General features: G+C 73.8%; 25 protein-coding genes (2 of these 25 cut by a window edge). 14 read left to right on the top strand and 11 right to left on the bottom strand.

The annotated features are described in order from the left end of the window. Window positions 1–871: the 5' portion of an alpha/beta hydrolase family protein gene (locus AC07GB_RS15250; protein ID WP_478845429.1), read on the bottom strand. It extends 272 nt beyond the left edge of the window; only the first 871 of its 1,143 coding nucleotides appear in the window; the start codon lies at window positions 869–871; the stop codon falls past the left edge of the window. Between the two features lie 341 nt (window positions 872–1,212). On the opposite strand from AC07GB_RS15250, the gene AC07GB_RS15245 reads away from it, so the two are divergent. Both AC07GB_RS15245 and AC07GB_RS15240 read left to right on the top strand, forming a co-directional pair. Next, window positions 1,213–1,677 carry a hypothetical protein gene (locus tag AC07GB_RS15245; RefSeq protein ID WP_478845427.1) on the top strand — a complete coding sequence of 155 codons (465 nt, stop codon included), beginning with the start codon at window positions 1,213–1,215 and terminating at the stop codon, window positions 1,675–1,677. 341 nt (window positions 1,678–2,018) lie between these two features. Beyond that, entirely contained in the window at window positions 2,019–2,843 is an 825-nt protein-coding gene (locus AC07GB_RS15240) for a S1 family peptidase (protein ID WP_478845425.1), read from the top strand. A 51-nt stretch (window positions 2,844–2,894) separates the two neighbouring features. On the opposite strand, the gene AC07GB_RS15235 is transcribed toward AC07GB_RS15240, so the two are convergent. Next, entirely contained in the window at window positions 2,895–3,263 is a 369-nt protein-coding gene (locus AC07GB_RS15235; protein WP_478845423.1) for a VOC family protein, read from the bottom strand. Between AC07GB_RS15235 and AC07GB_RS15230 the strand changes: the two genes are divergently transcribed. The 4 genes from AC07GB_RS15230 (at window position 3,262) to AC07GB_RS15215 (ending at window position 7,747) form a co-directional block, all read left to right on the top strand. Beyond that, window positions 3,262–3,390, top strand: a complete 129-nt coding sequence (locus AC07GB_RS15230) for a hypothetical protein (protein WP_478845421.1) — start codon at window positions 3,262–3,264, stop codon at window positions 3,388–3,390. The two genes, AC07GB_RS15235 and AC07GB_RS15230, sit on opposite strands and share 2 nt — an antisense overlap. 104 nt (window positions 3,391–3,494) lie before the next feature. Then, entirely contained in the window at window positions 3,495–4,301 is an 807-nt protein-coding gene (locus AC07GB_RS15225) for a 3-hydroxybutyrate dehydrogenase (protein WP_478845419.1), read from the top strand. 59 nt (window positions 4,302–4,360) lie between these two features. Beyond that, a complete protein-coding gene (locus AC07GB_RS15220) occupies window positions 4,361–5,785 on the top strand; it encodes an MFS transporter (protein ID WP_478845417.1) in 1,425 nt (474 codons plus the stop codon). A 27-nt stretch (window positions 5,786–5,812) separates the two neighbouring features. Beyond that, the gene (locus tag AC07GB_RS15215; protein ID WP_478845415.1) at window positions 5,813–7,747 is read left to right on the top strand and encodes a helix-turn-helix domain-containing protein; all 1,935 of its coding nucleotides are present in this window, start codon (window positions 5,813–5,815) and stop codon (window positions 7,745–7,747) included. Here AC07GB_RS15215 and AC07GB_RS15210 read toward each other — a convergent pair. Together AC07GB_RS15210 and AC07GB_RS15205 are read right to left on the bottom strand one after the other, a co-directional pair. After that, window positions 7,728–9,689 (bottom strand): ABC transporter ATP-binding protein, encoded by a 1,962-nt coding sequence (locus tag AC07GB_RS15210; RefSeq protein WP_478845413.1) that lies wholly within the window; start codon window positions 9,687–9,689, stop codon window positions 7,728–7,730. The genes AC07GB_RS15215 and AC07GB_RS15210 overlap by 20 nt on opposite strands. 299 nt (window positions 9,690–9,988) lie before the next feature. After that, complete coding sequence (locus AC07GB_RS15205; RefSeq protein ID WP_478845412.1) at window positions 9,989–11,068, bottom strand: medium chain dehydrogenase/reductase family protein; 1,080 nt, start codon at window positions 11,066–11,068, stop codon at window positions 9,989–9,991. Between the two features lie 176 nt (window positions 11,069–11,244). Between AC07GB_RS15205 and AC07GB_RS15200 the strand changes: the two genes are divergently transcribed. After that, the gene (locus tag AC07GB_RS15200; RefSeq protein WP_478845411.1) at window positions 11,245–12,147 is read left to right on the top strand and encodes a GNAT family N-acetyltransferase; all 903 of its coding nucleotides are present in this window, start codon (window positions 11,245–11,247) and stop codon (window positions 12,145–12,147) included. A gap of 18 nt (window positions 12,148–12,165) precedes the next feature. Here AC07GB_RS15200 and bglX read toward each other — a convergent pair whose 3' ends face one another. After that, the gene (bglX, locus tag AC07GB_RS15195) at window positions 12,166–14,292 is read right to left on the bottom strand and encodes a beta-glucosidase BglX (protein WP_478845666.1); all 2,127 of its coding nucleotides are present in this window, start codon (window positions 14,290–14,292) and stop codon (window positions 12,166–12,168) included. Window positions 14,293–14,606: 314 nt separating this feature from the next. On the opposite strand from bglX, the gene AC07GB_RS15190 reads away from it, so the two are divergent. Continuing rightward, window positions 14,607–16,490: an ABC transporter ATP-binding protein gene (locus AC07GB_RS15190; RefSeq protein WP_478845409.1), complete on the top strand. Its 1,884-nt coding sequence runs from the start codon at window positions 14,607–14,609 to the stop codon at window positions 16,488–16,490. Window positions 16,491–16,568: 78 nt separating this feature from the next. Here the strand turns inward: AC07GB_RS15190 and AC07GB_RS15185 are convergent, their stop codons facing one another. Further along, window positions 16,569–17,165 (bottom strand): dihydrofolate reductase family protein, encoded by a 597-nt coding sequence (locus tag AC07GB_RS15185; RefSeq protein ID WP_478845407.1) that lies wholly within the window; start codon window positions 17,163–17,165, stop codon window positions 16,569–16,571. A gap of 133 nt (window positions 17,166–17,298) precedes the next feature. Between AC07GB_RS15185 and AC07GB_RS15180 the strand changes: the two genes are divergently transcribed. Beyond that, a complete protein-coding gene (locus tag AC07GB_RS15180) occupies window positions 17,299–17,868 on the top strand; it encodes a TetR/AcrR family transcriptional regulator (protein ID WP_478845405.1) in 570 nt (189 codons plus the stop codon). 195 nt (window positions 17,869–18,063) lie between these two features. Here the strand turns inward: AC07GB_RS15180 and AC07GB_RS15175 are convergent, their stop codons facing one another. Continuing rightward, a complete protein-coding gene (locus AC07GB_RS15175) occupies window positions 18,064–18,759 on the bottom strand; it encodes a 4'-phosphopantetheinyl transferase family protein (RefSeq protein ID WP_478845403.1) in 696 nt (231 codons plus the stop codon). Then, complete coding sequence (locus AC07GB_RS15170) at window positions 18,756–20,039, bottom strand: glycosyltransferase (RefSeq protein WP_478845401.1); 1,284 nt, start codon at window positions 20,037–20,039, stop codon at window positions 18,756–18,758. Before AC07GB_RS15170 ends, AC07GB_RS15175 begins: the two co-directional genes overlap by 4 nt. A gap of 1,319 nt (window positions 20,040–21,358) precedes the next feature. Between AC07GB_RS15170 and AC07GB_RS15165 the strand changes: the two genes are divergently transcribed. Continuing rightward, window positions 21,359–24,208, top strand: a complete 2,850-nt coding sequence (locus AC07GB_RS15165; RefSeq protein WP_478845399.1) for a helix-turn-helix transcriptional regulator — start codon at window positions 21,359–21,361, stop codon at window positions 24,206–24,208. Window positions 24,209–24,313: 105 nt separating this feature from the next. Here AC07GB_RS15165 and AC07GB_RS15160 read toward each other — a convergent pair whose 3' ends face one another. Then, window positions 24,314–25,063, bottom strand: coding sequence for a P-loop NTPase family protein (locus AC07GB_RS15160; protein ID WP_478845397.1), 750 nt, complete (start codon window positions 25,061–25,063; stop codon window positions 24,314–24,316). A gap of 558 nt (window positions 25,064–25,621) precedes the next feature. Here AC07GB_RS15160 and AC07GB_RS15155 point away from each other — a divergent pair. Next, window positions 25,622–27,250: a flavin monoamine oxidase family protein gene (locus tag AC07GB_RS15155; RefSeq protein WP_478845396.1), complete on the top strand. Its 1,629-nt coding sequence runs from the start codon at window positions 25,622–25,624 to the stop codon at window positions 27,248–27,250. A gap of 82 nt (window positions 27,251–27,332) precedes the next feature. Here the strand turns inward: AC07GB_RS15155 and AC07GB_RS15150 are convergent, their stop codons facing one another. Both AC07GB_RS15150 and AC07GB_RS15145 read right to left on the bottom strand, forming a co-directional pair. Next, window positions 27,333–28,148 (bottom strand): ABC transporter permease, encoded by an 816-nt coding sequence (locus AC07GB_RS15150; protein WP_478845394.1) that lies wholly within the window; start codon window positions 28,146–28,148, stop codon window positions 27,333–27,335. Further along, entirely contained in the window at window positions 28,145–29,089 is a 945-nt protein-coding gene (locus tag AC07GB_RS15145) for an ABC transporter ATP-binding protein (protein WP_478845392.1), read from the bottom strand. Before AC07GB_RS15145 ends, AC07GB_RS15150 begins: the two co-directional genes overlap by 4 nt. Window positions 29,090–29,415: 326 nt before the next feature. Here AC07GB_RS15145 and AC07GB_RS15140 point away from each other — a divergent pair, with 326 nt between their 5' ends. The 3 genes from AC07GB_RS15140 to AC07GB_RS15130 form a co-directional block, all read left to right on the top strand. After that, window positions 29,416–44,679 (top strand): type I polyketide synthase, encoded by a 15,264-nt coding sequence (locus AC07GB_RS15140; protein WP_478845390.1) that lies wholly within the window; start codon window positions 29,416–29,418, stop codon window positions 44,677–44,679. Between the two features lie 123 nt (window positions 44,680–44,802). Beyond that, window positions 44,803–54,528, top strand: coding sequence for a type I polyketide synthase (locus AC07GB_RS15135; protein ID WP_478845388.1), 9,726 nt, complete (start codon window positions 44,803–44,805; stop codon window positions 54,526–54,528). Window positions 54,529–54,598: 70 nt separating this feature from the next. Continuing rightward, on the top strand, window positions 54,599–57,671 hold the 5' portion of the coding sequence (locus AC07GB_RS15130) for a type I polyketide synthase (RefSeq protein ID WP_478845386.1). It continues 11,969 nt past the right edge of the window; only the first 3,073 of its 15,042 coding nucleotides appear in the window; the start codon lies at window positions 54,599–54,601; the stop codon falls past the right edge of the window.

Below are 57,671 nucleotides of genomic sequence, written 5' to 3'. Positions count from 1 at the left end.
GGCCGCCGGGGGCGTGGCTCGGCTTGCCGAGCATGAGCAGGGGCCGGTGGACCGGCGCGTCGTGGGGGAAGTGGAAGTTGCCGTCCATGTTCACCCCGGCCCGCACGCGTGCGTCCCGCAGCATGGCGGGAATCGTGCTGAAGCCGCCCGCCGAGTGGCCGACCATGGCGACGCGTCCCGCGTCCAGGCGGGGGCCGCCCTTCCAGCCCGCACGCCCGCCGGTGAGTTCGTCCAGGACGAAGGAGACGTCCTCGGCGCGCACCGCGCCCACCTTGGGGTAGTCCCGGTGCGCGCAGGCCACGCAGGTCGTCGGGGGCCGACCGGGGAAGGAGATGCCTTCGGCCTCGTAGTTGTGCCCGATCGCGACGACGCCGTAGCCGCGGCTCGCCAACTCCTCCGCGAGCCCCGTCAGGGTGGCCCGCGGCATGCCGAAGCCCGGTGAGAGGACGACCACGGGCAGACCGCCGCGCGGCCGCACCGGCGTGGCGCGGACGGTGGCATGGGTGACCACCTTGCTCAGGACGTCTCGCGGCACCTCCGGCGGCAGGTCGTCGCCAAGGCCTTGGAGATACGTCCTCGACTCGTCGGCGGTCATGTACGGCGCGCGCGTGCCGGATGGCCTCGCGGCCGGGTACCAGAGGGTGACCATCAGCTCCCGCCGCCGCCCGGGCACCCACGGGTCCGCCCGGTCCCCGTCCACGAGGTGCGCCGTGGTCATCCCGACCGGCCGCTTCCCCGTCGGCGCGGGCAGCTCCGGCGCGGTCACGGGCGAGGGCGGCGCCGGGGTTTCGGCGCGGGCGGACGCGGCGGGTACGGAGCCGGCGAGCGCGGCGGTGAGGACCGCGCAGGCGGCGAGGAACGTGCGTCTCATGAAGGCCCTTCCGACCGGCTTCCCTCCACGACAGGTGTGCCGGGAGGCGCTGCTCCCACGCTAGGGACGGGCGGCGGAGCGGCCATCGGACCGTGGCTGACAGTTCCGCGGCGGACGTACACCCGCAGGGCTACGGCCAGGGGTCAGGTGCGTGCGCGGCGGGCCCCGGAACCCCACCCCGACCCCTAGGTGGCGAGATCGGCACGGTGACAGGTGTGCAACCCCCTATAGCCGATGACAAGCCTGGTGGCCGCGTGTTTGGGTGGGCCGCCCACGCATCATCGGCCCCGTGACCCGGGGCGGAGACAGGCCCCGCGACCCGGGGCCGAGAAGGGGGTTCCATGAAGTTCGCCAAGGTGTCCACGCGCGTCCTCGCGCCGCTGGCCGGAGCCGCGCTCGCAGGTGTGACCCTGGTGTCACCCGCGGCGGCCGCGCCCGAGCACTGGGTCGCGGGGGAGGCCCACTACGCCAACTCCCGGCAGGTCATCACCCCGAACCACGGCACCCAGGGCGCGCGGATCGTGGCCCGCGTGGACTGGGAGGCGGGCAAGGGCGGTGTCTACGGCAACCTGTGGGACATCAAGAGGGACGGCAACGACTCCCGCATCGAGGCCGGTTACTCCTATCTGAGCGGCGGCACCTGGAAGCCGGTCGTCCGTACCCTCAACACCGTCAAGGACACGAGCGACAGCGGGGTGCACACCAATCTGCACACCGACCCGGGCGTGAAGATCAAGGACCTCAAGATCAGGGCCTGTTCCGTGAACAGCGCGGGCGCCTACGTGTGGTGCGGCGACTGGGTGTAGGCCGGCCGGGGCCCGCGGTGACCCGCGGGCCCCGCCCCGCTGGTGGGTGCCCGCGCCGTACGCCGCGAGGGCCTCGGTGACGGCCTGAGCGGTGCCGTCGTAGAGGTTGACCTCGCTGGGGCGGGCGGTGTTCGCGGTGTAGCGCACCAGGGCGAAGTGGTCGCCGGGGAAACGGGGCATGCGGGGGCTTCGTCCGGGGGTTCTCCCCACCCCGCGCCGACCGGGTGGCCCGAGCCCGCAAGGGCCCGCTGACCGGATGGATCAGTTCCTCTTGATCCCGGAGGCTGAGCACGTCGCGATGTTCGACCGGACGCCGCGATGCTCGACGGATAGGAGATCCAGTGTTCAGCCTCAAGTCCTCGCGCCGCACGGTGGCGCGCACCGCCGCGGTGGCCCTGGCCGGAGCGGCGTGCGCCGCGATGATGACCGGCAGCGCCGGAGCCATCGTCAACGGGAAGGATTCCACGCAGCGGTACCCGGCCATGGTGTCGATCCCCGTGACGGTCGCGGCCGACCCCACGCTCAAGGGCGTCTGCGGAGGCTCGCTGATCGACGCGCAGTGGGTGCTCACGGCCGCCCACTGCGTGGACCCGGCCCTCGTCACCCTGGACGGCACCGTCCGGATCGGCAGTGACTCCAGGAAGACCGGGGGCACGGTCAGGTCCGTCGCGAAGACGGTGTCCCACCCCGGCTACAAGAACGGTGAGGGCGAGGGGCCCAACCGCAACGACCTCGCGCTGCTCCGTCTGGACCGCCCGGTCGGCGAGAAGCCCCTCCGCATCGCCGACAAGCCGGGGCGGCCCGGCACCCCGACGCGACTGCTGGGCTTCGGCACCGTCGTCAACGCCTCCGACCCCACCGAGTGGGTCTTCCCCGACCGGCTCCAGGAACTGGACACGCGCCGGGGCGCGGTCTCCGAGTGCGCGCCCGGCTACGCGGACAAGACCCGTCTGTGCACGATCAGCCAGGTGCCGAAGGCCATGGCGTGCAACGGCGACTCGGGCGGTCCGCAGCTCCAGAGGGACCGCAAGGGGCGCTGGGAACTCATCGGCGTCACCTCGGGCCCCGGCGCCCCGGGCGTCCCGTGCAGTGAGGGTCCTGGGCTCTACACCAGCGCGCCCGCCTACGCGAGCTGGATCCACAAGACGATCGCCCGCAACGGCTGATCCTGATCACCACCGGGGCGGGTCGCGGCCCGCGGCACGCGCCGCAGGCCGTCACACGGCGAAGACCTGGGAGTCGTCCGCGAACGCCTTGAACTCCAGGGCGTTCCCGGCCGGATCGAGCAGGAACATCGTCCACTGCTCGCCCTTCTGCCCCGCGAAGCGGACATGGGGCTCGATCACGAACGCGGTGCCCGCCGCGCGCAGCCGCTCGGCCAGCGCGTGGAACGCCGGGACGGTCAGGAGCAGGCCGAAGTGCGGCACCGGCACGTCGTGGCCGTCGACCGGGTTGTGCACGCGCGGCGCGCGCTCCGGCGTGAGGTGCGTGACGAACTGGTGCCCGTGCAGGTTCCAGTCGACCCAGGTGTCCGAGCCGCGGCCCTGCTCCAGACCGAGCACGCCGTCGTACAGCGTCACCGGCATGGCGCACGGCCAGCCCGTCGACCCCGGCACGGGCGCCGAGCAGTGCGGCACGGCCGGGGCCAACCTCCTGGACGTCGGGCTCTGCGCGGCCCACCGCCTCGGCCGCGCCTGGGGCCTCGACACCTGACGCGACCGCCCCCGTGCTCATGTGGCCGCACACCACCGGTCCCGCGGTGACTGTGGTGTCCGGCCCCATGGGCGGGCCTCCGCGCCGACCCTAGGTTTCCCGCTATGACAAGCGGACCTCACCCCGACTCCGCCGACCCCGCCGTCCGCGGGGGCCCGCCGGCGGCCGTGGACCTGCGCGGCCGCACCGCCCTGGTCACCGGCGGCGGCAGCGGCATCGGCCGTGCCTGCGCGGCGGCCCTCGCGGCGGCGGGCGCCGACACCCACGTCGTGGACATCGACGCGGCCGCCGCGAAGGCCGTCGCCGACGCGATCGGCGGCCACGCGCACACCGCGGACCTCGCCGACGCCGAGGCGATCGCGGCGCTGCCCACCGCCGTCGACATCCTCGTGAACAGCGCCGGGCTCCAGCACGTCGCCCCGCTCACCGACTTCCCGCCCGCGCGGTTCACGCTCATCCAACAGGTCATGGTCACCGCCCCGTTCCTGCTGCTGCGGCAGACCCTGCCGCACATGTACGCGCGGCGCTGGGGCCGCGCCGTCCACATCTCCAGCGTCCACGGCCGGCGCGCGAGCGCCTTCAAGAGCGCCTACGTCGCCGCCAAGCACGGCATCGAAGGCCTCAGCAAGGTCGCCGCGGTCGAAGGCGCCCCGTACGGCGTCACCAGCAACTGCGTCAGCCCCGGCTACGTCCGCACCCCCCTCGTCGAGGGCCAGATCCAGGACCAGGCCGCCGCCCACCGCGTCAGCGACGACGCCGTGGTCAGCGACGTGCTCCTCGCCCGCTCCCCGATGAAGCGGCTCATCGAGCCCGAGGAGGTCGCCGCGGCCGTGCTGTGGCTGTGCGGCCCGCACGCGGGCTTCGTCACCGGCACCTCCCTGCCGCTCGACGGCGGCTGGACCGCGACCTGACCGCACGGCCCGCACGCACCCTCCCCTCACGTCCCCGCCGAACACCAGGAAGTGGCGCCATGGCCTCCCTGCCCACCACCCCGCCCCCGCGCACGAGCCTGCCCCGCGTCGTCGCCGCGAGCGTCGTCGGCACCACCATCGAGTGGTACGACTTCTTCCTCTACGGCTCCGCCGCGGCGCTCGTCTTCAACGACCTGTTCTTCCCCACGGCCGACCCGCTCACCGGCACCCTCATCGCCTTCATCACGTACGCCATCGGCTTCCTCGCCCGGCCGCTCGGCGGTGTCGTGTTCGGCCACTTCGGGGACCGGGTGGGCCGCAAGAAGCTGCTCGTCCTGAGCCTGCTCCTGATGGGCGGTTCCACCTTCGCCATGGGCCTGCTGCCCACGTACGCGGCCATCGGGGTCGGTGCCCCCGTCCTGCTCACCGTGTTGCGGCTCGTGCAGGGCTTCGCGCTCGGCGGGGAGTGGGGCGGCGCCGTCCTGATCGTCTCCGAGCACGGGGGCGCCGCGCACCGCGGGTTCTGGGCGTCCTGGCCGCAGTCGGGCGCCCCCGGCGGCAACCTGCTCGCCACCGGCGTGCTCGCGCTGCTCGCCGCCGTGCAGTCCGAGGCCGCCTTCGCGTCCTGGGGCTGGCGCGTCCCGTTCCTGCTGTCCGGGGTCCTGGTGATGGTCGGCCTGTGGATCCGCGTCTCCGTCAGCGAGTCACCGCTGTTCCTGGAGGCGCGCGCCGAGGCCGAGGCCGCCGCCGCGCGGGGCGCCAAGGAGGAGACGCCCGTCGTGGAGGTCTTTCGCACCAGCTGGCGGCAGGTGCTCACCGCCATCGGCACCCGCTTCGGCGAGAACATCTCGTACTACGTCCTCACCTCCTTCGTGCTCGTCTACGTCACCAAGCACCTGGACCTGCCCAGGAGCACCGCCCTGAACGCCGTCCTCATCGGCTCCGCCGTGCACTTCGCCGCCATACCCGCCTGGGGCGCGCTGTCCGACCGCTGGGGGCGGCGCCCGGTGACGCTCATCGGGTCGGTGGGCATGGCGCTGTGGGCGTACGTGTTCTTCGCGCTCGTCGACTCCGGGTCGTTCGCCGTGATCACGGCCGCGGTCACCGTGGGGCTGCTCCTGCACGGCGCCATGTACGGGCCGCAGGCCGCGTTCATCTCCGAGATGTTCGACACCAGGGTGCGCTACTCCGGTGCCTCGATGGGCTCGCAGCTCGCCTCCATCGTCGCGGGCGCGCTCGCTCCGATCGTCGCGGTGCACCTCCTGAAGGAGTACGACTCGTCGGCGCCGGTCGCGCTGTACCTGTGCCTGGCCGCCGTGGTCACCACCGTGACGGTGGCCCTCGCGCGCGAGACCCTGGGGCGGGACCTGGGCCGCGCCCGGACGGACGTACGGGGCGGTACGGGCGCGCGGGGAGAGGCCGAGGGCGCGCGCGGTGAGGCCGGGGGCGCGCCCGCGCCGGTACGCTCCGGCGACCCCTCCTGAAGCCGTACGTCGGAAGGCAGCCGCCCCATGGCATCCGCCCACGCCCGCCCCGGCACCCGCCCCGCGCCCGCCCCGGACGGCGAACCCGCCGCGGCCCTGCGGGAACTGCTCGACCTCCTCGGACGGCACGCCCCGGCCGAGCAGTTCGCCCGCCCGGCGGCCGCGGCCCGGGCGGCCGGGGCGCGCCGGGCGCAGCTCGCCCTGATCGAAGAGGCCACGGACGCGGCCCTCGCCGTGCGCCGCACCCTCGACCAGCACCGCAGGCGCGAGGCCGAGCTGTCCGCGCTCTTCGACACCGCGGGCGACCTCGCGGCCCTCACCGACCTGGACGCGGTCCTGCGGGCCATCGTGCGCCGCGCCCGGCTGCTGCTGCGCACCGACGTCGCGTACCTGACCCTCAACGACCCCGCCGCGGGCGACACGTTCATGCGCGTCACCGACGGCTGCGCCTCCGCGACCTTCCAGCAGCTGCGGCTCGGCATGGGCGAGGGCCTCGGCGGGCTCGTCGCCCAGACCGCCCGGCCCTACGCCAGCGCCGACTACCGCGTCGACACCCGCTTCCAGCACACCCGCGCCATCGACACGGGCGTCGGCGAGGAGGGCCTGCGCGGCATCCTCGGCGTGCCGCTGCGCGTGGGCAGCCGCGTCATCGGCGTCCTGTACGCCGCCGACCGCAGCCCGCGCGACTTCACCCCCGACCAGATCGCGCTGCTCGCCTCGCTCGCCGACCACGCCGCCGTCGCCATCGACGGCGCCCGCCTCCTGGAGGAGACCCGCGCCGCGCTCGTGGAGCTGAACGCCGCGACGGCCACCGCACACGCGCAGAGCGAGGCGCTGCGCCGCGCCGCCGAGACCCACGACCGGCTCACCGACATCGTGCTGCGCGGCGGCGACGTGGCCGACGTCGCCGAAGAGATCGCCGCGCTCCTCGACGGCGGCCTGGTCATCCAGGACGCCGACGGCACCGAACTGGCCCGCGTGGGCGCCGACGCCCCGGTCCCGCCCGCGCGCGGCATCGCCGCGTCCCGCTCCGGCGGCCGCGCCGTGGCCGTGGACGGGGTCTGGGTCTCCGCCGTGCTCGCCGGGCCCGAACTCCTCGGCAGCGTCGCCCTCGGCGGCCGCCCCGACCTGACCGACAGCGACCGGCGCCTGTTCGAACGCGCCAGCCTCGACACGGCGCTCCTGCTGCTCCTGCGCCGCACGGTGGCCGAGGCCGAGGACCGGGTGCGCGGCGAACTCCTCGACGACCTGCTCACCGCCGCGCCCGCCGCCGACCCCGGCCGCGCCGAACGGCTCGCCCTGCGCGCCCGCCGTCTCGGCGTGGACCTCACCGAGCCCACCGCCGTGCTGGTCCTGCACACCGAACCCGACCTGCGCACCCGCCTCGCCGCCCGGGCCCTGCGCCACGCCCGGTCCCTGCGCGGCCTCGCGGGCCCGCTCGGCGGCCACGTCGTCCTGCTCGTCCCCACCAGCGCGCCCGGCCCGCTCGCCGAGCGCCTCGCGGCCGAACTCGGCGAGGCGCTCGGCGCCCCGGTGACCGTCGGCGCCGCCGACCCCGCCACCGGGCCGGCGCGGCTGCCCGCCGCCCACGCCGAGGCCCTGCGCTGTCTGCGGGCCCTGACCGTCCTCGGCCGCGCCGGCGAGGGCGCGAGCCTGCCGGACCTCGGCTTCGTCGGCGTCCTGCTCGGCGACCGCGCGGACGTCGCCGGGTACGTCCACCGCGTCCTCGGGCCCGTCCTCGACTACGACGCCCGGCGCGGCACCGACCTGGTCCGCACCCTGGAGGCCTACTTCGACCAGGGCGCGAGCCTGTCCCGCGCCAAGGACGTGCTGCACGTCCACGTGAACACCGTGGTGCAGCGCCTGGACCGCACGGCCCGTCTCCTCGGCGCCGACTGGAACACCCCCGCCCGCGCCCTGGAACTCCAGCTCGCCCTGCGGCTCAACCGCCTGCGCCGCTAGCGGGGGCCCCGCCAGGACTGGCCGCGCGGTCCCCGCGCGGCTGCGCGGGCACGCCGTCCAGGGTGCCCGTGGGCAGCGGTTCCTCCGCGCACCCCGGGCCCGCGCCGACCGGGTCCGTACGGTACTGGTGCGACTGCAGCTCGAACAGGCGCCGAAAGACGCCGGGACCCTCGGCGGCCATGAGCGTGGCGAAGTCGCCGTGCTCGACGAGCCTGCCCTCCTCCAGTACGAAGATGACGTCGGCCTCCTTGACGCTGTGCAGCCGGTGCGTGACGAGCACGATCGTCTGGTCCGCCGACGCCAGGGCGCGGATCTTGTCGAAGGCGTCGATCTCCGCGGCCGGGTCCATGCTGCTGGTGGGCTCGTCGCAGATGAGGATGGCCGCGTCCCGGAAGTAGGCGCGGGCCAGGGCGATGCGCTGCCACTGGCCGCCGGAGAGGTCGACGCCGCCCTCGTACCCCTTCTCGCACAAGGTGTCCCAGCCGTGCGGGAGTTCGCCGAGGACGCCGTGCGCGTCGGCGTACGCTGCCGCCGCGTCCAGGCGCGCGGAGTCGTGGAACGCGGCCGGGCGGCTGATCGCCACGTTCGCGCGGGCCGTGAACGGCCACCGCTGGAAGTCCTGCGGCACGAGCGCCACATGCCCGAACACGTCGTCGCGCGCCAGGTCGCGCAGATCGGTGCCGTCCCACGCGACCGTCCCCGCGGACGGCAGGTACAGGCCCGCGAGGAGCTTGCTGAGGGTCGTCTTGCCGGAGCCGTTCGCGCCGACGAGGGCGACCACCTGGCCCCTGCGGACGGTGAGGGACACCCCGTCGAGCGCGTCCCGGTCGCGGCCGGGGTAGCGGAACGTCACCCGGTCGAACGCGATCTCGGCGGGCGGCTCGGGCACCGCCGCCCCCGTGGCAGGGATGGCGCACCGCCCGGCCTCCTCGCGGGCCCGGATGAGGTCCGTCATGAACAGGCTCTGCTCATAGAGGTGATGGATGTTCGTCACCAGGCGGCGCAGCCCCGCCGTGCCGCTGGTGAGCGCGAGGACGGCCGTGGCGCCCGAGGCCAGCGGCATGTGACCGTGCGTCAGGAGCCAGGCGAGCAGCGCGTACGTCACCGCCGCCGTCAGGCCGGACAGGGCCGACGTGCCGAGGTCGGTCCGGGCCTCCAGGTGCGCGAGGCGCGTCTGCTCGTCCGACGCCTGCGCCGCCATCCGGTCGAACTGGTCGAGGAGGAAGGGGCCCGCGCCGTGCACCCGCAGCTCGGGTGCCGCGTCCTGGGAGATCAGCAGGCGGCGCAGGGCGCCCAGTTGCCGCACATGTTCCAGCCACACCTGCACCGACTCGTACGTCCGGCGCGCCGCCCGGACCGTGCCCCACGCCTTCGGCACGATCACGGCGACGAGCAGCGGAAGCAGCGCCGGGTGCAGCACGGCGAGGACCCCGCTGACGGCGAGGAGCGCCATCGCGGCCTCGACGATGCCGAGGGTGTGGTCGATGAGGCGGCGCGCCGCCGTCTGGCCATGCTGTCCGGAGTCGAGGACCGCGTGGAAGTCGGCGCGCTCCATGTGCTCCATCTCGACCCGGACGACGTGCTCCAGCATGGAGAGGGCCGCGATGCGCTCCACCTTCGGGCCGAGTCTGCCCGAGGCCGCGAAGGACACGGCCCGCAGCGTCGCCGCGAGGGCGCTCGCGGCGGCGACCCCCACCAGGGACGGCAGCGCGTCCTGCACCCGGTCGGCCGTGGGGCCCGCCGCGAACAGGGACACCAGGACGCGGTTGGTGGCGAGCAGCCCGAACGCGGTGGCCGCGGCCTGGCCCAGCTGCGCCACCGCGACGACCACCAGGGCCGCCGGATCGGCGCGCAGGCCCAGGACGGCCGTGTGCCCGATGAGCGTGGGGATCTGCCGCAGGATGGTGAAGAACGACGTCCTCAGCTGCGCGCCCTCGTGCACGGTCCATCCCCACGAACTCCGCAACCGCCCGCCGAAGAGCAGCTGTTCGGGCGGCGCGTGCTCGGGCCGGGAGGCGGAGCCCCCGCCCGCCCGGCCGCGCCGTGGCTGCCGCGCGCGGCCTCGTGCTGGATGGTGCTGCCGCACATCGCCTCCCAGGTGTCCGTGGCCCCTTCGGGTCCTGGGACCACCTTCCCGGGGGAGCGGCGCCGACGGGGCACAGCGGGCACAATCTGCGCGGGATGGGGTGAAATCGGCCTGGAATGGCGCTGTTCGGGGCGTGAAGTGCGCTCATGCGATGGTCACTTGTCACCGGCATCGCCGTCCGGCACGGCCTCGTCCGGGACCAGGACGACCTTGCCCGTGACCGTGCCGGACTCGGCGAGGCGCAGGGCGTCGGCCGCCCGGGACAGCGGGAGGCGCGCGGCGACCTGGGCGGTCAGGCTGCCGTCGGCGAGCAGCGCGAAGACCTGCTCCAGGTCCGTGCGCAGCCGCGCGCGGAAGGCGTCGGCGCGGCGCCGCCCGGCCCAGATGTTGTAGAAGCGCGCGTGCCGGGCGTTCGGCAGCGCCTGCCACAGCGCGAGGCGCGCGAACAGCTTGAGCACCGGGGCCTTCGACGAACCCGCCACGTCACGGGTGGAGGCCGTCCCGTACGACACGAGGGTGCCGCCCGGCGCGAGGAGCCGGAACGACTCCACGATCCCCTCGCCGCCCACGTGGTCGAAGACCGCCCGCACCCCGTCCGGCGCGAGCCCGCGCAGGCGCGCGTACAGCTCGGGGTCGCGGTAGTCGACGGGCGTGACGCCGAGCCGGCGCAGCGCGTCGTGGTGGCGGGGTGACGCGGTGCCGAGGACCCGGACGCCCGCGATGCGGGCGAGCTGCGCCAGCGTGGAGCCGACGCCGCCGTTCGCGCCGAGCACCACGACGGTGTCGCCGGCCCTGACCTTCGCGGCGCGGTGCAGCATCTGCCAGGCGGTCACGCCGTTCACGACGAGCGTCTCGGCGTCCGCCGACGCGACGGACTCCGGTACGGGGACGAGGTCCGCGGCGTCCACCACCACGTGGCTGGCCCAGCCGCCGGTCTTGGTCAGCACGGCGAACCGGCCCCCGACGAGAGCCGGGTCGACCCCGGGCCCGGTGGCGGCCACGCGCCCCACCAGGTCGTAGCCCGGCACGAAGGGGAACGGCGGCTGGTCGAAGTACTTGCCGCGGCGCATCTGCTGCTCGGCGAAGGAGACGCCGGTGGCCTCCATGGCCAGCAGGGCGCGGCCCGGGCCGGGGGTGGGGGCTGGGCGGTGGCGCACGGTGAGCCCTTCGGGCTCGACCACGCCGGGGAGGACGACCTCGGTGGCGGTGGCGGTGGCGAGGGCCGACTCGACCATGGATGAGCCTCTCTTTTGGATGGGTGAGTCTCTCGGATAAGTGAGAGGCTCTAACTGAAGCTTGCGCCTCTTCCCGCAGTCCTGTCAAGGAAGCGCTGACCCGGGCCCGCGCGGGGCAGGATGGGAGGGCTGCGCGTACGCGTCCCGCGTACGACCCGTACAAGGAAGGTGCGGCGATGGAGAACCCGGCCCCCGGCCAGCACACCCCCAGCCGGCTCGCCCCGGACCAGCACGCCCCCGGCCGCCTCGCGCTCGCCACCGCCACGCCCGAGGACTGGCGCGTCGTCACCGGCTGGGCGGCGGCTGAGGGATGGAACCCTGGGCTGCGGGACACCGAGTCCTTCTTCGCCCAGGACCCGGACGGATTCTTCATCGGCCGCGTCGACGGCGAGCCGGTCTCGGCGATCTCCGTCGTCAACTACGGCGCGGCGTACGCGTTCCTCGGCTTCTACCTCGTCCGTCCCGACGCCCGCGGCCAGGGCCACGGCATCGCCACCTGGCGGGCCGCGCTCGCGCACGCGGGGGAGCGCACCGTCGGCCTGGACGGCGTACCGGCGCAGCAGGACAACTACCGGCGCTCGGGCTTCGAGCTGTGCCACGAGAGCATGCGGTACGTCGGCCCGGCAACACCCTCCGGGCCGGTGCCCGCGCACGTGCGCCCCGGCGCCGAGGTCGGGCACGAGGCGCTCCTCGCGTACGACGGTTCCTGCTGCCCCGCGGACCGGCCGCGGTTCCTCGCCTCCTGGCTGCGTACGCCCGGACACCGCGTGCTCGCGAGCGTCGCCGACGGCCGCGTCACCGGCTACGGGATGCTGCGCCCGGCCCGCGAAGGCGTCCGGATCGGGCCGCTGTTCGCCGACAGCCGCGCGGACGCCGAGGCCCTCGTGGACGCGCTGACCGCCGACCTGGACGGGGTGCCCGTCGCCATAGACGTGCCCGGGTCCAACGGGCCCGCGGTCGCCCTCGCCGAAGGCCGCGGCATGAAGCCGACGTTCGCGACGGCGCGCATGTACACCGGCCCTGTACGGGAGTTCGCGCGGGACAAGGTGTTCGGGATCACCACCCTGGAGCTGGGCTGACGGGCGCGGGCACGCGGGTCAGGTCACGGTGAGCCGTCGCTTGGCCGTCGCCGTGGAGCTGTTGCCGACGTAGAGGTCGAACGCGCCCTCCTCGACGAGGAATTCACCGCGGGTGTCGTTCGTCCAGAAGCCCAGGTCGCGGGCGCCGATCCGGAAGCGGACGGTCCGTGAGGCGCCCGCGGCGAGCGTCACCCGGCTGAAGCCGCGCAGCCTGCGGACCGGCTGCGTGATGCTCGCCGCGAGGTCGTGGACGTACAACTGCACCACTTCGTCGCCCTCGCGCCCGCCGGTGTTGGTGACCGTGACGGAGACCTCGACGGTGTCGCCCGCGCGCAGCGCGCCCGCCGGGACGTCGGCGCGGCTGAGCCGCGGCTCGCCCATCTCGAAGGACGTGTAGCTCAGGCCGTGGCCGAAGGCGAACTGCGGTCCGGGCGGCAGATCCAGGTACCTGGAGGTGTACTTGTTGTCGGCGGCGTACGGGCGGCCCGTCGACTCGTGGTGGTAGGCGATCGGGATCTGACCGACCGCGCGCGGGAACGAGACGGGCAGCTTGCCGCCCGGGTTGACCTTTCCGAACAGCACGTCGGCGATGGCGTTCCCGGCCTCCAGGCCCGGATGCCAGGCCTCCAGGACGGCGGGCGCGCTCCGCAGCCAGCCGCCGACGGCCAGCGGGCGGCCGTTCACGAGGACCACCACGAACGGCTTGCCGGTCGCCGCGACGGCCTCGACGAGCCGCTCCTGCGCGCCGGGCAGGCCGATGTCGGCGCGCGCCGCGGCCTCACCGCTCAGCGCGGGCGGCTCACCCACGACCACGACGGTCACGTCGGCGGCCCGCGCCGCCGCGACCGCCTGCGGGATGCCGCCGGTGTCCTCGCCCTCGGCGCCGACCCCGGGCGCGTACGTCACCTCGGCCCCCGGCGCCGCCCGCCGGATCGCGTCGAGGACCTTCACCGACGGGTACTTCTTCGCCGCGGCCGGGAGCGCCCAGGTGCCGAGCAGGTCGTCGGAGTCGGCGAACGGGCCGACCACGGCGAGGGACGCGACGGAACTCCGCAGCGGCAGCGTGGCCTTGTCGTTCTTCAGGAGGACCAGGGAGCGGGCGGCCGTCGCGCGGGCGGCCTTCCGCGTCGCGGGGGTCGGCCCGTCGACGGCCGCGCCCGCGGCCTCGTCGGCGTAGGGATCGTCGAAGAGGCCGAGGGCGAACTTCAGGCGCAGGACCCGCGCCACCGCCTCGTCCAGGCGGTGCTCGCTGATCTTCCCCTCGCGCAGCAGCTGCTTGCCGTGCTCGCGGAGGGTGGTGCTGACCATCTCCATGTCGACGCCCGCGGTGAACGCGAGCCGGGCCGCCGCCGCGTCGTCCTCGGCGAAGCCGTGCGCGACCAGCTCCCGCACGCCGTTCCAGTCGCTGACGACGAAGCCGTCGAAGCCCCACTCCTTCCTGAGGATGTCCGTGAGGGTGTGGGTGTTGCCGTGCGCGGGGACGCCGCTGACGGTGTTGAAGGAGGCCATGACGGTGGCCACGCCCGCCTCCAGGGCGGCCCTGAACGGCGGCAGGTACCGATTGCGCAGCCGGGACTCGGACACGTCCACGGTGTTGTAGTCGCGGCCGCCCTCGGCGCCCCCGTACGCGACGAAGTGCTTGGCGCAGGCGGCGACGCGGTCCTTCGCCGCGTAGTTACGCCCCTGGTAGCCCCGGACCTTGGCGGCGGCGAACTCGGCCGTCAGGAAGGGGTCCTCGCCGCAGCTCTCGGCGATACGGCCCCAGCGCGGCTCGTGCGTGACGTCCGTCATCGGCGCGAACGTCCAGTGCACGCCGTTCGCGCGGGCCTCCCGCGCGGAGACCTCGGCGTCGGTGCGCGCCACCGCGGGGTCGAAGCTGGCCGCCTGCCCCAGCGGGATCGGGAACGTCGTCCAGAAGCCGTGGATGACGTCGAGCCCGAACAACAGGGGAACGCCGAGCCGGGACTCCTCGACGGCGACGCGCTGCAACGCGTTGGTGCTCTGCGCGCCGGAGGCGGAGAGCACGGACCCGAGGCGGCCCGCCCGTGCCGCGTCCTCCACCTCCTTGCCCCCGCCGCCCCCGGGGCCGGTGTCCCAGGCCCACGCGAGCTGCTGGAGCTGCCCCAGCTTCTCCTCGACCGTCATCCGGCCCAGCAGCTCGTCGACCTCGCGGTCGTGCGGGCCGGGCCGGGGCGCGGCCTCGGCGCCCGCGCCGCCGATGCCGCCGCCCGCGACGGCCGCACCCCCCATCAACGACAGTCCGGACAGCAGAGTGCGCCTGCGCAGCTCTCGCATGAGTTCGCCTTCTCACGTCACAGTGGGGCAAATCAGGGCAACGGCCACAAGAATCGAAGCGAAAGTACGGGGCGGGTACGGGAGGGTCAAGAAAGGCCGCAGAGGCAGTCGAGTGCTTCGGCCGCCCTTGACCTCAACATTGGTTGAGGTCCTACGGTTCTCGTATGAGCATGGAAACCACGGCGTGGACGCAGATGTACAGCGTCATGAACGCCCAGCAGGAACGCCGCCCCTTCGCCCGCGCGACGCTGCGCCGCATCTCCGCCTTCGCCCGCCCGCACCGCCGCCGCATCACGCAGTTCGTGCTGCTGAGCGTCCTCACCGCGGTCCTCGCCGTGGCGACCCCGATCCTCGCCGGGCACGTCGTGGACGCCATCGTCACCGGCGCCGACTCCTCGCTCGTCGTCCGGTACGCCCTGCTCATCGCCGTCATCGCGATCGCCGAGGCGGCCCTGGGCATCCTCAGCCGCTGGCTGTCGGCGACCCTCGGCGAAGGCCTGATCCTCGACCTGCGCACGGCCGTCTTCGACCATGTGCAGCGCATGCCGGTCGCGTTCTTCACCCGCACCCGCACCGGGGCGCTCGTCAGCCGCCTCAACAACGACGTGATCGGCGCGCAACGCGCCTTCAGCAACACTCTTTCGGGTGTTGTCGCCAACGTCGTCACGCTGCTGCTGACCCTCGGCGTGATGCTCGCCCTCTCCTGGCAGATCACGCTGCTCGCCCTCGTCCTGCTGCCGGTGTTCGTGCTGCCCGCGCGGCGCATGGGCACCCGCATGGCGCGGCTCCAGCGGGAGGCCGCCCACCACAACGCCGCCATGGGCACCCGCATGACCGAGCGCTTCTCGGCGCCCGGCGCGACCCTCATCAAGCTCTTCGGGCGACCCGCCGACGAGTCCGCCGAGTTCGCCGAGCGCGCCGCCCGGGTGCGGGACATCGGGGTGCGCACGGCCATGGCCCAGTCGGTGTTCATCACCGCCCTCACCCTGGTGTCGGCCCTCGCGCTCGCCCTCGTCTACGGCCTCGGCGGGTACTTCGCGCTCGAAGGGTCCCTCGAGGCCGGCGCCGTCGTCTCCCTCGCCCTGCTCCTGACCCGCCTGTACGCGCCCCTTACGGCTCTCGCCGGCGCCCGCGTCGAGGTGATGAGCGCCCTCGTCAGCTTCGAGCGGGTCTTCGAGGTCCTCGACCTGGAGCCGCTCATCGCCGAGAAGCCGGACGCGGGCCGGGTGCCCGACGGGCCCGTCGCCGTCGAGTTCGACGACGTGCGCTTCGGCTACCCCGCCGCCGACAAGGTCTCCCTCGCCTCCCTTGAGGAGGTCGCGACGCTCGACGGCCGCGGCGGCGCCGAGGTCCTGCACGGCCTGTCCTTCCGCGCCGAGCCCGGCCAGACCGTCGCGCTCGTCGGCTCCTCCGGCGCGGGCAAGTCGACCGTCGCGCAGCTCCTGCCGCGCCTGTACGACGCCGACACCGGGACCGTGCGCGTCGGGGGCGTGGACGTGCGCGACCTGTCCGCCGACTCCCTGCGCGACACCATCGGCATGGTCACCCAGGACGGCCACCTCTTCCACGAGTCCGTCCGCGCGAACCTGCTGCTCGCCCGGCCCGGCGCCGACGAGGACGAGCTGTGGGACGTGCTGCGCCGGGCCCGCCTCGACGACCTCGTACGGTCGCTGCCGGACGGGCTCGACACCGTCGTCGGCGAGCGCGGCTACCGGCTCTCGGGCGGCGAGCGGCAGCGCATGACCATCGCGCGCCTGCTGCTCGCCAGGCAGCGGGTCGTCATCCTCGACGAGGCGACCGCGCACCTGGACAACACCTCCGAGGCGGCCGTGCAGGAGGCACTCGCCGAGGCCCTGTCGGGGCGTACCGCCCTGGTCATCGCCCACCGCCTGTCCACCGTGCGGTCGGCCGACCTGATCCTCGTGGTCGAGGACGGGCGGATCGTGGAGCGCGGGACGCACGAGGAACTCCTGGTGGCGGACGGACGCTACGCGGAGCTGTACCGGACGCAGTTCCTCGCGGGGGACGACATGGGGGTGGCGGCCTAGGCACTGCCCCCGACACCGCGCGGACCCGCCCCCGGAAAGGGGCGGGTCCGCGCGGTGTCGTCGTCGTGGTGCGCCGCGCTAGGCGGCCGCCTTCTCGTACGTCAGGAACACGGTGCCGCTGTCCAGGGCGTCCACCGCGGTGCGCTGCCAGAGGGTGGGGTCGAAGGGGGTCTTCTCGCCGAACAGGGGGATGCCCGCGCCCACCGTGAGGGGGGCGAGCTTGATGACGAGGCGGTCGATCTCGGCGTACAGGGCGCTCGCGAGTTCGCCGCCGCCCGCCAGCCACAGGCCCTTGCCGGGCTCGCGCTTGAGCTCGCGGACCTTCGCGGCCGGGTCGGTGGCGACGATCTCGACGGCCGGGTCGGGGCTCTCGGTGAGGGTGCGGCTGAAGACGAGGTGCCGCAGGTGCGGGTAGCAGTTGGTGAATCCGGCGTCCAGGCCGTTCTGGTACGTGGTGCGGCCTTCGAGCATGGTGTCGAAGTGGGTGCCTTCGGCCGTGACGCCGAGCGCGGCACGCGCCTGGACGGGGAGCGTCTCGGGATACTTCTCGACCAGCAGGCGGACGTAGTCCTCCGCCACCGGCCAGAAGCCCTCCGGGCCGGTGGGGTCGGAGGCGTCGGGCCCGGCGATGCGGCCGTCGAGGGACATCGCGATGAAGTAGGTGAGCTTGCGCATACGGGCTCCAAGATGACGAGGCGGGGACGGTGGCGGCGGGGCCAGATCACATCGGGTGATGTACTCTGTTCGCAGTGGTTAGAACGTAGTACTTCACTTGCAGTGGTGTCAAGCGATCGAGAAGGAAGACGTCATGAGGCAGAACCCCGCCCGCCGTACCGCTCTGCTGGACGCCGCGATCGAAGTGCTCGCGCGCGAAGGCTCCCGCGGGCTCACGCTGCGCGCGCTCGACACGGAGGCGGGGGTCCCCAAGGGCACCGCGAGCAACTACTTCGCCAACCGCGCGGAACTGCTCGCCCAGACCATGCGGCGCGTCCAGGAGCGCCTGATGCCGGAGGAGGACGCGCTCGCCGACACGATGCGCGAGGCGCCGTCCATGGACCTGGTGAGCACGCTGCTCCGGCAGCTCGTCGAGCGGATGCGGGCCGACCGCAGCAGCCATCTGGCCCTGCTCGAAATGCGCCTGGAGGCCACCCGCCGACCCGAACTCCACGCAGAGCTGAGCCGGTTCATGGCCGAGCAGCTGGAGGCCAACATCAGCTTCCATCTGGACGCGGGTCTGCCCGGGGACCGCACCGGCGTCGTCCTTGTCTACCTCGCCATGCTCGGCCTGATCGTCGACGACCTGACGGTGCCCGAGCTGCTCACGCCGTTCTCGGTCGACAAGCTCATCGAGGAGCTGTCCCGGCGGCTGCTGCGCTGAGCCCCGGGCGGAGCGCTGGTAAGGGCCGGTTAGGGGTACTCGGCACCACGGCCCCGCCCTACTGTGGGGCGCGGAAGAGCCGCTGGCCGTGCCGCGGGGCTCTTCGGACAGGGCCGGTTCCCGGAACGGCGACTCCTTGCATTTCCCCCATGGAGGGATGCGCCGTTCCGGGCCGGTGTGCCGGCCGCCCGCCGCTCAGCCGCCGGGGCGCAGCGTGATCGCGGTGAGGACCAGACCGTCGTACGCCAGCCAGCGGCCCGTGAGCACCTGGGGAAAGCCGAGGTCCCGTACGGGCGGCAGGATCCGCGCGGTGAACTCGCCCGACACGGCGTCCGCGGACCGGTGGAGGACGAGGTCGGCCTCCTCGAACCCCAGCGGCCTGCGCGTCAGCGGATACCAGGTCTTGTAGATGCTCTCCTTGGCGCTGAACAGGACGCGGTCCCAGCGCACCGCGGGCCACCGGTCCAGGTCCGCGCGCACGCGCCGCTGCTCCGCGGGCAGGGTCACGGCCTCCAGGACCCCTTCCGGCAGCGGCTCACCCGGCGTGGCGTCGATGCCGACCGAGCGGACGCGCGGGGTCAGGGCGACGGCGGCGGCGCGGTAGCCCGCGCAGTGCGTGATGCTGCCGACGACGCCGGCGGGCCACCCCGGGCTGCCCTTGGCGTCGGGCAGGACGGCCGCGGCGGGCCGCCCGAGGGCCGCGAGGGCGCGGTGCGCGCAGTGGCGGCCCGTGGTGAACTCGCGCCGCCGCGCCTCCACGGACCGGGCGATCAGGGCTTCCTCGTCGGGGTGCAGGACGACGCCCTCCGGGTCGTGGGTGCACTCGCGGCAGACGACGTCCTCGGGCACGATCCGCGCGAGGAGGGGCGGCGGCGTCTCCGGCGTCTTCACGGCGTGCCTTCCTTCTCCCGGTCCTCGCGGTCCTCGCGGTCCTCCAGCTCTGCCCGGTCCTCGCTCGCGAGCGCGGCGTCCGTGCGCTTGGCCTGCTCGCGCGTGGGGAGATAGACGAGCAGTTCGGTGGCGACGAAGCGCACGACGAACGTCGTCAGGAGGGCGAGCGTGGTGGCGGGCAGGACCGCCATGTCCGCGCCGTCGACGAGGAGCGCGATGAGGGGGATGCGCAGCAGCAGGTCGGCGTTGGCGAGCAGCGCGAAGCGGCCGAGCCGGTCGGCCCAGTGGCGGTGCTCGCGCCGGCCGCGGAAGAGCAGCAAATCGATGAGGACGAAGTTCCAGAGCACGCCGAACTGGTTGGCCACGATCTCGGCGGGCAGGTAGTGCAGGCCCATGGCCGTGAGCGCGGCGAGGCCGAGCAGGTTGGGCAGGAAGCCGCTCAGGCCGATGACGCCGAAGGCGACGATGCGGGCCGCGGGGGTCGCGGTGCGCAGGGACACCAGGTGGTTCAGGAAGCGCAGGCCCTCGCGCACGGTCGACTTCGACTCGCCCGCGTAGCGCTCCTGGAAGGAGAACGGCACCTCGGCGACCGTCCGCGGGCGGCAGCGGATGGCCAGCTCGAGCAGGATCTTGTAGCCGAGCGGCTTGAGGATGCCGGCCTGGGCGCGCACGGTGTCGCGGCGGATCGCGAAGAACCCGCTCATGGGGTCGCTGATGCCGCGCAGCGCCGAGGGGAAGAGGGACTTGGTCACCAGGGTCGAGGCGCGCGAGACCGCGACGCGGTAGCGGCCGGAGAGCCCGGCGTGGCTGCCGCCGCCCGCGTACCGGCTGGCGACGACGAGTTCGGCTCCCGTGCGGCGGCCCGTCTCGACCAGCTCGGGCATGAGCGACGGTGGGTGCTGGAGGTCGGCGTCCATGACGACGAGCCACTCCGAGGCGGCGGCCTTCATGCCCTCCACCACGGCGCCGCTCAGGCCGCCCACCGGTGCCTCCCTGTGGAGGAGGCGTACGGGGAACGGGCAGGTGAGGGCGGCGCGCTCGATCACGGCCGGGGTGTCGTCGGTGCTGTCGTCGACGAACAGGGCCTCGCAGTCCAGGTGCCCGGGCAGGGCGGCGGCGAGCCGGGTGAGCAACTCCTCGACGTTGTCCGCCTCGTTGAACGTCGGGATGATCACGGTGACGGTGGTGCTCGCCCCGTCCGGAGCGGCCGGACCGGTGCCTTCGGGCGTCGCGGCGGCGCTTTCGGGCTCGGAGCCGGGACCCGGGCCGGACGCGGTCATCGGGGCACGCTCCCGGGTCGGAGCGCGCTCGGTGTCTGCAATCTCGCCATCGTCGTCCTCTACGGGTCTGCGCGCGTGCGTCCCACGCGAGCGCGTCACATCGGCGTGCCCTGGCCGGCAGGCGTTTCCGGGAGGATCACGGGTGACCGCCCGTGAGGTGGTGGCACCCCGTGGAGTGGTGGCACCCCGTGGGGTCGTGGCCCCCCGTGGGGCTTTGGCACGGGGAGACACGCCGGGCCCGGGGGAGGGCGGGGTCGTCCGACGACCGGTGCCGCCGCTGTCGTACCGGTGATTCCTCCCGCCGGAGGCTAGCTGTGGCCGGTACCGCCCTCCACCCCTATCCGTCCCCTAGCGGGCCGCCCCGGCGCGTGCGGCGGCGTGCCCGGCTGTGTGGCCCACCACACAAAGAATGCCTTGTGGCGGCGGCTGACGCGTTCGGCCGAGTTCGCTTGCGCCCGGGGCGAGTTGCCGCTCCCGTTCACGCGGCCAAAGCGCGCCGCGGCCGGAAACCTCGGCGTAACAATGTGACGCAGCCCGCACTCCGGGGTGCGGACGCCGGGGCCGGGCGGCGGGGCTTCCCGGCGGTAACTCCGCCGGGTCGGCGGCCGGGCCGCTCGTGTCCCGGAAACTTTCACAGGGAATTTTGCCGTCGGATTGCCGCTGGATTGTTTTCGGTTTCCATTCCGGAGGGGCCGCGTTGGGGCGCCCTCCACCCTGTTTGCCTAACGCGTTCTTAACGCCTGCCGCGGCGGGAGCGCGGGCCGCGGGGTCACTACGGGCCGTCAAATCCGTGTGCGCCGCCGCGCTTTGGGTAGCCGGAGCAACGGCTGATCAAGGTGCGGAGGGCCGCCCGATGGGAGCCATCGGGGGGAGTGCCGGGCTTGCCTGGCTTGCCGGAATCGATCCCTCGCAGGGGCTGTGGTCAGGGATGTTTCCGGACAGTGTGGCTCGATGGGCCCTGGGTGACGGTGTTCTGGCCAGTTGAGCCTTCTCCTTTCTCACAATTGGAGTTCTAGATTCCGTATCGGTCCCGCCGACCGCCGGGGTCTATATCACAGACATGCCCGGAGTGGGGAGGGCTGAACGTTGCGAGTCATCGTGGATTTGGGGGGTGGGCACGCTTCTTTCGGGGCTACCTCGCCGTCAAGTTTCAGTCATAGTTGTGTTGTTGACTGAGTGCCCCAAGAGTCCCGGCGGAGATATTTGGAATATGCCCTGGTACCCTGCTTCAGGCTCCTGAGGCAACTTGATGAGTGCGATATGCGAATAAGGCGCCCAGTGCAGTTTGCGATAATTTCTTACGGGGAGGAAACCGCACTATGAGCCTGGTCGAGCGAGTCGATGAGTGGGCTCTCTTGGAGGACGTTCTGGCGAACAGCGCGGAGCGGCCTTCCCGTGTTGTGTTGATAAGAGGCCCGGTGGCCACCGGCAAGAGCGAGCTGCTGAACAGCGTCGCCGACGAGGCCGAGGCGCGGGGCCTGACCGTCCTCAAGGCGACGGGTTTACGAGCCGAGCGCAGGACGCCCATGGCGGTCTTCGGCCAACTGCTCCTCCACGCCGACCAGGTGGCGGAGCAGGACGCCGGAGCGACCGCGCGGGTGGCGCGCCTGCTCGACGACGCCAAGTTCACCGCCATGCTCCGCGACGCCGACAGCGAGCGCGAGGAGCACGTCCGCGCCCATGTGATGCGCTCCCTGACCATGAGCCTGCGCGCCCTGGCCCGGGGCGGGCCGCTGGCCATCCTCGTGGACGACGTCCAGTACGCCGACATCCCGTCCCTCCAGTGCCTCCAGTACGCGATGCGCGAACTGCGGGCCAAGCCCGTCGTGATCGTCCTCGGCCTGCGCACCGGCCCGCACGCCGAACGGCCCATGTTCAGCGCGGAACTGCTGCGCCACCCCCGCCTGACCCAGCTGCGGCTCACCACCCTCGGCGAGGCGGGCACGGCGGAGATGCTGCGCGCGCACCTCGACGAGAGCGCGGCGCACGGCATCGCCCCCGACGTCCACCGGCTCAGCGGCGGCAACCCCCTCCTGGTGCGGGCCCTGATCCACGACCTGCTCGCCCACGGGCCGCTCGACCACGACGTCCGGTCCGCCGGGACGGGCGCCGACAGCGCCCTGCCCGCGGCGCGGACCGTGCCCGCGGGCGACGCCTACCGGCAGTCCGTGCTCAGCTGCCTGCACCGGGGCGAGGACGCCGTCCTGGCCGTCGCCCGCGGCCTCGCGGTCCTGGACGACGCCGCGTCCGACGCCACCCTCGCCGACCTCCTCGACCTCGACCGCGAGACCGTCACGCGCTGCCTGCGCACGCTGCGGGCGGCCGGCCTCACCGACGAGGACGCGTTCCGCCACCCCCTGGCGCGCACCGCCGTCCTCGACGACCTGTCGCGCGAGGACCGCGTCGGGCTGCACCGGCGCGCGGCCCGGCTGCTGCGCCGCCACGGCGCCGAACCGCCCGTCGTGGCCCGGCACATCGTCGCCACCGGCGAGGTCGACGGCACCGAGTCCCTCGACGTGCTGTGGGAGACGGCCACCCGCGCCCGGCGCGACGAGGACGTCTCCCTCGCCATCGCCTGCCTCCACCTGGCCGACGAGAGCTGCCCGCGCGGCGAGCGGCGCAGCGAGATCCTCGCCGAACTGGCCCGCCTCGCCTGGCGGGTGCGGCCCTCGACCCTCGGCCCGCACCTGGGCGCGCTGCGCGCCGCCTTCGACGAGGGCTGGCTCGCCGAGCAGGCCGTGCCGGTGCTGATCTCGGGCCTGCTGTGGCAGGGCAGGTTCGACGAGGCCGCCGAGGTCGCCCGCAAGGGCCAGGTCGCCTACGAGGGGGCCTCCGCCGTCAGCGGCTACCTGGCCTCCGGCTCGGTGCGCACCACCTACCCCACGCTCCGTGAGCGCGTCGGCGCCGACAACTGGCCCGCCCCGCAGGGCACCTTCGACGTCCTGACGACCCCGGGCTGCGACCCTCGCGGCCGCGTCGGCGCCGCCCTGAACGCCGTCCTGTCCCGCGGCGTGGACCCGCACGCCGCCGACCTCGCCGAGACCGTCCTCCAGGGCACCCGGCTGAGCGACGCCACCCTGGAGACGCTCACCGCCGCCCTGTCCGTGCTGATCTACTGCGACCGGCTCGGCCGGGCCGCGCACTGGTGCGACGCGCTCCTTCGCGAGGCCACCAGGCTCGGCGGCCCGGGCTGGCAGGCGCCGCTGTCCGCGGTCCGGGCGACCATCGCCCTGCGCCAGGGCCACGCGCCGGACGCCGTGCGGTACGCGCTCACCGCCCTGTCATGGATCTCGCCGCAGGGCTGGGGCGTCGGCATCGGCTCGATCCTCGCCACCCTGGTCTCGGCGCACACCGCGATGGGCCAGTACGAGCAGGCCATGTCGTATCTGGACCACCACATCCCGGAGGGCCTCCCGGAGACCCGGTACGGCCTGGAACTGAGCTACGCCCGCGGTCAGCTCTACGCCGCCATGGGGCGCGTGCGCCCTGCCCTCGACGACTTCCTCACCTGCGGCGAGCTGATGATCCGCTGGGGCATCGACCAGCCGGCCCTGGTGCCGTGGCGGTCCGCGGCCGCGGAGATGCACCTGCGCACCGGCGGCGAGGCCGAGGCCGACCGGCTCGTCAGGGAGCAGCTGGCCAAGTGCGGCCCCGGTCAGTCCCGCACCCGCGCCCAGACGCTGCGCGTGCTCGCCGAGGTGGCCGGCCTCAGGCGGCACCACCACGCGCTGCACGAGGCGATCGAGGAACTGGAGAAGTGCGAGGACCGGCTCGAACTGGTCCGGGCCCTGGGGGCGCTGAGCCGCTCCCATCACGCCCTGGGCGACCTCGGCCAGGCGCGCATGATGGCGCGCAGGGCGTGGCGCGTCGCGCGGGACGCGCGGGCGGAGACGCTGTGCGAACAGCTGCTGCCGTACGGCGACGGCGAGGCGGGCGCGGTGGAGCGCCCCGAGCGGGGCGGGGAGGCCTGCCCGGCGGAGGAGCTGACCGACGCGGAGCGGCGCGTGGCGTCCCTGGCGTCGTTCGGGCACAGCAACCGCGAGATAGCGCGCAAGCTGTTCATCACCGTCAGTACGGTCGAACAGCATCTGACGCGGGTCTACCGGAAGTTGAACGTCTCACGCCGCAAGGATCTCCCGCACGACCTGCTGGCGGACACGGCGTGCTGAGCCGGTCGTGGCCCTCTGACAACGTTGTGCTGACCGCCGATGACCGCCAGTGGGGGGTGGCGGCCGCGGTCGTCGCCCCTGCGGGCGCGACGGCGTGAAGCTCCGTCAGCGGGCGGTCGTCGGCAGACGGCCGCAGCGGACCTGCTCGTCACGGACCATGAACAGACGGTCCGTCATGCGCCGTGCCACCTCCGGGGAGCGGGAGGAGAACACCACGGTCCCGGTCGACGCCGCGTAGCGGCCGAGGACCCGGTGGAGGATTTTCTCCGTCACCTCGTCCACGTCGTCCAGGGGGCGGCACAGCAGGAGCAGCCTCGGCACGTGCAGCAGCGCGCAGCCGACGGCGGCGCGGGAGCGCTGGCCCGGGGTGAGCCCGGCGACGGGCGTGCGCTCCACGGCTCGCAGGTCCAGGGCGTCAGTTAAGTCCGTGGCGCGCTCCGCGGCCGTCTCCGGGGGCAGACCCTGGTGCAGGCCCGCGGCCACCAGGGCATCGTGGACGGCCCCTTCGGGCAGCGGCATGCCCGGGGGGACGACCCCGACGAGCCGGTGCACGGCGTCGGGGTCGGTCCGCGTGTCCACGCCGTGGACGGCGACGGAACGGCCGGGGCCGCCGTCGAGGAGCCGGGCCAGGAAGCGGTCCGCCGAGTCGTCGTCGGAGACGACCGCGAGGCACGCGTGGCGCTCGACGCGCAGGAGACGCTCGTGGTCGGGCGCCCCTTCGCGCGGTGGGGCCGCCACGCCGCCGCCCGTGCGGCGCACCTCCAGGGCCATCGGTTCCAGCCGGGCTCCGCCGGGCACGGCGCCCGGACGGTGGTCGTGCACCGCGAACCTTCGGCTGTCCGGCCCTGGATGCATGAGGCCTCCTCTGCATTGTGATTGTTGAACAATTCCGTGATGCGGGAACTGTTCCGGGCGTGTGGTGCGGCCACCATAGATCATTTCAAGGCAGCTCCTGACTTTCGTACAGTCTTCAGGATCGAAGCCTCGCTACTAAAGTACTCATTGCGCCCCGTGCAACATTTAGTGCCCCTTGAGAACCCGCGTTCGGGGGCGCGTTACGGTGCTCTGAGCGTGAACGCAACAGTGACCGCGCACGGTTCCGGGTGTGCCGCCCCCGTACATCTAGGAGCCGTAAGGGGACGTTGAGGGGTTTCTCCGTCCCCTGAAGGCGCCGAGATAATCAAGGGCACCGTCAGACGTGCCGTGTATCGGAGGCGATTCGCGGGCCCGACCGGCCCCCGTGGGGCAGGGCACGGGCCGTGCCGATCGCGGTCCTTCCTCCTGCTGCCGCAGCCCGGCTCCCCCCGCGGCCGTCTGGAACGTACGCCGGGCCGGCCTCCACCACGGTCAGAGGAGTATCCGTTGGTTGCCCTCAACGGTAGTTCGCGTCTCGGAACAGCAGATTCCATAACCATGCTGGGCCCGGACTTTCCCTTCGCGTACGACGAATGGCTGGCGAGTCCGCACGGCCTCGGCGAAATTCCGGCGGCCGAGTTCGGCACGCCCGTCGCCGTGATCGGGGCGGGGATATCGGGCCTCGTCACCGCGTACGAGCTGATGCGGCTCGGGCTCCGGCCCGTCGTCCACGAGGCGGGCCCGGTCGGCGGGCGCATGCGCTCGGCCGCCTTCGAGAGCCGCCCGGACGCCGTCGCCGAACTCGGCGCCATGCGCTTCCCCGCCTCGGCGACAGCCCTGCGCCACTACATGGACCTGGTCGGCCTGCGCACCCGGCCCTTCCCCAACCCGCTCACCGAAGCCAGCGGCTCCACCGTCGTCGCCCTCGGCGACGACCGGCACTACGCACGGCACCCGGGCGAACTCCCCGACGTCTACCAGGAAGTCGGCATGGCCTGGGACAAGGCCCTCCAGGAGCACGCCGAGCTGTTCGCCATGGACGACGCGATCCGCCGCCGCGACACCGCCGCCATCAAGGCCATCTGGAACCCGCTGGTACGCGCCCTCGACGACCAGTCCTTCTACGGATTCATCGCCCGCTCGCCCGCTTTCCAGTCCTTCAAGTACCGCGAGATATTCGGCCAGGTCGGCTTCGGCGCGGGCGGCTGGGACACCGACTTCCCCAACTCCATCCTGGAGATCCTGCGGGTCGTCTACACCGGCGCGGAGGACGACCACCAGCTCGTCGTGGGCGGCTCCCAGCAGCTGCCGCTGCGCCTGTGGTCCCACGCGCCCGACGACCTCGCACACTGGCCGGCCGGCACCTCCCTGGAGTCGCTGCACCGCGGCGGCCCCCGCGGCGGTGTCGCCCGCCTGGAGCGCGGCGCGCGCGGCATCACCGTCCACGAGCGCGACGGAAGCGCCCACACCTACCCGGTGGCCGTCTTCACCCCGCAGAAGCGGACCCTGGTCACGAACGTCCGCTGCGACCCGGCGCTGCTGCCCACGCCCGTGTGGACAGCCGTGGAGCGCAGCCACTACATGGGCTCGTCCAAGCTCTTCGTCCTCGTCGACCGCCCCTTCTGGCGCGAGCGCGACCCGCGCACCGGCCGCGAGGTGATGAGCACGACCCTCACCGACCGCATGCCCCGGGGCGTCTACCTCTTCGACGAGGGACCCGACCGCCCCGGCGTCATGTGCCTGTCGTACACCTGGAACGACGACTCCCTGAAGATGGCGCCGCTGACCGCGGAGGAGCGCCTGGAGGGCGTCCTCGACGCCCTCGCCGCCATCTACCCGGACGTCGACATCCGCTCCCGCGTCATCGCGCCGCCGCGCACGGTCACCTGGGAGACCGACCCGCACTTCCAGGGCGCCTTCAAGGCGAACCTGCCGGGCCACTACCGGTACCAGCGGCGCCTGTTCACCCACTTCATGCAGGACGGCCTCACCGCGGACCAGCGCGGGTTCTTCCTCGCGGGCGACGACGTGTCCTGGACCGCGGGCTTCGCCGAGGGCGCCGTGACGACAGGGCTCAACGCCTACTGGGGCGTCCTGCGCCATCTCGGCGGCGCCACCCAGCCGCTGAACCCCGGCCCCGGCGACCTGTTCGCCTCGCTCGCGCCGATCGACCTGCCCGAGGACTGAGGGGCCCGGCGGGACCGGCACGAAGAGGGCCCCGGAGCGGTTGCTCCGGGACCCTCTTCGGCGCGTGGTCAGGGTGCCGCACTCACGCCTGCGCGCGTTTCAGGAAGCCGCGTACGCCGATGGCCGCGAACAGCGCGATCGACCCGACGAGCACGATCAGCGTGATCGGCAGCGGTACGTGCTCCACGTTCGGCGACGTCACGGCCCGCATGCCCTCACTGGCGTACGACAGCGGATTGGCGCCGCAGATCACCTGGAACCAGCGCACCTCGTCGAGCGCGACGAGCGGGAACTGCGTCGAGCCCGTGAACAGCAGCGGCATCAGGACGAGCGTGAACATCACGTCGACCTTGTCGCTGTTCACGGACGTCCCCAGGCACAGGCCGATCGACGCCCCGGCGAGCGCGCCGAGCGCGGCGATCCCGAGGGCGGGCACCGTCCGGCTGAGCGGCCACGACAGGTCCAGGAGCACCATGCCGACCGGCGTCATCATCAGCGACGCCACGAATCCGTACAGCGCGCCGAAGAGGATCTTCTCCACGGCCACCAGGCGCAGCGAGATGGGCGAAAGCAGCCGGTCCTCGATCTCCCGCGTGTACGAGAAGTCCACGACGAGCGGCAGTGCCGTGTTCTGCATGCCGCCGAGGAATCCGTTCAGGGCGAGTACACCCGGCAGCAGGACGGAGCTGTAGTCGCCGTCCACATAGCCCGCGTCGCTCAGCAGCACGCCGAACACGAACAGCGTGAAGAACGGCTGGATGATGGCCTGGCCGATGAACGTGGGGAACTGGCGCAGGGCGACGAACACATCGCGCCACATGATGGCGCCGAAGGTGTGTATCTGCCGCGAGGCCGGCGAAGCCTCGGTCCTCGAAGCTGTCGCGGTCGACGCAGTCATCGCAGATTCTTTCCGGTGAGGTGAAGGAAAACGTCTTCCAGGGAGACCTTTCCGATGCCGACATCCGTGACCCGGTAGTCCCGTTCGGAGAGCGCGTCGAGCGCCGGCCGCAGCGCGTCGACCGGCTCGGTGTCCGTGTAGACACGCAGGCGGCACGTGTCCGCGGGTGGCGTCTCCGGGTCGACCTCGTCGACCTGGCGCACCCCCGGCAGGTCCGAGAGCAGCTTCACCACGGGCGCCGGGCCCTGCGCGGAGCGCACCGTGAGGGCGAGTGTCGAGTGCGCGGGCAGCAGCGTGCCGAGGCCCTCGGGGGTGTCGAGGGCGAGCAGGGTGCCCCGGTCCACGATGCCGACGCGGTCGCAGAGCTTGGCGGCCTCGTCCATGTCGTGGGTGGTGACCACCACCGTCACGCCGCGCTCGGACAGCTCCGCGACCCGCTCGTGCACGAACAGGCGCGCCTGCGGGTCGAGTCCGGTCGCCGGCTCGTCGAGGAACAGCACGCTCGGCCGGTGGATCAGGGCCCGCGCGATCATCACGCGCTGCACCTGCCCGCCGGACATGTCGTCGATCTTCGACTTGCGGTAGTCGGCGAGGCCCATCTGCTCCAGCAGCTCGTCGGCCCTGTGTCGCCGCTCCGCGCGCGGGATGCCGTGGTAGGTGGCGTGGAAGAGGAGGTTCTGCCGCACCGAGAGGGAGCGGTCGAGGTTGTTGCGCTGCGGCACCACCGCGAGTACCCGCTTCGCCTCTCTGGGGCGTGCGACGACGTCCACGCCGTCGATCACGACCTCGCCCGAGGTCGGCCGCACCCGGGTGGTCATCATGCCCACCGTCGTGCTCTTCCCCGCGCCGTTGGGGCCGAGCAGGCCGAACACCTCACCTCGGTGCACATCGAAGCTCAGACCGTCGACCACGCGGCGTGCGTTGGCCGCGTACTGTTTCACCAGATTCTCAACCCGGACAGCGTATTCCACGCCGCTGACCCTAGAGGCGGGCGGGAATCCCGAACACCCCTGTATCTGCCCGGCCCTCTCGTCCCGTAGGGGTTTCTTAGGGGTGGGGTCGGCTGCTGTGCGCTGTTACCGTGCAGCGGTATTGTGGGCAAATTTATCTGAAGTGCGCTCAGGGATACGGAGATTGGTTCCCGGGGTTTCCGGGGCCTCCGTGACGCACTTCCAGAATTTTCTCCGCGTACACGGCCGGGGCCACCCCCCGGCCTACAGTCAGGCAATTCTTAAAGCCATCACGGCCGGTGCTACGGAGTGGAACAATGAGCGACTTCGAGGAATTCGCAGCCCATTCTCACCCGGAGGCCCGGCCTCACCCGGAAGTGGAAGCCCCCGCGCACACGGAAGGCCCCGCGCGCACGGAAGGCCTGCGGGCCGCTCTCGACGGCCGTCCGCGCGCCGAGCAGGAGCGGCGCCTGCGCGCCGTGGTCACCGGGGAAGTCGCGGCCGTCCTCGGCGGAGCCGACGGCGACCGCCCGGCAGGTGACCTCTCCCGCCCCTTCCTCGACCTCGGCCTCGACTCCCTGACGGCGGTGGATCTGCACCGCCGTCTCCAGCGCGCCACCGGCCTCAAGTTGCCCGTCACCGCGGTCTTCGACTACCCCACCGCCGACGCCCTCGCCCGCCATCTGCGCGCCGAGCTGTTCGACAGCGCCGACGACACCTACGTCCCCGTGGCCCGCCGCGCCGACGACGAGCCCATCGCCATCGTCGCCATGAGCTGCCGCCTGCCCGGCGGTGTCGAGACCCCCGAGGCGCTCTGGCAGCTGGTCGCCGACGAGGTGGACGCCGTCTCCGGCTTCCCCGCCGACCGCGGCTGGGACCTCACCGCCCTGTACGACACCGACCCCGACCGGCCTGGCACCTCGTACGTCCGCGAGGGCGGCTTCCTGCACGACGCCGGCGAGTTCGACGCGGACTTCTTCGGCCTCTCGCCGCGCGAGGCCCTCGCCACGGACCCGCAGCAGCGCCTGCTGCTCGAAGCGTGCTGGGAGGCCCTGGAGCGCGCGGGCATCGACCCCGCGTCGCTGCGCGACTCCGGCACCGGCGTGTTCGTCGGCGCCGAGACCCAGGAGTACGGGCCGCGCCTCAGCGACGCCGGTGACGGCCTGGAGGGCTACCTCGTCACCGGCACCGCCGCCAGCGTCGCCTCCGGCCGCATCGCCTACACCCTCGGCCTCCAGGGCCCGACCATGACGGTCGACACCGCCTGCTCCTCCTCCCTCGTCGCCCTGCACCTGTCCGTCCAGGCGCTGCGCCAGGGCGAGTGCGCGCTCGCCCTCGCGGGCGGCGTCGTGGTCATGGCCTCGCCCGGTTCCTTCCTGGCCTTCAGCCGCCAGCGCGGCCTCGCGCCCGACGGCCGTTGCAAGCCGTTCGCGCAGGGCGCCGACGGCACGGCGTGGGGCGAGGGCGTGGGCATGCTCGTCCTGGAGCGCCTCTCCGACGCGCGCCGCAACGGGCACAAGGTCCTGGCCGTCGTGCGGGGCTCTGCCGTCAACCAGGACGGCGCCAGCAACGGCCTGACCGCCCCCAACGGACCCTCCCAGCAGCGCGTCATCCGCGCCGCCCTCGCCGACGCGGGCCTCGCGGCCGCCGACGTCGACGCGGTGGAGGCGCACGGCACCGGCACCACCCTCGGCGACCCCATCGAGGCGCAGGCCCTCATCGCCACGTACGGCAAGGGGCGCCCGGCCGACCGTCCGCTGTGGCTGGGCTCGCTGAAGTCCAACGTGGGGCACACGCAGGCCGCCGCCGGTGTCGCCGGAGTCATCAAGATGGTGCAGGCCATGCACCAGGGCGTGCTGCCGAAGACCCTGCACATCGACGAGCCGAGCAGCCACGTGGACTGGTCCGCGGGCGCCGTCGAACTCCTCACGGAGGCCCGGGAGTGGCCCTCGCGCGAGGACGCCCCGCGACGCGCCGGCGTCTCGTCGTTCGGCATGAGCGGTACGAACGCGCACGTCATCCTGGAGCAGGCGCCGTCGGCCTCCAGCACGGCCGACGAGCCGGACGAGGCCGCCCCGGAGGCTGAGGAGCGGTCCGGTGGCTCCGGCGCGCCGTCGGTGACATCCGGCCGGGTGCCGCTGCCCCTGTCCGCGAAGTCCGACGACGCGCTGCGCGCGCAGGCGGCCCGGCTGCGGGAGCGGCTGCTCGCCCGGCCCGCACTCGAACCGCGCGACGTGGCCTGGTCCCTCGCCGCCACCCGCTCCCGCTTCGAGCGCCGCGGCGTGGTCGTCGGGCGCGACCGCGACGAGGTCGTCGCCGGGCTCGAACGGCTCGCGGACGGCGACCTCGCGGCCGGTGGCGTGGTCACGGGCCGCGCCGTCCCCGGGGCGGCCCGCCCGGTGTTCGTCTTCCCCGGCCAGGGCTCGCAGTGGGCCGGGATGGCCCGTGAACTCCTCGACGAATCGCCCGTGTTCGCCGCGCGCATGCGGGAGTGCGCCGACGCCCTCGGCCCGTTCGTGGACTGGGACCTCTTCGACGAGCTGGGCGGCGAGAACTTCGACCGCGTGGACGTCGTGCAGCCCGTCCTGTTCGCCGTGATGGTGTCCCTCGCCGCCGTGTGGCGCGCGGCGGGGGTCGAGCCCGCCGCCGTGGTCGGCCACAGCCAGGGCGAGATCGCCGCCGCGTGCGTCGCCGGCGCGCTGTCCCTGGAGGACGCGGCCTGGGTGGTGGCCCTGCGCAGCCAGGCCATCATCGAACTCTCCGGCCTCGGCGGCATGGTCTCCGTACCGCTGCCCGAGCGGCAGGTCCGCGAGATCCTCGGCCAGTGGGGCGACGACCTGTCCGTGGCCGCGGTCAACGGCCCCGCGCACGTCGTGGTCTCCGGCGCCGCGGCGGCCCTGGAGGAGCTGGTCGCCCAGTGCGTGGCCCGCGACATCCGGGCCCGTACCATCCCCGTCGACTACGCCTCGCACTCCGCGCACGTCGAAGCCATCGAGGAGCACCTGGAGCGGGTCCTCGCCCCGGTCGCGCCCCGCACGCCCGACGTGCCGCTGTACTCCACGCTCACCGGCGACTGGCTGACCGACGACACCCTCATGGACGCGGGCTACTGGTACCGCAACCTGCGCCAGACCGTCCTGTTCGAGCACGCCACGCGTGGCCTGCTCGCCGAGGGCCACGGTCTGTTCCTGGAGATGAGCCCCCACCCGGTCCTCACCGTCCCGGTGCAGGCCACCATCGACGCCACCGAAAGCCAGGCCGCCACCCTCGGCTCCCTGCGCCGCGACGAGGGCGGCGCCGACCGCCTCACGGCATCGCTCGCCGAAGCCCACGTCCACGGCGCCGAACTCGACTGGCGGGCCCTCCTCCCCGGCCGGCGCACCGTCGTGGACCTGCCCACCTACCCCTTCCAGCGCCGCCACTACTGGCTGACCGAGGAGCGGGCCGACGGCGGTACGCCGCTCGCCGCCGCCACGGACGAGGCCGAGGCCCGCTTCTGGGAGGCCGTCGAGCGCGAGGACGTCGACGAACTGTCCGCCACCCTCGGGGACGTGGCACAGGGCGCCCTCAGCGAGGTCCTGCCCGGCCTGTCCGCATGGCGGCGGCAGCGCCGCGAACGCTCCACCATCGACGCCTGGCGCTACCGCGCCACCTGGCAGCCGCTGCCCGGCGGTACGCTGCCCCCCGCCCGCCTGTCCGGGCCGTGGCTCGTCGTCCTCCCCGAAAGCGCGCGCGAACACCCGTGGGCGGCGGGGGTCACCGAGGCGCTCACGGCGGCCGGCGCGGAGCCCGTCCTCCTGCGCCTGGCCGCCGACGAGGCGACACGGGACCACCTCGCGGAGAGGCTGAACCAGGCGACGGAGGGCGGCGCGGCGGCGCCCGCCGGCGTCCTCTCGCTGCTCGGCCTCGACGAGTCCCCCCTCGACGGGTACGAAGCCGTACCCGCAGGCGTCGCGGCCACCCTCGCCCTCGTCCAGGCCCTCGGCGACACCGGAGCCGAGGCACGGCTGTGGGCCCTCACCCGGGGAGCCGTCTCGACGGGCCGCAGCGACCGCCTCGACCACCCCCTCCAGGCGCACCTGTGGGGCCTCGGCCGGGTCGTCGCCCTGGAACACCCCGACCGCTGGGGCGGGCTCATCGACCTGCCCCGCGACCACGACGCGCGAGCGGGCACCCGGCTCACCGCCCTCCTGGCCGCCGCCCGCGACGGCGGCGACGAGGACCAGCTCGCCGTACGCGGCTCCGGCGTCTTCGCACGCCGCCTCGTCAGGGGCGAGGCGTCCGGCGCCGACCTCACCCGCGCCACCCGCTGGACACCGCGCGGCACCGTCCTCGTCACCGGCGGCACGGGCGCGCTCGGCGGGCACGTGGCGCGCTGGCTGGCCCGCGAGGGCGCCGAGCACCTCGTCCTCACCAGCCGCCGCGGCCCCGACGCGCCCGGCGCCACGGAACTCCGTACCGAACTGGAGCAGTCAGGGGTCCGCGTGACCCTCGCGGCCTGCGACGTCGCCGACCGTGACGCGCTCGCCCGCGTCCTCGACGAGATCCCCGCCGACGCCCCGCTCACCGCCGTCATCCACACGGCGGGCGTACTCGACGACGGTGTGCTCGACGCGCTCACCCCCGCGCGCCTCGACGGCGTGCTGCGCCCCAAGTCCCCTGCGGCCACCGCCCTGCACGACCTCACCCGCGACCTCGACCTGGACGCGTTCGTCCTCTACTCCTCGGCGTCCGGCGCGCTCGGCAACGCGGGCCAGGCCAACTACGCGGCCGCCAACGCCTATCTCGACGCCCTCGCCGAACAGCGCCGCGCCGACGGCCTTCCCGCCACCTCCGTCGCCTGGGGCACCTGGGACGGCGCCGGGCTCGCCGACACAGCCGTACGCGCCGACCGGTCTCGCCGCGACGGCATGCCGCCGATGCCGCCCGAGCCGGCCGTCGCCGCCCTGCGGGACGCGGTCGAGCGCGGCGACGCCACTGTCCTCGTCGCCGCCGTCGACTGGGACACCTTCCTGCCCGGTTTCCTCGCGGCCCGCCCCAACCGGCTCTTCGACACGCTCCCCGAGGTACGGCAGCGGTCCGCCGACCCCGCTTCCCCCGAGGCACCCGCCGACCACACCGCCACCGGCCCGGACTGGCTGCGCCGGCTCGCCCCGCTCCCCGGCGCCGAACGCGGCACCGCCCTCCTCACCTTCGTCCGCGCCCAGGCGGCCGCCGTCCTCGGCCACTCCTCGCCCGAGGCCGTCGACCCGGCCCGCGCCTTCCGTGAACTCGGCTTCGACTCGCTCACCGCCGTCGAGCTGCGCAACCGCGTCCAGGCCGCCACCGGCCTGCGCCTGCCCGCGTCCCTGGTCTTCGACTACCCCAACTCCGCCGTGCTCGCCGCCTACTTGAGCGAGGAGGCGTTCGGCTCCACGCCGGAGCCCGACGCTCTGCCCGCGCCGGTGGCCCCCGCCGCCGACGCCGACGGTGACCCCATCGCGATCGTGTCGATGAGCTGCCGCTTCCCCGGCGACGTCCGCTCGCCCGAGGACCTGTGGCGCCTCGTCGCCGAGGGCCGCGACGCCATGGGCGAGTTCCCCGCCGACCGGGGCTGGGACCTCGCGGAGCTGTACGACCCGGACCCCGACCGGGCGGGCAAGAGCTACGTCCGCGAGGGCGGCTTCCTGCCGGACGCGGGCGAGTTCGACGCGGACTTCTTCGGCATCTCGCCGCGCGAGGCCCTCGCCATGGACCCGCAGCAGCGCCAGCTCATGGAGACCTCCTGGGAGCTGTTCGAACGCGCGGGCATCGACCCGACGACCCTGCGCGGCACCCGCGCGGGCGTCTTCGTCGGCTCCAACGGCGACGACTACATCTCCCGCATGGCCACCGTCCCCCAGGACATCGAGAGCCACGTCCTCACCGGCAACGCCGTGAGCGTCATGTCCGGCCGCCTCTCGTACGCGTTCGGCCTCGAAGGCCCGGCGGTGACCGTCGACACGGCCTGCTCGGCCTCCCTCGTGGCCCTGCACCTGGCCGCGCAGGCGCTGCGCCAAGGCGAGTGCGACATGGCCCTCGCGGGCGGCGTCACCGTGATGGCGTCACCCGACACCTTCGTCCAGTTCAGCCGCCAGCGCGGACTCGCCGCCGACGGCCGCTGCAAGGCCTTCGCCGAGGCCGCGGACGGCACCGGCTGGGGCGAGGGCGTGGGCCTGCTCCTGCTGGAGCGCCTGTCGGACGCGCGCCGCAAGGGCCACCAAATCCTCGCGGTCGTACGGGGCTCCGCCGTCAACCAGGACGGGGCCAGCAACGGCCTGACCGCTCCCAACGGGCCGTCCCAGCAGCGTGTCATCCGTGCCGCGCTGGCCAACGCCGGTCTGTCTACCGGTGACGTGGACGCCGTGGAGGCCCACGGCACGGGCACGACCCTGGGCGACCCCATCGAGGCCCAGGCCCTCCTCGCTACTTACGGCCAGGACCGGCCCGCGGACCAGCCGCTGCTCCTCGGCTCGGTGAAGTCCAACATCGGCCACACCCAGGCCGCCGCCGGTGTCGCGGGCGTCATCAAGATGGTCATGGCCATGCGCGAGGGCGTGCTGCCGCCGACGCTGCACGTGGATCGGCCGAGCACGCACGTGGACTGGTCGGCGGGTGCCGTCGAACTCCTGACGGAGGCCCGGGAGTGGGCCTCGCGCGAGGACGCCCCGCGCCGGGCGGGTGTCTCCTCCTTCGGCGTGAGCGGCACCAACGCTCACGTGATCGTGGAGCAGGCCCCTGCGTCCGAGGAGCCCGCAGCGGTCGCGGAGCCGGTCGCTCCGGTCACGGCCGTGCCGTGGCTGGTCTCGGGCCGCAGTGAGGAGGCCCTGCGGGCGCAGGCCGAGCGGCTGCGCGAGTACGCCGACGGTGGCCCCGACCCCGTCGACATCGGCTGGTCGCTCCTCTCGGCCCGAGCCGTACACGAGCACCGGGCGGTCGTCCTGGGGCACACCCGGGAAGACCTGCTGGCCGGGCTGGACGCGGTGACCTCCGGCGGTCGCGGGGCCGTCATGGGCTCGGTCGTGCAGGGCCGCCTCGGGGTGGTCTTCACCGGTCAGGGCAGCCAGCGGATCGGTATGGGCCGCGAGCTGTACGAGACGTTCCCTGTCTTCGCCGATGCGCTGGACGAGGTCTGCTCTCATCTCGACCAGTGGATAGAACGTTCGCTCCAGAGCGTGATGTTCGGTACGGACGTGGAGCTGCTTGAGCAGACGGGCTATGCGCAGCCCGCGTTGTTCGCCGTCGAGGTGGCTTTGTTCCGCTTGGCGGAGTCCTTCGGCGTGCGTCCTGAGATCGTCGGTGGTCACTCCATCGGTGAGCTGGCGGCTGCGTACGTGGCCGGGTTGTGGTCGCTTGAGGATGCGGCTCAACTGGTGGCTGCGCGGGGTCGGTTGATGCAGGCCCTGCCCGAGGGCGGCGGCATGCTGGCCGTGCAGGCCACGGAAGCGGATGTCCTGCCGTTGCTCGACGGGATCGCTGATCGTGTGGGTGTGGCCGCCGTCAACGGTCCGGCGCAGCTGGTGTTGTCCGGTGACCGAGCGGTCCTGGAAGGCCTGGAGCACACGCTTCGCGAGCAGGGCCGGAAGGTGAAGTGGCTGAAGGTGTCGCACGCCTTCCACTCGCCGTTGATGGAGCCCGCCCTTGACGCCTTCCGCCAGGTCGCGGCCAAGCTGACGTACCAGGATCCGACGTTGGCGGTGGTCTCCAACCTCACCGGTGAGCTGGCCGATGCCGTAGAGCTGAAGGACCCGGAGTACTGGGTCCGCCACATCAGGGAGGCCGTGCGCTACCACGACGGCCTGAAGGCGCTGGCTGAACAGGGTGTTTCGACCCTCCTGGAGCTGGGCCCGGATGCCGTCCTGACGGCGATGGCGCACGACACGCTCACCGAGCCCGCCGCGCAGGCGGGCCTGATAGCCGCCACGCGCAAGGACCGCCCCGAGCCGGACGCGTTCCTGACGGCCCTCGCGCAGCTGCACGTACGCGGTGTCAGCGTCGACTGGACCCCGGTGTACGCCCCGGTCGAGTCCCGGCGCCGCGTCGAGCTGCCGACGTACGCCTTCCAGCGTGACCACTACTGGCTGGACCTCACGGAGTTCGCCGAGGCCCCTGTGGGCGGGGGCGACGTGGACGAGGTGGAGGCCCGGTTCTGGGAGGCCGTGGAGCGCGAGGACCTGGAGTCGCTGAGCGCCGAACTGGGCGGCGGTGCCGACGGCGGGGCGCTGGGTGACGTGCTTCCGGTCCTGTCGTCCTGGCGGCGGCAGCGTCGCGAGACCTCGACCGTCGGCCGATGGCGGTACCAGGAGTCGTGGAAGCCCCTGACGGGCCTCGCCCCGGCGGCCCACGACGGCACGTGGTGGGTGGTCACGCCCGCCGACGAGGACGCGTACCCGTGGGTGGCGGCGGCCGTCGCCGGCCTGGAGGAGCGCGGCGCGCGCGTGGTCCGGATCGCGGTGAGCCGTGACGAGGCCGGCCGCGAGGCGCTGGGCCACAAGCTCCGCGAACTCCTCGACGCGCGAGGCGAGTCGGGCCACCCGCGAGGCGTGCTGTCACTGCTCGCTCTCGACGACAGCGAGGGCTCCGCCCACCCGACCGTGTCCGTCGGGCTCGAAGGGGCGCTCGCCCTCCTCCAGGCCCTGGGTGACGCCGACGTGGCGGCGCCCCTGTGGGCTGCCACGTGCGGCGCGGTGACCACCGGCCGCTCGGACCGCCTGACCGCACCGGCGCAGGCGCCCGTGTGGGGCATGGGCCGCGTCGCCGCCCTGGAGCAGCCCCAGCGCTGGGGCGGCCTGGTCGACCTGCCGCCGCACCCCGACGAGCGGGCGCGGCTGCGCCTCGCCGACACCCTCGGCGCCGCGGCGGGCGAGGACCAGCTGGCGGTGCGCGGTTCGGGAGTGTTCGTACGACGCCTCGTACGCGCGGCGGCCGACGACAGGCCGGCGGGGGAGTGGACGCCGAGCGGCACGGTCCTCGTCACGGGCGGCACGGGCGCGCTCGGCGGGCACGTGGCGCGCTGGCTGGCGCGCGCGGGTGCCGAACACCTCGTCCTGACGAGCCGCCGCGGCCCCGACGCCCCCGGCGCGGCCGAACTGCGCGCCGAGCTGGAGGAGTCGGGCGTACGCGTGACCGTCGCGGCCTGCGACGCGGCCGACCGGGACGCCCTCGCGCGGCTCCTGGCGGAGATCCCGGAGGACGCGCCCCTGACCGGTGTGTTCCACACGGCGGGCGTCCTCGACGACGGCGTGCTCGACGGCCTCACCGCCGAGCGGTTCGCGACCGTCTTCCGGCCGAAGGTCCGCGCGGCCCTGAACCTGCACGAGCTGACGCGCGACAACGAGCACCTCACGGCGTTCGTGCTGTTCTCGTCCGTCGCGGGCTCGATGGGCATCGGCGGACAGGGCAACTACGCGGCGGCCAACGCCTTCCTCGACGCCTTCGCCGCCCATCGCCGCGGCCTCGGCCTGCCCGCCCTGTCCCTGGCCTGGGGCCCGTGGGCCGGTGGCGGCATGGCGGCCGACGGCGGAGTGGTGGAACGGCGCGTACGGGACAGCGGCATGCCCGCGATGGAACCGGACCTCGCCGTCGCCGCCATGGCCGCCGCGCTCGCGGCCACGGCCACCCCGGGCGCCGCCGCCACGGTCACCCTCGCCGACGTCGTCTGGGACCGGTACGCGCCGAGCTACGCGGCAGCACGCCCCTGCCACCTGTTCGACCAGCTCCTCGCGACCGACCCGGCCGGCAAGCCGACGGCCGGGCCGGAGCGGGCGCGGGCCGCGGACCCCTCCACGGCCTCGCTCACCGAGCGGCTCGCGGCCCTGCCCGCGGGGGAGCGGGAGCGGGCGGTCCTCGACCTCGTACGCGACCGCGTGGCCACCGTCCTCGGCTACCCCGCGGGCAAGACCGTGGACGCCGCCCGCCCCTTCAAGGACCTGGGCTTCGACTCGCTGACGGCGGTCGAACTGCGCAACCTCGTCGGCGCCGCCAGCGGACTCCACCTGCCGGCCACCCTCGTCTTCGACCACCCGACCCCGGCGGCCCTCGCCGCGCACCTGCGCGGCGAACTCCTCGGCGGTCTCGCGCCCGACACCGCCGAAGGACCGGCCGCCGCCCCGGCGGCAGCGAGCACGCCGGACGACGGCGACCCGATCGTGATCGTGTCGATGAGCTGCCGCTTCCCCGGCGGCGTCCGCTCGCCCGAGGAGCTGTGGCGGCTGCTGCGCGACGGCGGGGACGCCATCGGGGACATGCCGGACGACCGCGGCTGGAACGTGGCGGAGCTGTACCACCCCGACCCCGACCACCCCGGCACCAGCTACGTCCGCGAGGGCGGCTTCCTCCACGACGCGGCCGACTTCGACGCGGACTTCTTCGGCATCTCGCCGCGCGAGGCGCTGACCATGGACCCGCAGCAGCGCCTGCTCCTGGAGACCGCGTGGGAGGCCTTCGAGCGGGCGGGCATCGACCCGGCGACCCTGCGCGGCAGCCGCACCGGCGTCTTCTCCGGCACCAACGGCCAGGACTACGAGCACGTCCTGCGCACCACCCCCGACCGGGGCGAGGGCTACCTCGGCACCGGCAACGCGGCGAGCGTCGTCTCCGGCCGCCTCTCGTACGCGTTCGGCCTCGAAGGCCCGGCGGTCACGGTCGACACGGCGTGCTCGTCCTCCCTCGTCGCGCTGCACCTGGCGGCGCAGGCGCTGCGCCAGGGCGAGTGCGACCTGGCCCTGGCGGGCGGCGTCACGGTGATGTCCACGCCGGACACCTTCGTGGAGTTCAGCCGCCAGCGCGGCCTGGCGACAGACGGCCGCTGCAAGGCCTTCGCGGAGGCCGCGGACGGCACGGGCTGGGGCGAGGGCGCGGGCCTGCTCCTGCTGGAGCGCCTGTCGGACGCGCGCCGCAAGGGCCACGAGGTCCTCGCGGTCGTACGGGGCTCCGCCGTCAACCAGGACGGCGCCAGCAACGGCCTGACCGCCCCCAACGGCCCGTCCCAGCAGCGCGTCATCCGCGCGGCCCTGGCCAATGCCGGTCTGGCCGCCGGTGACGTCGACGCCGTGGAGGCCCACGGCACGGGCACGACCCTCGGTGACCCGATCGAGGCGCAGGCCCTCCTCGCCACCTACGGCCAGGAGCGTCCCGCCGAACGGCCGTTGTGGCTGGGCTCCATCAAGTCCAACATCGGCCACACGCAGGCCGCCGCCGGTGTCGCGGGCGTCATCAAGATGGTTCTCGCCATGCGCGAAGAGGTCCTGCCACCGACGCTGCACGTCGACAGCCCCAGCTCGCACGTCGACTGGTCGGTGGGTGCCGTCGAACTCCTGACGGAGGCCCGGGAGTGGGCCTCGCGCGAGGATGCCCCGCGCCGGGCGGGAGTCTCGTCGTTCGGTGTGAGCGGTACGAACGCCCACGTGATCGTGGAGCAGGCCCCCGTCGAGGAGCCCGCGCAGGCCGTCGCTCCGGTCACGGCCGTGCCGTGGCTGGTGTCGGGCCGCAGCGAAGAGGCCCTGTGGGCGCAGGCCGAGCGGCTGCGCGCGTACGTCGGCGCCCAGGACCTCGACCCCGTCGACGTGGGCTGGTCGCTGCTCTCGGGGCGTGCCGTGCACGAGCACCGGGCGGTGGTGTTCGGCCGCGAGCGGGACGAGTTCCTGACCGGCCTCGACACACTCGTGCCGGGTTCGGTCGTCGACGGCCGCCTGGGGGTGCTCTTCACCGGTCAGGGCAGCCAGCGGGTCGGGATGGGGCGTGAGTTGTACGAGACGTTCCCTGTCTTCGCGGATGCGCTGGACGAGGTCTGCTCTCATCTCGACCAGTGGATAGAACGTTCGCTCCAGAGCGTGATGTTCGGTGCGGATGCGGAGCTGCTTGAGCAGACCGCCTACGCGCAGCCCGCCCTGTTCGCGATGGAAGTCGCCCTTTATCGCTTGGCGGAGTCCTTCGGGGTGCGGCCGGAGGTCGTGGGCGGTCACTCGATCGGTGAGCTGGCGGCTGCGTATGTGGCCGGGTTGTGGTCGCTTGAAGATGCGGCCCGACTGGTGGCTGCGCGTGGCCGGTTGATGCAGGCCCTGCCCGAGGGCGGGGCGATGCTGGCCGTGCAGGCCACGGAGGCCGAGGTCGCGCCGCTGCTGGCGGATGTGTCGGACCGCGTGGGCGTGGCGGCGGTGAACGGCCCGGCGCAGCTGGTGCTCTCCGGCGACCGCGCGGCGCTGGAAGGCCTGGAGCACACGCTTCGCGAGCAGGGCCGGAAGGTGAAGTGGCTGAAGGTGTCGCATGCCTTCCACTCGCCGTTGATGGAGCCGGTTCTCGCGGACTTCCGTAAGGTTGCCAGCGGACTGACGTACGGGGAGTTGAGCCTGCCGGTCGTCTCGAACGTCACCGGTGCGCTGGCCGATCCCGCCGAGATGAGGGATCCCGAGTACTGGGTGCGGCACGTCCGCGAGGCGGTCCGTTTCCACGACGGGTTGAGGGCCCTGGCTGGTCAGGGCGTCACGACGTTCCTGGAGCTGGGACCGGACGCCGTGCTCACGGCCATGGCGCACGACACCCTCACCGAGCCGGAGGAGCAGGCCGGGCTTGTCGCGGCCGTGCGCAGGGACCGCGCGGAGCCGGACATGTTCCTGGCCGCCCTCGCGCAGCTGCACGTACGCGGAGCCGAGGTCGACTGGACGCCGCTCTACGCGCCGGTCGAGACGCGGCGCCGCGTCGATCTGCCGACGTACGCGTTCCAGCACCGGCGCTACTGGCCGCGTCCGGCCGTGGGCGCGGCGGGGGACGTGGCGGCGACCGGTCTTGTCGCGGCGGGGCACCCGCTGTTGGGTGCGGCGGTGCCGCTGGCCGGTGGCGACGGGTATCTGCTGGCCGGGCGTCTGTCGCTGGCCACGCATCCGTGGCTGGCGGATCACGCGGTGGCGGGCCGGGTGCTGCTGCCCGGCACGGCGTTCGTGGAGCTGGCGGTGCGGGCCGGTGACGAGGTCGGCTGCGGGGTGCTTGAGGAGCTGACGCTGGCGTCGCCGTTGGTGCTGCCGGAGCGTGGTGCCGTACAGCTCCAGGTCGGCGTCGGGGCCGAGGACGCGGACGGGCGCTTCCCGGTGACCGTGCACTCCCGCGACGAGCAGGACCCCGAAGGGCCGTGGACCCGGCACGCGTCCGGATTCCTGAGCGCGGTGGCGGACGCGGCGGAGCCCGAGGGCCTGACCGTCTGGCCCCCGCGTGACGCGGAGCCGATCGCCGACGCGGCCTCCCTGTACGACCGGCTCGCCGGGACGGGGTACGGCTACGGGCCGGTGTTCCAGGGGCTGAGGGCCGCCTGGCGGCGCGGCGGCGAGGTGTTCGCCGAGGTCGCGCTGCCGGAGGAGCAGGCGGCGGACGCCACGGCGTTCGGCCTGCACCCGGCCGTCCTCGACGCGGCGCTGCACGCCACCCTCCTCCTGGACGAGGAGCGGCAGGGCATCGGCCTGCCGTTCGCCTGGAGCGGGGTCCGGCTGTACCGGGCGGGCGCCGCGACGGTCCGCGTACGGCTGGCCGGTACGGGCACGGACGCCGTGTCCCTGACCCTCGCGGACCAGAGTGGCCAGGTGGTCGCCACCGTCGACTCGCTGGTGTCGCGCCCGGTCCCGGCCGAGCAGCTCGGCGGCGGCGCGGTGCACGACTCGATGTTCCACGTGGAGTGGAAGCCGCAGGCCGTGGCGGCGGCCGTCGAGCCTGTGCCGTACGTGTCGTACGAGGAGTTGGACGCTGGGGAGTCTGTTCCGGCTGCGGTGGTGTGGCGAGCCGGTAGCTCTGAGCTGGGGCCCGAGGCGGTGTCGGCGCGGTTGGCCGAGGCGTTGGGGGTGGTGCAGGGCTGGCTGGCCGATGAGCGCCTTGAGGCCTCGCGCCTCGTCGTCGTGACGCGCGGCGCGGTCGCCGCCGACGGCACGGACGGCATCCTCGATCCCGCGGGCGCCGCCGTCTGGGGGCTGGTGCGGTCCGCGCAGGTCGAACACCCGGGACGGTTCGTCCTGGTGGACATCGACACGGACATCGACGAGGGTACCGACGCGGAGATCGACGCGGAGATCGACGCCGCCGTGCTCGGTGCCGTCCTGGCGTCGGGCGAGCCCGAGGCCGCCGTGCGGTGCGGCGCGGTGCGGGTGCCCCGCCTGACGAAGGTCACCGCCGCCCCGGCCGGGGCGGACGCCTCGCCGTGGGGCGAGGGCTCCGTCCTGGTCACGGGCGCCTTCGGCGGCCTGGGCCGCCTGGTGACCCGGCACCTGGCCGAACACCACGGCGTCCGCGACCTGCTCCTCGTCTCCCGCAGGGGCGAGGCGGCGGCCGGAGCCGGAGAACTGCGCGACGAACTCCAGGCACTGGGTACGAAGGTCACGGTGGCCGCGTGCGATGTGGCCGACCGGGACGCCGTGGCCGCGCTCCTCGACGAGCGTGGCGCGGACCTGTCGGCCGTGGTGCACGTGGCGGGCGTCCTGGACGACGGCGTGGTCACGTCCCTGACGCCCGAGCGTGTGGACGCGGTGCTGCGGCCCAAGGCGGACGCGGCCCTGCACCTGCACGAGCTGACCGCGGACCTGGACCTGTCCGCCTTCGTCCTGTTCTCCTCCGCCGCCGGAGTCCTCGGCAGCCCGGGCCAGGCCAACTACGCGGCCGCCAACTGCTTCCTGGACGCCCTCGCGGCCACCCGCCGCGCCCAGGGCCTCCCGGCGGCCTCACTCGCCTGGGGCGTATGGGCCGAGGCGAGCGAGATGACGGAAGCCCTCGGGGACGCGGACCTGCGCCGCATGGCGCGCGGAGGCGTCGCCCCGCTGTCCACGCGGGAGGGCCTCGGACTCCTGGACGCCGCCGTGGCCCTGACCGGGCCCGACGCGCCCGCGGTGCTCGTCCCGCTGCGCCTGGACACCGCGTCCCTGCGCGCCTCCGCCGGACCCGACGGCGTACAGCCGGTGTTCTCCGACCTCGTCCGCACCCCGGCCCGCAGGACCGACAGGGCGCTCGCGCGCTCCGGGAGCGTGGCGGAGGCACCCGGCACGGGCCCCGCGCTCGTCCGGGAATTGGCGGGGCTTTCCGGAGCGGAACGCGAGCGGGCCCTCCTCGATGCCGTACGCGGTAATGTGGCGGCGGTGCTCGGGCATTCCGGGCCCGAAGCAATAGGCGCCACCCGGGGATTCCTGGAACTGGGGGTCGACTCGCTCACCGCGGTGGAACTCCGGAATAGGCTGAACTCCCTTTCCGGGTTGCGGCTCCCGGCGACGCTCATCTTCGACTACCCGTCGCCCGCGGCGCTCGCCGCCCACCTGGACGAGAGCCTGCCGCGCGCCGGCGGCGCCGGGGACGGCGCCGCGGGACCGCGGTTCGGCGGGGTCGCCGCCGAGCTGGCGGGCCTGGAAGCGGCCCTGGCCACGGGCCCGCTGGCGGACGCCGAGCGGACGGCCGTACGCGGCAGGCTGCGGGCGCTGCTCGGCAAGCTGGACGCCGGGGAGCCGGGCGCGCCCGACACGGCCGGCATCGCGGAACAGCTGGAGGAAGCCGACGACGACGACATGTTCGACTTCATCGACAATGAACTCGGTGTTTCCTGACCGCTGGTCGCGGTAATGCGCGGAAATTCATAAAGGGGCCCGTAGGGGGAGGGTAGGGGTTGTTGCCCTACCCTCCCCCGGATGTGATGGGTGCGGCCCTCTGCGTTGAAGGAGTCGCACCGAATGGCGAACGAGCAGAAACTCCGCGAGTACCTCAAGCGAGTTACCGCGGATCTGCATCAGACCCGGCAGCGTCTACAGGACGCCGAGTCCGTGAGCCGGGAGCCCATCGCCATCGTGGCGATGAGCTGCCGCTACCCCGGCGGCGTAGCCGGCCCGGAAGACCTGTGGCAGCTCGTCGCCGAAGGCGGGGACGCCATCTCCCCCTTCCCCGACGACCGGGGCTGGGACGCGGACCTGCACGACCCCGACCCCAGCCGCCCCGGCAAGAGCTACGCGCGCGAAGGCGGATTCCTGCACGAGGCCGCCGAGTTCGACCCGGCGTTCTTCGGCATCTCGCCGCGCGAGGCGCTCGCCATCGACCCGCAGCAGCGGCTCCTCCTCGAAGCGACGTGGGAGGCGTTCGAGCGGGCGGGCGTCGACCCGCTGTCGGCACGCGGCTCCCGCACCGGCGTCTTCGTCGGCGTCATGTACGGCGACTACGGCAACCGCATCCTCAGCAACCCGCAGGGCCTGGAGGAGTTCGAGGGCTACCTCGGCAACGGCAGCGCGGGCAGCATCGCGTCCGGCCGCGTCGCCTACACCTTCGGCCTGGAGGGCCCCGCCGTCACCATCGACACGGCATGCTCCTCCTCCCTTGTGGCCCTGCACCTCGCGGCGCAGGCACTGCGCCAGGGCGAGTGCTCGCTCGCGCTCGCGGGCGGTGTGACCGTCATGTCGACGCCGGACACGTTCGTGGAGTTCAGCCGCCAGCGCGGCCTGGCCGCCGACGGCCGCTGCAAGGCCTTCGCGGAGGCGGCGGACGGCACCGGCTGGGGCGAGGGCGTCGGCCTGCTCCTCCTGGAGCGGCTCTCGGACGCCCAGCGCAACGGCCACGAGATCCTCGCCGTCGTACGCGGCTCCGCCGTCAACCAGGACGGCGCCAGCAGCGGCCTGACCGCCCCCAACGGCCCCGCGCAACAACGCGTGATCCGCGCGGCCCTGGCCAACGCCGGCCTCACGGCCGCCGACGTGGACGCCGTCGAGGCCCACGGCACCGGTACGACCCTTGGCGACCCGATCGAGGCCCAGGCCCTGCTCGCCACCTACGGCCAGGACCGCCCCGATGACCGGCCGCTGCTCCTCGGTTCGGTGAAGTCCAACATCGGGCACACGCAGGCCGCCGCCGGTGTCGCGGGCGTCATCAAGATGGTCATGGCCATGCGCGAGGGCGTGCTGCCGCCGACCCTGCACGTCGACCGGCCGAACTCCCACGTGGACTGGGAAGCCGGGGCCGTCGAGCTGCTCACCGACGAGCGGACCTGGCCCGAGGCCGGGCGGCTGCGCCGGGCCGGTGTGTCGTCGTTCGGTGTGAGCGGCACGAACGCCCACGTGATCGTGGAGCAGGCCCCGGCGCCCGAGGAGCCCGCAGCGGTCGCGGAGCCGGTCGCTCCGGTCACGGCCGTGCCGTGGCTGGTCTCCGCGCGCACCACGGAGGCGCTGCGGGCGCAGGCCGACCGCCTGCACGCGTACGTGACCGGGCGCAGTGACCTCGACCCCGCCGACGTCGGCTGGTCCCTCCTGACGAGCCGGACCGCGCACGAGCACCGGGCCGTGCTGTTCGGGCAGGACCGGGAGCAGTTCCTGGCCGGCCTGGAGTCACTGGCATCCGGCGGCGCCGGAACCCTCACGGGCTCGGTGGTCGAAGGCCGCACCGGCGTGCTGTTCACGGGCCAGGGCAGCCAGCGGATCGGTATGGGCCGTGAGTTGTACGAGACGTTCCCGGTCTTCGCGGACGCGCTGGACGAGGCCTGTTCTCATCTGGACCGGTGGATAGAACGTTCGCTCCAGAGCGTGATGTTCGGTACGGACGCCGAGCTGCTTGAGCAGACGGGCTACGCACAGCCCGCCCTGTTCGCGATGGAAGTAGCGCTGTACCGCTTGGCCGAATCCTTCGGCGTACGCCCTGACATCGTCGGCGGGCATTCCATCGGTGAGCTGGCTGCCGCGTACGTGGCGGGGCTGTGGTCTCTGGAGGACGCGGCTCAACTGGTGGCGGCGCGGGGTCGTTTGATGCAGGCCCTGCCCGAGGGCGGGGCGATGCTGGCCGTGCAGGCCACGGAGGCCGAGGTCGCGCCGCTGCTGGCGGACGTGTCGGACCGCGTGGGCGTGGCGGCGGTGAACGGTCCGGCGCAGCTCGTGCTCTCCGGTGACCGAGCCGCCCTCGAAGGCCTGGAGCACACGCTTCGCGACCAGGGCCGGAAGGTGAAGTGGCTGAAGGTGTCGCACGCCTTCCACTCGCCCCTGATGGAGCCCGCCCTTGACGCCTTCCGCCAGGTCGCGGCCGAGCTGACGTACCAGGACCCGACGCTGCCGGTGGTCTCCAACCTCTCCGGGGAACTTGCGCGGCCCACAGAGCTGAGGGACCCCGAGTACTGGGTCCGCCACATCAGGGAGGCCGTGCGCTTCCACGACGGCCTGAACGCCCTCACCGGCTTCGGTGCCGCCACGCTTCTCGAACTGGGCCCCGACGCCGTACTCACCGCGATGGCGCACGACACGCTCACCGAACCCGCCGCGCAGGCGGGCCTGGTCGGCGCGGTGCGCAAGGACCGGCCCGAGCCGGAGGCGTTCCTCGCCGCTCTCGGGCGGCTGCACGTACGCGGAGTCGAGGTGGACTGGGCGCCGCTGTACGCGCCGGTCGAGTCCCGGCGCCGCGTGGACCTGCCCACGTACGCCTTCCAGCACCAGACGCTCTGGCTCAACCCCCTGACACAGGGCGCCACGGCCGGCGCGGGCGACGGGGCCCACCCGGTGGACGCGAGCTTCTGGGAGGCCGTGGCGGCCGAGGACCTGGAGACGCTGACGGAAGCCCTTGAGGTCGACGGGGAAGCGCCGTTCCGCTCGGTGCTGCCCGCCCTCACGGCGTGGCGGCGGCAGCGGCAGGAGCAGTCCGAGCTTGACCGCTGGCGCTACCGGAGCACCTGGAAGCCCCTCGGCAAGGCGGCGCCGGGCCGACTCGCGGGCACCTGGCTCGTCGTGGCCGGTGCCGGGGCGCCCGAGGAGGCGTGGGTCGACGGGGCCGTACGGGCCCTGGAGCAGGGCGGGGCCCGCGCCCGCGTCCTGCGCGTGGGAGCACGGGACGCCGACCGCGACACCCTGCGGGAACTGCTCAGCCACGCCCTCACCGACCCCGCCGAGGGCGACGGGCGGGCCGAGCCGGTCACCGGAGTGCTGTCCCTGCTGGCCTGCGCGCCCGTGACGGCGAACACACCGGAGGACGGGGATGTCCCTGCCGGTGTCCTCCTGACGCTCGCCCTCGTCCAGGCCCTGGGCGACGAGCGCGTGGACGCACCGCTGTGGGTGGCGACGCGGGGCGCGGTCTCCGTGGGCGCGTCGGACCGCACGGCCGACGCGGACGCCGCGGCGGCCTGGGGGCTCGGCCGGGTCGCGGCCCTCGAACTCCCGGAGCGCTGGGGCGGTCTCGTCGACCTCCCCGACACCGCGGACCCGCGCGCGGTGGCACGCCTCGCCCAGGTGCTCGCGGCCCCGACGGGTGAGGACCAGGTGGCGGTCCGTGCCACGGGGGTGTTCGCGCGCCGGTTGGAGCGGGCGCCGCTGGACCCCGGGGGTGCGGGGGAGTGGACGCCGGACGGCACGGTGCTGGTGACCGGTGGCACGGGTGCCATCGGTGGGCATGTGGCGCGCTGGCTCGCCTCGTGCGGTGCGCCCCGTCTGGTGTTGACGAGTCGCCGAGGCGCGGACGCGCCCGGCGCTGCCGAACTGCGGGCGGAGCTGGAGGAGTTGGGGGCCGAGGTCGCGATCGCTGCGTGTGACGTGGCCGACCGGGACGCCCTCGCGCGGCTCCTGGCGGAGATCCCGGAGGACGCGCCCCTGACCGGTGTGTTCCACACGGCGGGCGTCCTCGACGACGGCGTGCTCCACGGCCTCACCGCCGAACGGTTCGCGACCGTCTTCCGGCCGAAGGCCCGGGCGGCCCTGAACCTGCACGAGCTGACGCGCGACAACGAGCACCTCACGGCCTTCGTGCTGTTCTCCTCCCTCACCGGCACGGTGGGCGCGCCCGGCCAGGGCAACTACGCCGCCGCGAACGCCTTCCTCGACGCGCTCGCCGAACGGCGCCGCGCGGCGGGGCTGCCCGCCGTGTCGCTCGCCTGGGGCCCGTGGGCCGGCGGCGGCATGGCCGCCGACGACGGGTCCGACGAGCGCATGCGCCAGACGGGCCTGCCGGTCATGGACCCGGCGCGGGCCACCGAGGCGCTGCGCCTGGCGACCCGCCCCGCGGCCGCCCACGGCTCCACGCCCGGCGGGGAGGCCGCGCTCGTCGTCGCCGACGTGGTCTGGGACCGGTTCCTCGACGGTTTCACGGCCGCCCGGCGCAGCACCCTCTTCGACGACCTCCCGGAGGTGGCCGCCCTCCACGCGGCGCGCCCCGCCGGGCCCTCCGGGTCCGAACAGCCCGACCTGAAGGGGACGCTGGCCGCCCTGTCCCGCGCGGACGCCGAGCGGACGCTGCTCGACCTCGTGCGGACCCATGCCGCCACCGTGCTCGGGCACGACGGCGCCGACGCGGTGCCCTCCGACGGCGCGTTCAAGGGGCTCGGGTTCGACTCGCTCACGTCGGTGGAGTTCCGCAACCGCCTGGGCGCCGCGACCGGCCTGACCCTCCCGGCGACCCTCGTCTTCGACCACCCCTCGCCGCACGCCGTCGCCGACTACCTGGCCGGCCTCCTCATCGGCGGCGACCTCACCGGCCCTGCCGCCACCTCGACCGCCACCTCGTCCGCGCCGGCCGTCCGTGTGGACGACGACCCCATCGTCATCGTGTCGATGAGCTGCCGCTTCCCCGGCGGCGTACGCGGCCCGGAGGACCTGTGGCGGCTCGTCGCCGACGGCGTCGACGCGCTGGGCGAGTTCCCCGCCGGACGAGGCTGGGACACGCGGTCGCTGTACGACCCGGACCCGGCCACGCCCGGCTCCACCTACGCGCGCCAGGGCGGCTTCCTGCCGGACGCGGGCGAGTTCGACGCGGACTTCTTCGGCATCTCGCCGCGCGAGGCCCTCGCCATGGACCCGCAGCAGCGACTGCTCCTGGAGACCTCGTGGGAGCTGTTCGAGCGCGCGGGCATCGACTCGGCGGCCCTGCGCGGCAGCCGTACCGGCGTCTTCGCGGGCACGAACGGCCAGGACTACCTCGACCTCCTCAAGGACGCACCTGACGGCGCCGAGGGCTACATCGGCACCGGCAACGCGGCGAGCGTCGTCTCCGGCCGCCTGTCGTACGCCTTCGGCTTCGAAGGCCCCGCCATGACCGTGGACACGGCGTGCTCCTCGGCTCTCGTCGCGCTGCACCTGGCCGCGCAGGCGCTGCGCCAGGGCGAGTGCGACCTGGCCCTCGCGGGCGGCGTCACCGTGATGTCGACGCCGAGCGCCTTCATCGAGTTCAGCCGCCAGCGCGGCCTGGCGGCCGACGGCCGCTGCAAGGCCTTCGCGGAGGCGGCGGACGGCACGGGCTGGGGCGAGGGCGTGGGCCTGCTCCTGCTGGAGCGCCTGTCGGACGCGCGCCGCAACGGCCACGAAGTCCTCGCTGTGGTCAAGGGCTCCGCCGTCAACCAGGACGGTGCCAGCAACGGCCTGACCGCCCCCAACGGCCCCGCCCAGCAGCGCGTGATCCGGGCCGCGCTGGCCAACGCCGGTCTGTCCGCCGGTGACGTCGACGCCGTCGAGGCGCACGGCACCGGCACGGCCCTCGGCGACCCGATCGAGGCCCAGGCCCTCCTCGCGACCTACGGCCAGGAGCGTCCCGCCGAACGGCCGTTGTGGCTGGGCTCCATCAAGTCGAACATCGGGCACACACAGGCGGCCGCCGGTGTCGCGGGCGTCATCAAGATGGTCATGGCCCTGCGGGAAGGCGTCCTGCCGCCGACCCTGCACGTCGACCGGCCGAGCACGCACGTCGACTGGTCGGCGGGCGCCGTCGAACTGCTCACGGAGGCGCGCACCTGGCCCGAGCGGGACGAGGCGCCGCGCCGCGGAGGCGTGTCCTCGTTCGGCATCAGCGGTACGAACGCGCACGTGATCGTGGAGCAGGCACCGGCGCCGGAGCCTGCGGAGAGCGCGGTCACCGGCCCGGTCGCGCCGATCACAGCCGTGCCGTGGCTCGTGTCCGCCCGGAGCCCGGAAGCACTGCGGGCCCAGGCCGAGCGCCTGCGCGAGCACGTGGCCGTCCGCGACGAACTCGATCCCGCCGACGTGGGCTGGTCGCTGCTCTCGGGGCGCGCCGCGCACGAGCACCGGGCGGTCGTCCTGGCGCGCGGCCGGGAGGACTTCCTGACCGGCCTCGAAGCCCTGGCGTCCGGCGGCCCGGGTCCGGTGACCGGTGCGGTGACGGGCGGCCGCCTCGGCGTCCTCTTCACCGGCCAGGGCAGCCAGCGCCCCGGCATGGGCCGCGAGCTGTACGAGGACTTCGTCGTCTTCGCGGACGCGCTGGACGAGGTGTGCTCTCATCTGGATCAGTGGATAGAACGTTCGCTCCAGAGCGTGATGTTCGGTACGGACGCCGAGCTGCTTGAGCAGACGGGTTACGCGCAGCCCGCGCTGTTCGCGATGGAAGTCGCCCTCTATCGCCTGGCGGAGTCCTTCGGGGTGCGCCCCGAGGTCGTGGGCGGTCACTCGATCGGTGAGCTGGCTGCCGCGTACGTGGCCGGTCTGTGGTCGCTTGAGGACGCGGCCGGACTGGTGGCGGCGCGGGGCCGGTTGATGCAGGCCCTGCCCGAGGGCGGGGCGATGCTGGCCGTGCAGGCCACGGAGGCCGAGGTCGCGCCGCTGCTGGCGGACGTGTCGGACCGCGTGGGCGTGGCGGCGGTGAACGGCCCGGCGCAGCTCGTGCTGTCCGGTGACCGTTCCGCGCTGGAGGGGCTGGAGAAGGCCCTGCGCGACCAGGGCCGGAAGGTGAAGTGGCTGAAGGTCAGCCACGCCTTCCACTCGCCGTTGATGGAGCCGGTTCTCGCGGACTTCCGCAAGGTCGCCGAGGAGCTGACGTACCAGCATCCGACGTTGGCCGTGGTGTCCGGCCTCACCGGTGAGCCGGCCGATCCCGCCGAGCTGAGGGACCCCGAGTACTGGGTGCGGCACGTCCGCGAGGCGGTCCGTTTCCACGACGGCCTGAAGGCCGTGGCCGGGCAGGGCGTCACGACGTTCCTGGAGCTGGGACCGGACGCCGTCCTGACGGCGATGGCGCATGACACCTTCACGGACCCGGTCGCGCAGAAGGGCCTGGTCGCCGCCGTGCGCAAGGGCCGCGCGGAGCCGGACACGTTCCTGACCGCGCTCGCGCAGCTGCACGTACGCGGAGCCGAGGTCGACTGGTCGCTGCTGTACGCCCCGGTCGAGTCCCGGCGCCGCGTGGACCTGCCGACGTACGCCTTCCAGCGCCGGACGTACTGGCCGCGGCCGGCCGAGCCCGGCGTGCCGGACACGGAGGCCGGGGCGATGGACGCCGAGTTCTGGGACGTCGTACGGCGGGAGGACCTGGACGGACTCGCCGGGGCACTGGACCTCGACCAGGAGGCCCCGTTGAAGTCGGTGCTTCCGGCGCTGGCGTCCTGGCACCGGCGGCAGCAGGAGCGCCACGAGGTGGACGCCCTGCGGTACGGCGTCACGTGGACGCCGCTGGCCGGAGCGGACGCGCCGGGCGCCGGTGGGGTCCTTCAGGGCACCTGGGCGCTGCTCGTCCCGGCCGACGCGGCCGGGCACCCCTGGTGCGCGGCCGCCGAGGAGGCGCTCGCGGGCGCCGGTGCGCGGGTCCGGCGCGTCGTCGTGGGTGACGACGAGGCCGAACGTACGGCGCTCACGCGGATCCTCAGGGACATCGGAGAGCCGGCCGCCCTCGCGGGTGTGCTGTCGCTCCTCGCCCTGGACGAGCGCCCGTACCGGCACCCGGGGAGCGACACCCCGGACCCCGCGCTCCCGTGGGGCATGGCCGCGACCCTCGCGCTGACGCAGGCCGTCGTCGACGCCGAGGCCGGCGGACGGCTGTGGGTCGCGACGTCCGGCGCGGTGTCCGCCGGGGGCACCGACCCGGTACGCGCCGTGGCGCAGTCGCAGGTGTGGGGCTTCGGACGAGTCGTGGGCCTGGAGCACCCGGAGGTGTGGGGCGGTCTCGTCGACCTGCCGGAGGCCACCGAAGGTGACGGCGTTCCGGCCGCCGCGCGGGACCGCCTCGCCGCGCTCCTCATCCGCGCCGGCACGGCGGACTTCACCGAGGACCAGCTCGCCCTGCGCCCCTCCGGTGTCCTCGTACGCCGCCTCACGCGGGCCCCCGGCGGCCCCGCGGCCGGCGAGGGCTGGCAGCCGCGCGGCACCGTGCTCGTCACCGGCGGCACCGGCGCGCTCGGCGCGCACGTGGCGCGGTGGCTCGCGGGCCAGGGCGCCGCACACCTCGTCCTGACGAGCCGGCGCGGCCCGGCCGCGCCCGGCGCGGCCGAACTCCGTGCCGAACTGGAGGAGTTGGGGGCCCGGGTCACCGTCGCCGCCTGTGACGTGGCCGACCGCGACGCGGTCGCCGGACTCCTCGGCACGATCCCCGCGGACGCGCCGCTGAGCGCGGTCGTGCACGCGGCGGGCGTCGGGCAGGACCTGATGATCTCCGAGACCGGGCCCCGCGAATTCGCCGGCATCGTGACGGCCAAGACCGCGGGCGCCGCGCACCTGGACGACCTGCTCGGCGACACACCCCTGGACGCCTTCGTGCTGTTCTCGTCCATCGCCGGGGTGTGGGGCAGCGGCGGCCAGGCCGCCTATGCCGCCGCCAACGCCTACCTCGACGGCCTCGCCGAGCGGCGCGCGGCACGCGGGCGGGCCGTGACGTCGATCGCCTGGGGACCGTGGGCCGACTCCGGCATGGCCGGGGACGACGAGGCGGCCGCGCACCTGCGCAAGCGGGGCCTGCCCGTCATGCGGCCCGAGGTCGCCGTCGCCGCCCTGCGGCGCGCGCTCGACGGGCCCGGGACGCTGGTGACCGTCGCCGACGTCGACTGGGAACGGTTCGCCCCCGCCTTCACCGTGCGGCGCGCGAGCCCCCTCCTCGACGACCTGCCGGAGGCCCGCCGCGCGCTCACCGCCGGGCCGGACGCCACGGGGGGCGCGGCCGAGGACGACGCCGTGACCGCGCTGCGCGGCCGGCTCGCCGCCGCCTCGCCCGACGAGCGCGAGCGGACCGTCCTGGAACTGGTGCGCACCGAGGTCGCCGCCGTCCTCGGACACACCGGAACGGCGGCCGTCCGCGAGGACCGCGCGTTCAAGGAGTTCGGCTTCGACTCGCTCACGGCCGTCGAACTGCGCACCAGGCTGAACGCCGCGACCGGCCTGAGCCTGCCCAGCACGCTCGTCTTCGACCACCCGACCCCCGGCGAGCTGGCCCGCGAACTCCTCGCCGAACTCCTGCCGGACACCGCGCCCGGCGACGCGGACGACGCCTACGCCGTCCACGCCGCCGACGGGGCGCCGGACCACCCCGCGGACGCCGAAGTCCGCAGGGCCCTGGCGGCCGTCCCGGTCGCCCGCATCCGTGAGGCGGGCCTGCTCGACGCCCTGCTGCGCCTCGCCGCACCGGAAGCGGCGGGGGCCCAGGCCACCGCCACGCCGGAAGACGACGACGCGGACGCCTCGATCGACGCCATGGACGTGGCCAACCTGATCCAGATGGCCTTGGACAACGGTGATTCCTGATGCACAGATTCCTGATGCACAGATTCCTGACGCAGCGATTCCTGACGCAGCACGAAATGTGGAGCCGGACATGACGAGGCCTTCCGACACGGTCGTCGACGCGCTGCGCGCGTCCCTGAAGGAGACCGAGCGGCTGCGACGGCAGAACCAGCAGCTGGCGGCGGCATCCCGGGAGCCGATCGCTATCGTCGGCATGAGCTGCCGCTTCCCCGGCGGCGTGGCGAGCCCCGAGGACCTGTGGCGGCTCGTCGCCGACGGCGCCGACGCCATCGGCGACCTGCCCGACGACCGGGGCTGGGACGTCGACGCGCTGTACGACCCCGACCCGGAGAAGCGCGGTACCTTCTACGCGCGCCAGGGCGGATTCCTCCGCGACGCGGGGGAGTTCGACGCGGCGTTCTTCGGCATCTCGCCGCGCGAGGCCCTGGCGATGGACCCGCAGCAGCGACTGCTCCTGGAGACCGCGTGGGAGGCCTTCGAGCGCGCCGGCATCGACCCGGCCACGCTGCGCGGCACCCGCGCCGGGGTGTTCGTCGGCTCCGGGTACCAGGGCTACGGCGAGGGCGTCCGGCAGGCTCCCGAAGGCGTCGAGGGCCACCTCCTGACCGGCAACACGACCAGCGTGATGTCCGGCCGCCTCTCCTACGTCCTCGGCCTCCAGGGCCCGGCGGTCACGGTCGACACGGCCTGCTCGTCGTCCCTGGTGGCCCTGCACCTGGCCGCGCAGGCGCTGCGGCAGGGCGAGTGCACCATGGCGCTCGCGGGCGGCGTGACCGTCATGTCGTCCCCCGAGACGTTCGTGGAGTTCAGCCGCCAGCGCGGCCTGGCGGTGGACGGCCGCTGCAAGGCGTTCGCGGAGGGCGCGGACGGCACGGGCTGGGGCGAGGGCGTCGGCATGCTCCTCGTCGAGCGCCTCTCGGACGCGCGCCGCAACGGCCACCAGGTCCTGGCGGTCGTACGGGGCTCCGCCGTCAACCAGGACGGCGCCAGCAACGGCCTGACCGCCCCCAACGGGCCTTCGCAGCGCCGCGTCATCCGCGCCGCCCTCGCCAACGCCGGCCTGACGGCCGCCGACGTGGACGCCGTCGAGGCCCACGGCACCGGCACCACCCTCGGCGACCCGATCGAGGCGCAGGCCCTGATCGCGACGTACGGCAAGGAGCACTCGGCCGAGCGTCCGCTGTGGCTGGGCTCGCTGAAGTCGAACATCGGTCACACGCAGGCCGCCGCCGGTGTCGCGGGCGTCATCAAGACGGTCATGGCGATCCGTCACGGCGTCCTGCCCAAGACCCTGCACGTGGACGCCCCGACGTCCGAAGTGGACTGGTCGGCGGGCGCCGTCGAGCTGCTCACCGAGGCCCGCGAGTGGGCCGAGCGGGAGGCGGGACTGCCCCGCCGCGCGGGTGTGTCCTCCTTCGGCATGAGCGGCACGAACGCCCACGTGATCGTGGAGCAGGCCCCGGCGGCCGAGGAGCCTACGGCCGAGGAGGACTCCGCTACGCCCGTTATGCCGGGCGTGGTGCCGCTGACCCTGTCGGCGAAGACCCCCGACGCGCTGCGGGCGCAGGCGGCCCTGCTGCGCCGACACCTGTTGACAGGCGCCGACGTGCGCCTCGACGACCTGGCCTGGACGCTCGCGGTGGCCCGCTCGCGCTTCGAGCAGCGGGGCGTCGTCCTCGGCCGTGACCGCGAGGAACTGCTCGCCGGGCTTGAGCGCTTGGCGGAGGGCGACGCGACGGCCGGTGGCGTGGTCGTGGGCCGCGCCCAGGGCGACACCGTCCGTCCGGTGTTCGTGTTCCCGGGTCAGGGTTCGCAGTGGGCCGGGATGGCGCGTGAACTGCTCGATGAGTCGCCGGTGTTCGCGGAGCGGATGCGGGAGTGCGCGGAGGCCCTGTCGGAGTTCGTGGACTGGGACCTCATGGAGGAGCTGGACGGCGACCGCTTCGACCGGGTCGACGTCGTCCAGCCCGTCTTGTTCGCGGTGATGGTGTCGCTGGCCGCTGTGTGGCAGGCGGCTGGGGTGAAGCCCGCCGCGGTGGTCGGTCACAGTCAGGGTGAGATCGCTGCCGCGTGTGTGGCGGGCGCGCTGTCGTTGAGGGATGCGGCCCGTGTGGTGGCCCTGCGGAGCCTGGCGATTCGTGAGCTGTCGGGCAAGGGCGGCATGGTGTCGGTGCCGCTGCCCGAGGCCGAGGTGCGCGAGTTGATCGAGGGCTGGGAGGGCAGGATCGAGGTCGCGGCCGTCAACGGCCCCGCTCAGGTGGTCGTCTCCGGTGAGCCGGAGGCCCTGGAGGAATTGGTCGCGCAGTGCGTGGGCCAGGACATCCGTGCTCGTACGATCCCGGTGGACTATGCCTCGCACTCCTCGTACGTGGAGCAGATCGAGGCCCAGATCGGCGAGGCGCTTGAGGGTGTGAGTCCGCAGGCGCCCGAGGTGCCGCTGTACTCCACGCTCACCGGTTCGTGGCTGGATGTTTCGATGGACGGCGGGTACTGGTACCGCAACCTGCGCCAGACCGTGCTCTTCGAACACGCCACCCGAGGCCTCCTCGCCGAAGGCCATGGCCTGTTCCTGGAGATGAGCCCCCACCCGGTCCTCACCGTCCCCGTCCAGGCCACGATCGATGCCACTGAAAGCCAGGCCGCCACCCTCGGCTCCCTGCGCCGTGACGAGGGCGGCGCCGACCGCCTCTCGGCTTCCCTCGCCGAAGCCCACGTCCACGGCGTCGAGCTGGACTGGAAGGCGTTCTACTCGGGCGCCGGAACCGTCGTCGACCTGCCCACCTACCCGTTCCAGCGCCAGCACTACTGGCTGCACGCCGACTCCGCCGCCGGTGACGTCACCGCGGCCGGGCTCGACGACGCCGGGCACCCGCTGCTGGGTGCGGCGGTGCCGCTGGCCGACGGGGACGGGCATCTGCTCACCGGGCGGCTCTCGCTGCGCACGCACCCCTGGCTGGCCGACCACGCCGTGGCGGGGGCCGTGCTGCTGCCCGCGACCGCGTTCGTGGAGCTGGCGACGCGCGCGGGTGACCAGGTCGGCTGTGATCTGGTCGAAGAACTCACCATGGAGACGCCGCTGGTCGTCCCCGAGGTGGGCGGCGTACAGCTCCAGTTGACCGTGGGCCCCGCCGACGCCTCCGGGC

This window comes from Streptomyces sp. NPDC045778 (assembly GCF_056431945.1).
The sequence above is the reverse complement of the archived record's forward strand: the minus strand, read 5'-3'. Positions and strand labels throughout refer to the sequence as shown.

Excerpts from the sequence above, each read along its gene's own strand:
- AC07GB_RS15245 (WP_478845427.1), top strand. The coding sequence starts at position 1,213 with ATGAAGTTCGCCAAGGTGTCCACGCGCGTCCTCGCGCCGCTGGCCGGA.
- AC07GB_RS15230 (WP_478845421.1), top strand. The coding sequence starts at position 3,262 with ATGGCGCACGGCCAGCCCGTCGACCCCGGCACGGGCGCCGAGCAGTGC.
- AC07GB_RS15235 (WP_478845423.1), bottom strand. The coding sequence starts at position 3,263 with ATGCCGGTGACGCTGTACGACGGCGTGCTCGGTCTGGAGCAGGGCCGC.
- AC07GB_RS15225 (WP_478845419.1), top strand. The coding sequence starts at position 3,495 with ATGACAAGCGGACCTCACCCCGACTCCGCCGACCCCGCCGTCCGCGGG.
- AC07GB_RS15220 (WP_478845417.1), top strand. The coding sequence starts at position 4,361 with ATGGCCTCCCTGCCCACCACCCCGCCCCCGCGCACGAGCCTGCCCCGC.
- AC07GB_RS15215 (WP_478845415.1), top strand. The coding sequence starts at position 5,813 with ATGGCATCCGCCCACGCCCGCCCCGGCACCCGCCCCGCGCCCGCCCCG.
- AC07GB_RS15205 (WP_478845412.1), bottom strand. The coding sequence starts at position 11,068 with ATGGTCGAGTCGGCCCTCGCCACCGCCACCGCCACCGAGGTCGTCCTC.
- AC07GB_RS15200 (WP_478845411.1), top strand. The coding sequence starts at position 11,245 with ATGGAGAACCCGGCCCCCGGCCAGCACACCCCCAGCCGGCTCGCCCCG.
- bglX (WP_478845666.1), bottom strand. The coding sequence starts at position 14,292 with ATGACGGTCGAGGAGAAGCTGGGGCAGCTCCAGCAGCTCGCGTGGGCC.
- AC07GB_RS15190 (WP_478845409.1), top strand. The coding sequence starts at position 14,607 with ATGAGCATGGAAACCACGGCGTGGACGCAGATGTACAGCGTCATGAAC.
- AC07GB_RS15185 (WP_478845407.1), bottom strand. The coding sequence starts at position 17,165 with ATGCGCAAGCTCACCTACTTCATCGCGATGTCCCTCGACGGCCGCATC.
- AC07GB_RS15180 (WP_478845405.1), top strand. The coding sequence starts at position 17,299 with ATGAGGCAGAACCCCGCCCGCCGTACCGCTCTGCTGGACGCCGCGATC.
- AC07GB_RS15170 (WP_478845401.1), bottom strand. The coding sequence starts at position 20,039 with ATGACCGCGTCCGGCCCGGGTCCCGGCTCCGAGCCCGAAAGCGCCGCC.
- AC07GB_RS15165 (WP_478845399.1), top strand. The coding sequence starts at position 21,359 with ATGAGCCTGGTCGAGCGAGTCGATGAGTGGGCTCTCTTGGAGGACGTT.
- AC07GB_RS15160 (WP_478845397.1), bottom strand. The coding sequence starts at position 25,063 with ATGCATCCAGGGCCGGACAGCCGAAGGTTCGCGGTGCACGACCACCGT.
- AC07GB_RS15155 (WP_478845396.1), top strand. The coding sequence starts at position 25,622 with ATGCTGGGCCCGGACTTTCCCTTCGCGTACGACGAATGGCTGGCGAGT.
- AC07GB_RS15150 (WP_478845394.1), bottom strand. The coding sequence starts at position 28,148 with ATGACTGCGTCGACCGCGACAGCTTCGAGGACCGAGGCTTCGCCGGCC.
- AC07GB_RS15140 (WP_478845390.1), top strand. The coding sequence starts at position 29,416 with ATGAGCGACTTCGAGGAATTCGCAGCCCATTCTCACCCGGAGGCCCGG.
- AC07GB_RS15135 (WP_478845388.1), top strand. The coding sequence starts at position 44,803 with ATGGCGAACGAGCAGAAACTCCGCGAGTACCTCAAGCGAGTTACCGCG.